We start from the raw sequence: 44165 nt of genomic DNA on the forward strand, positions 1-44165 counted from the left end.
TGGATTCCCAGGCCAACTCCCGCAGCGCCATCGAACAGTGGTCGGCGAACCTGAATTCGATCGGCACCCAGGCCGCCGCCCAGGACGCTGCGCTGCGCAACGGTCTGCAGCAGGCCGCGCCCACCGCCGATCAGCTCAACGCCGTGTTCAGCGATGTGCGCGAGTCGCTGCCTCAGACGCTGGCCAATCTCGAGATCGTCCTGGACATGCTCAAGCGCTACCACAAAGGCGTCGAGCAAGCCTTGGTGATCCTGCCGCAGGGTACTGCGATTGCACAGACCGCAACCTCGATCTACCCGGGGGAAGGCTTGCTGCACTTCGGTCTTGGCCCGATCGTGGTGGGCACCGCGGCCTCGCTGCTGACCCAAAACCTGATCCCGCCGGGTTTTGGGACGTCGCTGAACTCGTCTCCGCCGTGTCTGACCGGGTTCCTACCGGCCTCAGAGTGGCGGTCTCCGGCCGATACCAGCACCAAGCCGTTGCCGTCGGGCACATATTGCAAGATTCCGAAGGATTATCCGAGCAACGTCGTTCGTGGTGCCCGTAACTACCCATGCGCCGACGTGCCGGGCAAGCGGGCGGCCACCCCGCGGGAGTGCCGCAGCAACGAGCCGTATGTTCCGTTGGGCACCAACCCCTGGTACGGGGATCCCAACCAGATCCTGACCTGCCCCGCGCCCGCGGCGCGTTGTGACCAGCCGGTGAAGCCAGGAACCGTGATGCAGGCCCCCAGCATCAACAACGGAATGAACCCGCTGCCCGCCAGCCTGCTACCCCCGACGGGCTCACCTCCTCCGACGAGCGATCCCTTGACCGCGCCAGGGCAGGGTAGCGTGACGTGCAGCGGACAGCAGCCCAATCCCTGCGACTACAGCCCGGCGACCAGCCCCACGGCCGTCTACAACCCTCAAAACGGCCAAATCACCGCGCCGGACGGGTCGCGCTACAGCGTGAAAGATTCGACGAACACAGGAGACGACGGATGGAAGGAGATGCTGGCACCAGCCGGCTGAACCCCACCGAGCCCGACGGGTCGGACACCGAGACACCGGCGGATTCGACTCTCGATGAACAAGTGGCCGATCCACAACCGTCGCGGGTGAGCCGCGCGTGGTTCGTCGGCGCCCTGGTGCTGCTGGTGCTGATGGCCGGCGGCCTCGTCACGGGCGGCGTGTTCGCGATGAATGCGCACGCTGCGAACAAGGAGTCCGCGCAGAACGGACAAGCTGCCGTCGACGCCGCGAAGGACTGCGTTACCGCGACCAACGCACCCGACCCGGCGACGATGGCGAAGAGCGTGCAGAGAATCCTCGACTGCTCCACCGGTGATTTCGGCGTGTCTGCCAAGTTGATGGCGCCGATGATGGTCGAGGCCTATCAGGCGGCCAACGCGAAAGTCGAGGTGACCACCATCCGCGCTTCGGCTGAGAAGTTCAACGACGACGGCACGATCGATGTGCTCGTGGCATTCCGGTTCAAGGTGCCGACGAACCCGCAGCAGCAGAACCAGGAGACCGGGCTGCGGATGCGCGCGACGATGAAGTACGAGGACGGCAGGTACAAGATCGACAAGCTCAACCAGGTGATGTCTTGACGGCGGTGCTGGAGGCGGAGCCGCAAGAGGGGATCAGCGCGGAGACCGAGAGCAGCCAGGCAGCCTCGTGGCTGTCGCGGGCAGGCGCACTCGGGATCGACGTGCTGTTCCCCCTTTTCGTGGCGGCGGCGGTAGCCCTGGCCTGGTTCACGGCGTCGCCGGGCAGCTGGGCGTGGTGGGTGACGGCAGTCGCCGGTGTGCTGATCGTGCTGTCGATCGTCGTCAACCGCCAGTTGCTGCCCGGGGTGACCGGATGGAGTCTGGGCCGGGCGCTGTTCGGTATCGCGGTCGTGCGCAGCGACGGCGAACCCGCGGGACCGTGGCGCCTACTCGTGCGTGACGTGGCGCATCTGCTGGACACCGCCGCGCTGTTCGTCGGGTGGCTGTGGCCGCTGTGGGATGCGCGCAACCGGACGTTCGCCGACCTGTTGACACGCACGGAGGTGCGCCGCGTCGACGGTGACCGGCCGGATGTGCGACGTGGGGTCGCGGCGGCTCTGGCCGCAGGCGCGGTGATCGCCGCCGGCAGTGCCGGCCTGACGTATCTGACCGTGTACCGGCAGGAACAGGCCGTCGACGCGGCCAGGGCAGAGGTCTCCGAGCAGGGGCCGCGGATCGTCGAGAAGATCCTGTCCTACAACCCCGGCACGATGAAGGAGACCTTCGCTCAGACACAGGACCTCGTCACGGACGCCTATCGCCCGCAGTTGGTCGACCAACAGCACAGAATCGAGAAGAACCCGGCCGCGCTCAACGAATACTTCGCGGTGACGAGTTCGGTGTTGCCGGGGACGACGCCGGAGCGGGCGACGATGCTGATATACCTGCTGGGCCAACGCCAGGCCCAGCAGCAAGAGGCGAGACCCAGCACGGCGACCGCGCGAGTCACTTTCGAGAAGTCCGGCGGCAAGTGGCGGGTATCCAATGTCGAGGTATTCCCGAAGCCCCTGATCGGTGCGGGCGCCCCATGAGCCCGAGGCGCAGACTCGAGACTGAGTCCGACCGCGATGAGCCGGTCGGCGACACCCAGACCACCCCTCGTGACTGGCGCGGTTTGCTTCGGCGCGTATTCGGTGGGCTGCCGGCATTGGCCGTCGCCGCGGCATTGCTCGTCGTGGCCGCGGTCGCCGCGACGGGGTGGATGTTGTGGCAGCACGACACCGACCGGCGTGCCAACGCGGTCGACGCGGATGTGCTCGGGTACGTCGGGCAGTTCATGACCGAATACACAACGCTCGATCCTTTTCACGCGAACGACTACGCCGACCGTGTCCTCAACCATGCGACAGGTGAATTCGCGAAGGAGTACAAGGAGAAGCAGAACTCGATCCTGATTCTGGTCGCGCAAGCCGAGCCCACTACCGGAGCGGTGCTGGACGCGGGTATCGAGAAGTGGCACGACGACGGCAGCGTGAGCGTGCTGGTTGCGACGAAAATGACCAACAAGGGCGGAGACCCAAAGAAGCCGGTCGTGAGTGGCAACAAGTGGGTGGTCACCGCCGTCAAGGAAGGGCAGCAGTGGAAGATCAGCAAACTGATACCGGTGACCTGACCGGCGCAGCGACACCTGACGCACCGTCGTCGGCATCCGCCGCTACGCCGGTCGGCAAGCGCGGGCGCCACCGGACCTTCCGTCCACGTCCGGTGACCGCCCGAAAAGAAGAAGCCCCGTCGGAGATCACGGAATCGTCGGCGGCCGAACCGGAATCGACGGCGGTCGAGAAATCGCCGCCGGCTGACGCGGCCGCGGTGAAGGGTTCCGCGGCCGAGCCAGAGTCTGCTGAGGCCGAATCAACCGACGGCGAAGACAGCGATGCCAAGCCTGCCAAGCGGCGCAGATGGTTTCGCGCCCGCGCCGCCACACCGGTGGCCGGCGATGACGCAGCGACGTCGGCGGAAAACGCCGAACCGGCAGCGTCCGAAGAGGCCGACGGCGAGGTCAAGGAGCGCAAGCCGGTAGGCAAGCGGCTCACGGTCGCGGTGGCGGCGGCCGCCGCAATCTTCGTCGCGGCCGGGGCATTCGGCGGCGCGATGTTGGAGCCCTACGTCGCCGATCGCGCGGCAACCAGTACCAAGATCGAGATCGCAAAGACGGCGAAGGACGCCATCACGACGCTGTTCACCTACACCCCCGATGACATGGAGCAGTTGCCCGACCGCGCAGCCAGATATCTGGGCGGCGATCTCAAAGAGTCCTATGCCAAGCAGGTCGACCTGTTGGCGGCCACCAACAAGCAGAGCCAGATCCACCGCAACGCAGAGGTAGTGGGTGCGGCGGTCGAGTCGTTTAAGGGCGATGACGCGACAGCGATGGTCTACGCGAATATCTCCTACACGAGTGCCCAGACCAAGGACATCCCGCGGATCTTCCTCGTTGCTTATCGGTTGACGATGCAGCGCAAGGGCGGCGACTGGCTGATCACCAACATGCCCTGGATCACGTCCAAAGACCTCACCCGGATCTGACCGCCGCGCACTGTGACGAGCACCGTGCGGGTCGGAGCAGCCTTCCCCGATCCGCCCTTCAACGGCGGCAACGACGGTGACGGGCTTGATATTTCGTTGATGCGCACCATCGGTGAGGAATTGGGAGTTCGCGTCGAATTCGTCGACTACAGCGGCGCCGATTTCAACAAGATCTTCGACCGGCTCGACGCGGGCGAATTCGACTGCGTCACCTCCGGCACCACCGTCACCCCCGACCGCGCGCGACGGGCCGCATTCTGCGAACCGTATCTGGTCTCCGGCCAGTCACTGGCGGTCAACGTCGAGCGTCATCCGCACGTGCACACCGTCGACGACCTGGTGGGGCTGACGATCGGTGTGCAAGAGGGCAACACGAGTGAACCAATCGCCAATGAGCTTGTCGCACAAGGAAAAGCGAAGGCGGTTCGGGTGTACGACTACAGCATGATCAAAGCCGGGATCGATGACGTCGCAGCGGGCCGCTGCGACGCGTTCATGAAACTTGCCCCGGTGCTCACCGAGCTGGTACGCCACGCCGACGGTGTGCAGGTAGTCCTGCGTGGTATCTCGACCGAACGCATCGCGATCGCGGTGCGGCGCGGGAACTCTGGGCTCCAGAGCCGTCTGTGCACCGCCCAGGCCAGCGTCGACAACGATGGCAGGTTAGCCCAGATCCGCCGGAAGTGGCTGGGCTCACCATTACTCGACCAAAGTGCCCCGTTCACGGCTGCAGAGAGGTAGGCGTCAATGCCGTCAGTACTCGTCACGGGAGCGTCGCGGGGGATAGGCAAAACCATCTCCGGACACCTTGCCGCGCTCGGCTGGGATGTGTTCGCCGGGGTCCGCTCGGAGCTGGACGGAGAGCGGCTTCGCGCGCAAGCCCCGTCAATTACGCCCGTGATACTGGACGTGACACACGAGAGTCACATTGCGGCGCTGGATGAAGCACTGCCACCGAACCTGGACGCGGTCGTCAACAATGCCGGTATCGTCGTCGCCGGCCCGATGGAATATGTGACCCCGGCCGACTTACGGAGCCAATTCGACATCAACGTCGTCGGGCAGATCGCCGTCACCCAGGCCGTGTTGCCGCGGCTGCGGAAGTCGCACGGTCGAATCGTCTTCATCTCGAGCCTGAACGGCAAGATCTCCATGCCGCTGACGGGACCCTATTGCGCCTCGAAGTTCGCGATCGAAGCGGCGGCGGATGCACTCCGGATGGAGTTGAAGCCCTGGGGCATCGCGGTTGTGGTGGTCGAGCCGGCCCAAACCGACACCGACATGTGGCGCACCGCGGACGCTATGGCCGACGATACGGCCGCGCGGTTGCCCGACGACGCGCGGCGGCTCTACGACAAACACCTGTCAGGGTTCAAGAAGTCGATCCCGGCGTCGCAGAAGCAGGCGGTTCCTGCGCAGGATGTTGCCGCCCTGGTCGAGGAGGCGCTGTCTGCCCGTCGTCCCCGGCCGCGTTACGTCGTCGGTATGCTCCCCAAGGTGCAGCTCGCGGTGCTGACGCGGTTGCCGACGGCACTGCGCGACCGTGTGCTGCGAGGCGTGTTGCATCAGCCCGGGTGAGCGATTTCGTCAAGCGCAATTCGTCTGCGCCTCAGGGCTTCTTCGCCTGGGAAGCGGCGGGCTTGCGATGGCTTGGTGCTGCCGACGGCGGCGTGCCTTGTGCGGATGTCGTCGACTGTGACGAGACGAGCCTGACGTTGGGCCGCCTGAAACCTGTTGCGCCCAACCAGGTGTGCGCGCGTGAGTTCGGGGTGCGGTTGGCTGTGACCCATGACGCCGGGGCGCCTGGTTTCGGCGCCGGGCCCGACGGCTGGACAGGCCCCGGGTTCTTCGGGCCCATGGCGCAGCCGTTACCGATGTCACTGGTGCCCTACGACGTGTGGGGCCGCTTCTATGCGCTCGAGCGACTGGCACCGATGGCTGAGATCGCGGGTTCCGCATTGTCAGCCGAAGGCCGTGACGCCGTGGCTACCGTTGTGAAGCGTTGTCTGGCTGGCGATTTCGATACCGACGACGCGCCGGTCCGGTTGCATGGCGATCTATGGAGCGGCAATGTCATGTGGACCGCCGACGGTGCGGTGCTCATCGACCCTGCCGCGCACGGCGGGCACCGCGAAACAGATCTCGCCATGCTCGCGCTGTTCGGCTGTCCCCATCTGGCCGATATTATCGATGCCTACCGGTCGGTGCATCCGCTCGCACCGGGATTCCGGACGCGCGTCGGTCTGCATCAGCTGTACCCACTGCTCGCGCACGTTGTGCTGTTTGGAGCTGGATATGTCCGTCAGTGCGAAAACGCCGCTAGCGCAGCACTTGTCAGTTAAAGGCCAGCCAGCTCGGCAACGCACGTTCGTGTGAGTCGCACAGCACTTGCCGTGTGTCGCAGTTTCCCCTCGGCGATCCCGCTCCGGTCCACATACCTCCGGTGTCGCGACGCAGCACGATTGCCGACGAGCCGCCGCCGTCGAGCAGCAGCGCGTTGTCGGCGCCGAGCCCGCGGAAGAGGTCCTGCATGTTGTCGGGGGTGTAGCTACCGCCCTGGAAGACGTACATCTCGTCCTTGGGCCGGTTGTAGCCGATCGCGGTGCGGGCAGCACTGGGGCCGCCGTCGTTCAGCTGGCTGGTGTCACTCGGACTGAGCAGGCCGATCCCGCTGACCGCAACGAACCGTGCGCCTGCGTCGAGAAGTCTCTGAATCTCCGGCGATGCAGCGTCGTAGTCGTTGTCGCCTCTCGGCATCACGACATATGGCGTGCCACCGACCGGAAGGATCATGGTGGCCAACGCTTTCCAGTTCTCATCACCGCCGGACAACGCTTGCTTGCCGGCGTAGGCGACGGCACCCGTCACCGCCGCGTTGGAGCGACCCTGCCCGCGTGTGTTGTCGACGTAGGCGCCCAGCGGGGAGCTGCAGCCGGTCTGCTTCCAGGAGCCACTCTTCTGGCCGCGGACGTCGAAGAAGTTTGCATTGATGGCGATGATCGGCTGGCCCAGCACCTGCCACGCCTGTAGTGGTGTGTAGGTCTCGGACGCCTGCAGGAGTCCTTCACCGGTGCGCGCGCCCGGATTTCGTTCACATCGCGACTGGTAGCCCTGATGGCTGTCGACCAGAAGCTTGGGGTTCAGCCGGGTCGACGCGCTCTTGACGATCATCAAGTGGCCACCGTTGTTCAGGGTGTACTCGTTTCCCGCCGAGTTGCGGAAGGGCGCGGCAAAGTTACCACCGAAGTTGTAGACGAGATACGAGCCTTTGGTGTTGGCGATTGCCGCGAGCAGTACCGAGCGCGCGTCGTTCTCGGCACGCGCGGAAGGTGCGAAGGGCAGCGTCGCGCACAGCGTCACGGCAGCGACGGCTGCGGCTAGACGCTGGCAAAGAGCGGGGATCCCGTGCACGTCCGCCTTTCTTGGTGACGTCAACGATTAATCACAGCAACCTCTCTGTCAACTTTAGTAACAGCCCTATAACGATTCGGTACCGGTCGAATGAGTTCTCGCACTTGACGTTTGCGTTCATTACGCGGCATCACGATGACCCTGTTTATTCGACACCGATTTTGGGAAAATACCTTACGTCGGCGTCAGCAAGATGCCGCTAGCGTAGGGAGCAGCGATGTTGTGGACCATTGTCACGACAGTCATCGCCGGCATCGTCATCGGTTTGCTAGCTCGACTGGTGCTGCCAGGTAAGCAACCGATCGGCCTGCTGTGGACAGTTCTGCTAGGCATTGCGGGAGCGCTGATCGGCTCGTGGGCGTGTTGGAATCTGACCTCGTACCACAATGAAAACGGCGGCATCGAATGGATTCCGTTCTTCGTCGGCGTCCTCGTTGCGGCCGTACTGATCGCCGCGTATGTCGCGATCACCAGGCGCGGCGCGCGGTCGGGTCCGCGGGTCTGATCACTTACCAGGCGGCGCAAGGCGGTACACGGCCCCGGCGTAGTCGTCGGTGATATAGACGGCGCCGTCTGGTCCGAGGACCGCCGCGACCGGGCGGCACCACCGGGATCCGTCGGGTACCTGGAACCCGCCGACGAGTGTCTGCTGGTTGCCCAATGTGCCGTTCTGCCAAGCAAAGAACGACACCTCCGGGGCGCGCGGCGGTTCGCGGTTCCACGACCCGTGCACGCCCACCAGCGCGCCGCTGGAGTACGGGGCCGGCAAGCCGCCGTCGACGAAGGTCAAGCCCAGCGGCGCGGCGTGCGCGCCGAACGTCTGCTCGATCAGGGGCAGCGCCGCGCAGTCCAGCTTGCTGCCGTCCGCGTTGGTTTGCGCGTCGCGGGCAAACGGCGGATTTGCTCCGTCGCGGTTCGGGTGACAGTAGGGCCAGCCGAGATCACGCCCAGGAGTCAAGCGCGCGAACGACTCTGGTGGATGGTCGTCGACGTAGTCTTGAATGACCTCGCCGTAGGTGGGCCCAAGGTTCGGGTCGGCGATGTTGTCCCGATTGTTCACCGCAGACCACACCGAGCCATCGGGGGCAACCGCGAGCCCCGTGCCGTTGCGGACGCCGCGCGCAAACAGCTGGTATGGACCGCCACCCGGCGGGATGCGCATGATCGACGCGCGCTGCGGACTTGCGTCACGGTCCTCGGCAGAGATGTTGCCCGTCGAGCCGATCGAGAAGTACACCGCCCCATCGGGTCCGACCGCCACGCTCTTAAGCGCGTGGGCGTACGCGCCGCCGAGCTCGGGGCTGCGGTCGTCGGGCAGTCCCGCGGCGACGACCCGGCGGTCTGTGACAGCCCCGTGGTCGTAGGTGTAGGCGTTCAGCTGATCGCTTTCCGCCACATACAGAGTCGGGCCGGCGAATGCGAGACCGTGTGGTGCGTCGAGGTCGTCCAAGAGGACAGACTGGCGCGGCGGCTGGCTTCCGTCGGGCGTCAGGCGAAGCACCTTGCGATCGGCGGGCACGGAGACGAGCAGCGCGCCGTCCGGAGCCCACGCCGCCAGGCGCGCCTTCGGGATGCGGGACCAGACGGACATCGTCCATCCGGGCGGCACCAGCGCCTGGTGTGCGACGTCGAACGGCGGTTGCGCCAGCGTCGCGGGTACCTGGACGGGGACGTCGACGAGGCCTGCGGGTGCCTGGGCAGGGGGTGCAGGCGACGAGGGCTTGCCGCATCCTGAGGCAATCAGCGCAGTCGTCGTCAGCACGGTCGCGGCGACGACGCCCGTGCTACGCAGGCAGCCCGGCATGCATCTCCCACACCAAGATTTCCGAGGGCTCGGTGGCGGTGAGCCGCTGACCACCCGACCCCGTCAGGCGGACGGCGTCGCCTTCGTGCACGGCGCCTGTGTCCTCGAGCGTGACGTCGCCGCGCGCCACGAACACGTGGACGTACGGGGCCTCCGGCAATTGCACGCTCTGGCCGGCTTCGAGGCGGGCGCCGTGCAGCGCGGCATGACGGTTGTGTATCACGACCGCCGCGTCGGCGGCCCTGCCCGAGGCGATCGGCACCAGTCCGTCGGCGACGTCTACCTCGTGGTGCTGGTAGCCCGGGGTCAGGCCGGGTTCGTCGGGAACGACCCACATCTGGATGAAATGCACAGGGTCAACCGAGGATTCGTTCTTCTCGGAGTGCAGTATGCCCGTGCCGGCCGACATCCGCTGAGCAAGCCCAGGGCCGATGACGCCGGTGTTGCCCACGGAGTCCGCGTGTGCGAGCGACCCGCTCAGGACCCAGGTGACGATCTCCATGTCGCGGTGCGGGTGCGTACCGAACCCGTTGCCGGGTGCAACGATGTCATCGTTGTTGACCAGCAGCAACCCGTGATGCGTGTTGGCAGGGTCGTAGTTATCGCCGAACGAGAACGAATGCCGCGACGTCAGCCACGAGTTGGTGGTGACCGCACGCTCGGCGGCCCGTCGAACGTCGACGCGTGGCCCCATACGGCCAGGGTAACCGGGCCCCGGTCCCTGCAGCCTCGCGCGCCGAGATCAGAGTTGACGCACGCTTCTGCGCGATTTTCACTCGCACGCGTGTCATAACTCTGATCTCGGCGGCTACAGCGAAGGTGGCAGTCCGAACTTTTCGAACAGCGACGTGTCCAGAAACGCCACGACGTGGGACACGCCGCCTTCGGTGAAATCCACGACGTGCAACTGGAACGGCACATGCTTGTCGCCCTCGCGCATGTACATCGCGGCCGCGAGCTGGCCATTGGACCGGACGGGGATCATCCTCATGTCGCCGGGCCGCTCGGCCGGGCACTGCAGATGAATCAGCGAGCCGATGGTCTTCGGCCCGACATACCAGCTGTCGTACGGCGGCATCTCCCAGATCGCCTCGGCAGTGAACATTTCGACAAGGCTGTCGATGTCGTATTTCTCGAATGCGGCGATGTAGCGGGCTAATTGCTCCTGGGCCTCTGGCGAATCCAGGGCCGCAGGCGGATCGTCGGCGCTCGGCCCGACGGCCTCAAGCTGCGCCCGCGCCCTTTGCAGCAGACTGTTGACCGCGGCCGTCGACGTGTCGATCGCATCGGCAACCTCCGCGGCCTTCCACGCCAGCACGTCACGCAACACGAGCACCGCCCTCTGGCGCGGCGACAGGTGCTGCAGCGCCGCGATGAACGCCAACCTCACCGACTCACGCCCGCCGACGATCACCGACGGATCGGTGGGATCATCCTCGGCATCAGGAAGTGGCTCGAGCCAGGACACCTCGTGGCGCTCGACCAGCTCGTCCGTCGGGTTCGCGCTCGGGCCACCGAGTCCGGCGGGCAGCGGCCGACGCTGCCTGCCCTCAAGCGACGTCAGGCAGGTGTTCGTCGCAATCCGGTACAGCCACGTGCGCAAGGACGACTGGCCCTTGAACCCCGAATATGCTTTCCACGCGCGCAGATACGTCTCCTGAACCAGGTCCTCGGCGTCGTGCAACGAACCGGTCATCCGGTAGCAGTGGGCGAGCAGTTCACGCCGATGCGGCTCAGCCTGGATCAGGAACTCGTCATCTGATTCGCGGGCGAGGACGCTCACCGCACCGAGCTTACGCGCAAGGTCTCGTTAGGCTCTGCTGATGCCCACCACCAGAACCGAACGCTCGTTTCACGGGGTTGGAGGCGTTCGGATCGTCTACGACGTCTGGACACCTGAGGCCGCCGCCCGTGGTGTCGTCGTGCTGTCCCACGGCTACGCCGAGCATGCCCACCGATACGACCACGTGGCCCAGCGCTTCGGCGAGGCCGGCCTTGTCACCTACGCGCTCGATCACCGCGGACACGGCCGGTCCGGCGGCAAGCGGGTATGGCTCAAACGGCTGTCGGATTACACCGACGACTTCGCCACTCTCGTCGGCATCGCCGCCGCGGACTACCCGAACCTCAACCGCGTCGTTCTCGGTCACAGCATGGGCGGCGGCATCGTGTTCGCCTACGGCGCGCAGCACCCGGACGACTACGCGGCGATGGTGTTGTCCGGGCCGGCGGTCGCTGCGCAGCTCGACGTGCCCAAGCCGCTCGTGCTGGTGGCCAAAACTCTCGGGAGAGCATTTCCCGGGGCCAAGGTCAGCACACTCGATGCCGATGCGGTGTCGCGCGACCCCGACGTCGTCGCCAAATACAAATCGGACCCGCTCGTGTATCACGGCAGGTTCCCCGCGGGAATCGCGAAGGCGCTGTTCGAGGTCGGCGAGAACCAGCCGCAGCTTGCGGCCAAACTGACCGCGCCACTGTTGATCGTCCACGGCGAGGAGGACAGGCTGATCAACGTCGCAGGAAGCCAGATGCTCGTCGAGAATGCTGGATCGGCTGAGGTCGCGCTCAAGGTCTATCCCGGGCTGTACCACGAGGTGTTCAATGAGCCGGAAAAGGACCTCGTGCTCGGCGACGTCACGTCCTGGATTGCGACGCATCTGTGAGAAGCTCAGTGCGCCTTCATGTGTGGTGGATAGTGGTGGCGCTGGTGTGGGCGGGTGGATGCTCGTCAGATCATCCGACGACGACGGCGGCCCCGTCATCGAAACCCGGCGCGTGGGTCGAGGACGACGTCAGTTTTGTTACCGACGGGCTCACCACGTACGGCACGTACCGCCACCGTGAGGGCGCCCCGCCGGCCGCTGCTGCGCTGTTGATCAGCGAGAGCGGGAGCACGGATCGCAACGGGGACAACGCCGTTGCCGGGAAAATCGGCACACTGCGGGCCCTGGCTACCCTGTTGTCCGACCGCGGGGTCGCGACGTTGCGCTACGACAAGGTGGGCACCGGCAAGACGGGGCTCGGGCCCTACGACAAGCGAGCGGGCGACGTCGGCAATGCGGTCTTCACCGAAGAGGCCAAGGGCGCGGTCCGCTTTCTCGCTGAGCAAAAAGGCACCGACCCGAGCCGGATTTCAGCCTATGGACACGGGGAGGGCGCTGTGCGCGCGCTGACGCTGGCCACCGACACCAGCGTCGGCGCACCGAAGATCCATGCGCTCGGGCTGCTCGCACCGCTCGCGGGCCGGTATCTGGACCTGGTCACAGAACGGGTCCGCAAGGACTTGGATGCCCAGGCCAAGGCCGGGCAGATCAGTCCGCAGCAGGCGAAGGAGACGCTCGAGGCGTGGCTTGCCGCCGTCGCCCAAGCCCGCGCGAACGGCACTGTCCCGGACAAATTGCCCCATGGACTCAGCGCAATCCTCAATCCAGGCAACGTCAAAGCAGTGCTGGAAACCGACGCGATCGACCCGCTCGCGCTGGCCGCGCAGATACCCGCGGGCACGCCCGTGCTGCTCACGTGCAGCGACTCCGACGGGCAGGCGAGCTGCGAGGCCGTGCAACCGCTGGCGAACGCGCTGGCGCACAGCGCGCTTACCTTCGTTCAGCTCAAGGGGGTCAGCCATGTGCTCAAGGACGACCCGACCGACAACATCGGCAACTATGCGAAGGACCAGCCGCTGTCGCCGCAGTTCGTGGATGCGCTGAACAGTTTCGTCAGACCCGTGTCCTAGCGTGGCGACTATGACTGACGACAAGATGTTGGCGAGAATCGCCGCACTCCTTCGCCAGGCGGAGAGCACGGACAATCCGCACGAAGCCGAGGCGTTCATGACGGCGGCTCAGCGGCTCGCCACCGCCACCTCGATCGACCTGGCGGTCGCGCGCTCTCATGCGGCAACTCGCACCAGGGCGCAAGAACCCGTGCAGAGGACGATCACGATCGGAAACGCCGGAACGAGAGGGCTGCGTACCTACGTGCAGTTGTTTGCGGTGATCGCGGCCGCCAACGACGTTACGGTCGACGTGGCGTCCAACTCAACGTTTGTGTACGCGTACGGGTTTGCCGAGGACATCGACTCCAGCCACGCGTTGTACGCCAGCCTGGTGATGCAGATGGTGCGCGCGTCGGAGGCATACATCGCCACGGGTGCTCACCGCCCCACCCCAACCATCACGGCGCGGCTGAACTTCCAGCTCGCGTTCGGCGCCCGGATCGGCCAGCGGCTGGCGCGCGCGCGTGACGAGGCCAAGCAGGAGGTGACCACCAGGGCAAGCGCCGTGCCTGGTACGGCAATCGCGCTGCGGAACAAGGAAATTGAGTTGAAAGACTTCTACTCCCGAGAATCCAAGGCGCGAGGCACATGGCAGGCGCACCGGGCCTCGGCGGGCTACTCGTCCTCGGCGCGGCGGGCGGGAGACCGAGCGGGGCGCCGGGCACGGTTGGGGCGCAGTTCTGAGCTGCCCAACGGCCGGACCCCGATAGACCGGAATCGATGAGCCGCGACGCGCAGCGCAGCAAGGTCTACGCGGCCGAACAGTTCGTGCGGACGATGTTCGACCGCGCCGCCGAGCACGGCTCCGGTGTCGTCGACTTCTTCGGCACGCAATTGACGCTGCCGCCCGAGGCGCGATTCGGGTCAGTGGAGTCGGTGCAGCGCTATGTCGATTCAGTGCTGGGCCATCCGGGTGTGCGACAGCAGTGGTCGGTGAGCGAATCGGTCGGCGTGCGGGCGCGGCGCGGCGTCACCGCCGCGCATTACGAGGTCGTTAACGGCGACGCGGTGATCGCGGTGCCCGCCCGCGACCGCTGGGCGTTGCGGGAACTTGTTGTGCTGCACGAGATCGCGCACCACTTGTGCGGCGCGGCACCACCGCACGGTCCCGAATTCGTACGCACCTTCGCGGCACTGGCCGGGCTGGTGATGGGTCCGGAGGCTGAGCATGTGCTGCGGATCGTTTACCTCAAGGAAGGAGTCGCGCAATGACTGAGCCGACTGATGTGGATGCGCTGTTCGACCGGTTACTGATCGGCGACGACCCGGCGCTCAGCGCGGCACGGGAGGCCAGCGTCGCCGCGGGGCTGCCCACGATCGAGGTGTCGCCGCAGTACGGGCAGTTCCTGTACCTGCTGGCGTCGGCGACCGGTGCGCGGCGTGTGCTCGAAATCGGCACGCTGGGTGGCTACAGCACCATCTGTCTCGCGCGGGCGGTGGGGCCCGCCGGGCGGGTGATCACCCTCGAATACGAGCCGAGGCACGCCGAGGTCGCCCGGGCCAACCTCGATCGCGCCCTCATCGGCGACCGCGCCGAGGTGATTGTCGGAGCCGCGCTGGACACGCTGCCGCAGCTGGCGAAGCGGCCGGACCATGAACCGTTCGACCTCGTGTTCATCGACGCGGACAAAGAAAACAACGCGGCGTATGTCCGGTGGGCGGTGGAGTTGGGCCGGCCGGGGTCAATGATCTTGGTGGACAACGTGGTTCGGGCCGGGCGCGTCGTCGCCCCGGCGCACGAGGACCATCAGGCACAAGGTGTGGTCGACATGTTGAACACCATCGCAGAGCACCCGCGACTCGAGGCGGCGGCAATCCAAACCGTCGGAGTCAAGGGCTGGGACGGTTTCCTGCTGGCTCGTGTGACGTAGTCGCGGTCAGTCAACGTCACCAAACCGGCCCGCCGGAGCACAGGCGTCACTAGGTTGCTCGTCATGACGGCTGTCGGCGGGCTTGCCGCCGGACGACACTTCTTCCGCGGCGACGACGGATACGAGAATGCGCGTCGCGCGACGGTGTGGAACCAGCGTGTCCCCGATCGGTTCCCGACGTGATCGTGCACGCCTGCGACGCCGACGACGTCGTCGCGACGATTGTGTACGCGAAGGCCGGCGGCCACCAAGGTCGGCATCCGCTCAGGTGGTCACAGCTGGGCGGCCAACCACCTCCGCGACGGCGGCGTGCTCCTGGACGCCAGCCGAATCGAGCGCCGGTTCTACAGCTGGATGGGACGGGTATAGAAGATGGGCACCGAGTACCTCGGATATCGAGACGGCGACGCGGCCACCCCGTTCGGAGTGTTCTTCGAGCCCGAAATGGCCGAACTGCCAAGGCATGTGGTGGCGGCGTTGGAGCACGGCCCGCAAGCGGAGCCGACGCTGCTCGCGTTCGACGACACGCACACGCTCGACGACGAGGGCTACCACCAGACCGAGAACGGCTACGGCCTGTGCCGCGACGGCAGTGTCCGGGTCGCGGTATTGACCGACATGCCGGAAGTCACGCCGGTCATGTGGGAGTGGTGGTTCGGCTGGCACGGCTCGGATGCGCGTCGCTACAAGCTGTGGCATCCGCGCGCGCACGTCTCAGCCGCATGGCAGGACGGCGACGACCGCAGGCGCCGCGGGTCAGCACGCTATGTCGGGCGCACGTCGTTGGTTACCGAGTACATCGGCTCATCGATGCTGCGCGCGGCGATACGGTTCGTCCCCCCATCGGCATTCGGCTTGCCGGCCGCGGACAGCAACGTGGTGCCCATCTGCGCCCGGCTGGGGTCCAGCGACGTCCCAGTCGACGCGGGCTGGCTGGTTCACCACATCCGCCCGACGAGTGACGGCAGCGAGATGCGCTCCCGGTTCTGGCTGGGCGGCCCTCATATCGCAGTGCGGAAGGCGCCCGGCGTGGCCAACCGGGTGGCGCGGCCGGTGGCGTCGCGAATCCTTGGAGCCACTGTGGATTACGCGCGCGATCTGCTGGTGCACTGTGCCCAGGAGATGAATCACCTCGCCGCATTCCTGCCCGCGCTCTACGAGCAGTTCGGCGGCGAGTAGGGGCTGCTCACCTCCCGCGCGAGCGTTACGTGCAGACGGCGCCGACCGCGGCCGAGCCGACGAGCTTCACGTATTTCGACAGCACGCCGGTGGTGTAGGTCGGCGGTAGTGGCTTGAAATCTGCTTTGCGAGAATCGAATTCATCCGTGTCAACGAGCACGTCGAGCGTCGCGTTGGCCACGTCCAGCCGCACTTGGTCACCGTCGCGCACGAACGCGATGGGACCTGCGTCGACGGCCTCGGGAGCTACGTGCCCGACGCAAAGTCCCGTGGTGCCGCCGGAGAACCGGCCGTCGGTGAGCAGCAGCACATCCTTGCCAAGCCCTGCACCCTTGATCGCGCCGGTGATCGCCAGCATCTCGCGCATGCCGGGGCCACCTTTCGGGCCCTCATAGCGGATCACGACGACATCCCCGGCCTGGATCGTGCCGTCCTCCAGCGCGTCGAGCGCGGCGCGCTCTCTCTCGAAAACCCTTGCCGTGCCCTCGAACACGTCGGAGTCAAAGCCTGCGGACTTCACGACAGCGCCCTCGGGGGCAAGGGACCCGTGCAGGATCGTGATCCCGCCGGTGGGATGGATCGGGTTGTTCAGCGCGCGCAGCACCTTGCCGTCCGGATCCGGCGGAGCGATCTCGGCGAGGTTCTCGGCCATCGTCTTCCCGGTCACGGTCAGGCAATCACCGTGCAGCAGGCCAGCATCCATCAATGCCTTCATCACCACCGGCACCCCGCCGATGCGGTCGACGTCGAACATCACGTGCTGGCCGAACGGCTTGACGTTGGCCAAATGCGGCACTTTGGCGCCGACGCGCGTGAAGTCGTCCAGTGTCAGCTTCACGTTGGCTTCGTAGGCGATCGCCAGCAGGTGCAGCACCGCGTTGGTCGACCCGCCGAACGCCATCACCACCGCGATCGCGTTCTCGAATGCTTCCTTGGTCAGGATGTCGCGGGCGGTGATGCCGCGACGGAGCAGCCCGACGACGGCCTGGCCGCTGCGCCGGGCGAACCCGTCTCTGCGGCGGTCGGTGGCCGGTGGCGCAGCGCTGCCCGGCAGCGACATCCCAAGCGCCTCAGCGGCGCTGGCCATCGTGTTGGCGGTGTACATCCCGCCGCAGGCGCCCTCGCCCGGACAGATCGCCCGTTCGATGGCGTCCACGTCCTCTCGGGACATCAGGCCGCGCGAACACGCCCCGACCGCCTCGAACGCGTCGATGATCGTCACGTCCATCTCAGTGCCGTCGGACAGTTTCGCCTTGCCGGGCAGGATCGAGCCGGCGTAGAGGAACACCGAGGCCAGGTCGAGACGCGCTGCGGCCATCAGCATGCCGGGCAGGGACTTGTCGCAGCCTGCGAGCAGCACCGAGCCGTCCAGTCGTTCGGCCTGCATCACGGTTTCCACGCTGTCGGCGATCACCTCGCGCGACACCAGCGAGAAGTGCATGCCCTCGTGGCCCATCGAGATGCCGTCGGACACCGAGATCGTGCCGAACTCCATCGGGAAGCCCCCCGCGGCGAACACCCCGTCCTTGGCGGCCTGGGCAAGCCGGTCCAGCGAGAGGTTGCACGGGGTGATCTCGTTCCACGACGACGCGACGCCGATCTGCGATTTCGCGAAGTCGTCGTCCTCCATGCCGACGGCGCGCAGCATGCCCCGTGCGGCGGCCTTTTCGAGGCCGTCGGTGACGTCCCTGCTGCGAGGCTTCATGTCGAATTCGACCATCATGCAAGTATGCCTTTGCGTCCCCCGACCGAAACGAGCAGGCCAGCCAAGGACGGATACCCCCTAGGGGTACCACTGCTATTGTGGAGCCATGAAGTCGATGCGCATTGCTTTCGTCGCCGTGGCCGCATGCGCGATCGGCTTGGCGTCCGCCTGCACCTCGCCGGACCATCACGCCGCGACGACGAGCAGCGCAGCGGGCACCGAGCAGGCCGACCACAACGCTGACGACATCGCGTTTGCGCAGAGCATGGTTCCCCACCACGAACAGGCCATCGAGATGGCACAGATGGTGCCCACTAATACAGAAAATCAGCAGCTGGTCGGCCTGGCCAACCAGGTCATCAGCACGCAAGTGCCGGAAGTTCAGGCGCTGCGGGTGTGGCTGATGCAATGGCAGGACGCGAGCGGACACGATCCGGCCACGCACGAAGGCGCGCCGATGGCCGGGATGGTGAGCGAGGCCACCATGGACAAGCTCCGGACTCTTCACGGCGCCGACTTCGACCGGTTGTGGCTGATGTCGATGATCGATCACCACCGCGGCGCGATCGCGATGGCACAACAGGAAGTGGCGCGCGGCAAGAACCCCGACGTCATCTACTTGGCGAAGTCGATCGTCACTGCGCAGCAGTCCGAGATCGACCAGATGAATCGTATGCTGGGAGGATAAATGGTTGCAGGACAGGAAGATCGGGCACCGGAGCAAGCAAGAGTACATGGCTACTCGGCGCGCAAGGACGACTACGCAAAGCGGCTGCGCCGGATCGAGGGCCAGGTGCGCGGTGTGGCCAAGATGATCGACGACGACAAGTACTGCATCGACGTTCTGACGCAGATAAGTGCTGTCAACAACGCTCTGCAGTCGGTGGCGCTGGGTCTGCTCGACGAACACCTGAGCCACTGCGTGACCGACGCCGTCGCGGCAGGAGGGCAGGAGGCCGATGCCAAACTCGCGGAGGCGTCCGCTGCCATCGCCCGCCTGGTGAGGTCCTGACGCCCGACGAGTGCCCGGTTGTAACTTTGGTGGCTATCTCACAGCAGTAACGAATCCGCAGCTCAGAGCGATGTGTCAAGCAGTTGTGAACGGGTCGGGGCCCTTCAGCAGGAGATTCCGGCCGCTCGCCCTGTGCGACACTGGGTGATTGAGAGGTCTGGAGGATCGATGAATACCCGTACCGGAGCCGCGAGGCGATCGGCATCGTGGAAATGGACAAAAGGCACGCTGACCCCGGTTTTGTGTGTGAGTGGAGTCGTCGCAGGGATGTTGACGCTTTCGCCGTCGGCTCTGGCCGATCCCGCGCAGGATCCGGGCCAACCGCCCCCTGGGGTTCAAGCGGTCGATCCCAGCGTCCCCACTGCCGATGTGCCCGTGCCGATGGATCAGCCGCCGCCCCCGGCGGACCCGAACGCCCTCGACGCGGTGGGCGGCACCCCGCCCGCGGCCACTCAGCCCGTCGCGGTTGCCGGCCAGGACCCGACGCCGTTCACCGGTGAGGCGCCGTTCCGGCCACCGAGCTTCGACCCGCCCAACGGCGCGACGGTTGGTGTGGGCAAGCCCATCGTGATCAACTTTGCCGTGCCGATCGGTGATCGCGCGCTGGCGCAGTCGGCGGTTCACATTTCGTCCACTCCGGCTGTGCCCGGTCACTTCTACTGGATGAACAACCAGCAGCTGCGGTGGCGGCCGGAGTCGCTCTGGCCTGCGCACACCACAGTCCACATCGACGCGGCCGGCACGCAGTCGACCTTCACCACCGGCGACGCGCTGGTGGCGAACATCGACGACACCACCCACCAGATGACGGTCACCCGTAACGGCAAGGTCGAGAAGACGATTCCGGTCGCGATGGGCATGGCCGGACCCAAGACCGCTACGCCCAACGGCACGTACTACGTCAGCGACAAGTACCCGACGATCGTGATGGACTCGTCGACCTACGGCGTTCCGGTGAACTCGGCGATGGGCTACAAGGTCAACGTGAGTGACGCGGTGCGGATCTCCAACACCGGCATCTTCGTCCACTCGGCACCATGGTCGGTGGCCGACCAGGGCAAGCGCAATGTCAGCCACGGATGCATCAACATCAGCCCCGAGAACGCCAAGTGGTTCATGGCCACCTTCAACAAGGGCGATCCAGTGGTGATCAAGAACACCTCCGGTGGCCTCTACAACCAGAACGACGGCTACGACGACTGGCAGCGGTGAGCTGAGGCTCTAGTTCCAGATCGGCACCCGTTGCGCAGGGTCGAGATACAGCTCGTCCGACGCGGAGACGTCGAACGCGTCGTAGAAGGCGTCGATGTTGCGCACGACGCCGTTGCACCGGAATTCCGCAGGCGAGTGCGGGTCGACCGCGAGCCGGCGAATCGCATCGGCGTCACGCGACTTGGTGCGCCAGACCTGGGCCCAGCCGAAGAAGACACGCTGAAGGCCGCTCAGCCCGTCCACCACAGGTGCGTCCTTGCCCTCGAGTGAGAGCTTGTAGGCCAGAACGGCGATAGACAGGCCGCCGATGTCGCCGATGTTTTCACCAACTGTGAACGCGCCGTTGACGTGGTGGTCGCCGGTCAGCGCGCGGGGGGTGTACTCGTCGTACTGCTCGATCAACGCCTTCGTGCGCGCGCCGAATTCAGCGCGGTCCTGATCGGTCCACCAATCGACGAGGTTTCCGTCACCGTCGTACTTTGCGCCCTGGTCGTCGAACCCATGCCCGATTTCGTGGCCGATGACGGCCCCGATGCCGCCGTAGTTCGCTGCATCGTCGGCGGTCGCGTCGAAGAACGGAGGCTGCAAAATGGCTGCGGGGAAGACGATTTCGTTCATCCCCGGGTTGTAGTAGGCGTTGACGGTCTGCGGGGTCATGAACCACTCGTCGCGGTCGACCGGCGAGCCGAGCTTGGCCAGTTCGCGGTCGTGATTGACGGCGGCACCCCGCAGGACGTTGCCATAGAGATCGTCGCGGTCGACGTCAAGCTTCGAATAGTCCCGCCACTTAGGGGGATATCCGATCTTCGGGGTGAACTTGGCGAGCTTGGCCAGCGCGCGTTCCCTGGTCTGAGGGGTCATCCACTCCAGCGATTCGATGCTTACCTGGTACGCCTTTTGCAAGTTGGACACGAGAACGTCCATGCGCGCCTTGGCATCTGGCGGGAAGTGCCGCTCGACATACTGCTTGCCCACCGCGTCGCCGAGTAGGCTTTCGACAAGTGAGACGCCGCGCTTCCAGCGGTCGCGTATTTGTTCGGTGCCGCTCAGTGTGCGTCCGTAGAACGCGAAGTTCTCCGCGACCAAGTCATCGGTCAGGATCGCCGCACGAGCGGTGATCAGCCGCCAGCGCAGCCACAGCTTCCAATCCGCGATGTCTTCGCTGGACCACAGCGCGGCGAACGCTGTCAGGTAATCAGGTTGGCGCACAACCAGTTCCGCGGCTTCCTCAGGGGAACTTCCCAGCGCCCGGACCCAGCCCGACCAATCGAACCCCGGTGCTTCGTCTGACAGATCGGAGAACTTGCGCAAGTTGTAGGTCAGGTCGGCGTCCCGGCGCTTCACGACGTCCCAGTGCTTCGCGGCGAGCTTTTTCTCCAGCGCAACGATGCGTGCCGCATCGGCGGCATGATCGTCTGCGGTCCCACCGAACACGAGCGCGAACATCGCGGCGATGTGGCGAGAATATGCGGCCAGGATCTCGGCGTACTGCGGGTCGCGGTAGTACGACTCGTCAGGCAGGCCGATACCGGACTGGCTGACATGCAGAAGGTAGCGGGTCGAATCCTTCGAGTCGGTGTCGATGTAGACGCCGGCGGCTCCTCCGACGCCCGTCCGTTCCAGTGCACCCGCGACAGCGGCGAGGTCCACGATGTCGGCCGCCTCGTCGATGGTCGCCAGCTCCGCCTGAAGAGGGGCCAGGCCGATCCGCTCGACCGCCGACTCATCCATGAAGCTCGCGTAGAGATCACCGATGCGCTGCTCGTCCGTTCCGACGCTGGGGTTCGATTCAGCCGCTTGAGTGATCAGATCGCGGACCTTTTCTTCGGCGCGATCGAACAGCGCGCGGAACGCACCGTCGGTGGCGCGGTCTGCGGGCATCTGATACTCGGCGAGCCAGCGCCCGTTGACGTGGCCGAACAGATCGTCCTGGGGACGAGTCGCCGTATCCACGAACGAGAGGTCGATACCGGATTTGATCGTCACGACCCAATCCTTCCAGACGGCCCCGAGGAGGAGCTGGGTCCGTTGGTCTTCGCGCAAGCGCTCATCCGCCGCGGACCGGACCGTCACCGCCGGATGGTTATGGACACAACCGGTGGCGGTACCCTCACGCATGTGTCAGACCGTGACACTCACACAGGGGTGGAAAGCAAACCCGTCGGGCAGGTCCGCCCGCGGGTGTTATCGGGCTTCGGCGTCGGATCGGCCGTGCTCGGGCTTGTCTGTGTGGCCGCGATTGTGCTGACTTCGCTGATCTGGTCGTCGCACCGCGACCAGAAAGCTGAGTTCGATTACAAGGCGCGTGTGATTTCGACGGCGGTGAACTGGGCCGGCGTGCTGATCAACATGAACAAGGACAACATCGAGACCAGCGTGCAGAAGTTGCACGACGAAACCGTCGGCACGCTCAATAGCGAGCTGGATTCCGTGCTTGCGCCGCTGATGACATTCGTCAAAAAGGTTCAGTTGAAGACCACCGGGCGGATCGATGCGGTGGCCTTCGAGTCGGTGCACCAGGACGTGAACCGCCAGCCGGGAACCCCGCCGCCTGACACGACGCTGGGCGGGCTGGCGTCGCGAACCGACACGGCGCTGATCATCGCGACCCTGGTGGCCGAGACCAAGGGTGGGCCAGTGCCCCAGTCGTCTCTCACTCTGCGGATCGGTATCTCGGACGTCGGCGGCAAGCTGCTGGTGTCCGATCTGGAAATGTTGCGATGAGAAACGCCTGGCGGGTCTTCGCATTCGACATCGCCGCGCCGCTGGTGGGCATGGCTGCGCTGGTGACGATCGGGTACGTGCTGGCCTGGAACGTGTGGTGGGTGGCGGCGTGTGCGGTGCTGTGCACGCTGATCGTCGAGGGCATGGTGGTCAACGTCGTGCTGTTCCGCCGAGACAGGGTGACGGTCGGCACCGACGACGACGGGCCCGGGCTGAGGCTTGCGGTCGTGGCTCTGACGACGGCGGCTACCGTCGCCGCCGTGTTGGTCGCCTATACCCAATGGACGGTGCAGGATCGCGAGGTGAACCGCGACATCGACGAGGTGGTTCACAAGGCGGTGAAGTTCGCCGAGTCGACGATGACGTACTCGCCGGCGGAGCCCGTCGCGGCCATCGACCGAGCGGCCGACATGATGGACCCCGAAGACGCGAAAAAGTTAAAAGCGGCCTACGAGCCTGAAATGAAAAAGCAAGCAGCGCAGAATATTTCGTCGCAGGCGCAAACGATCTCCGCCGGCCTGAACCCTCCGATTTCGGCAGACACCGCGATCGTAGCCGTCGTGATGCGCGCGACGCGTCAGCAACCGGGCAAGCCGCAAGAACAAGCGGTGGTCGGCTTTGAGGTGGCGCTGACCAAACGCGGCGACCAGTGGCTCGTCGCGAATCTGATCCCGCTCAGCCCCGCTCCCCCCGCGCCCCAATGAGCCGGGCGTGTTCCACCTTCAGGCACCGGTCCATCACCACCTGAAGTCCAGCGGCCTCGGCATCGATCGCGAGTTGCTCGTCCCATAGGCCCTGTTGCAGCCAGATGCTCTTCGCGCCGACCGCTATCGCGTCCTCGAGCACCGACCGCAGGTGGTCGCTACGGCGGAAGACGTCCACTATGTCCGGCACGACCGGCAGCGCCGAGAGGCTCGCGAACACCGATTCGCCATCGAGCTCGTCGATCGTCGGATTGACCGGGTACATCGCGTAGTCGCCCGTCGCTTTGAGGTAGCCGTACACCTCGTTACTGGGCCGCGTCGGATCCGGTGACACCCCCACGACGGCGAGCGTGCGGGTGGTCTGCAAGAGGTCGCGTACGGCGTCGTCGCCAGGTTCGGTCCACACGCCGCAATGGTATGGCGGCGGACCGCCGCGTCACTTGGTGCGCGTCGAGCGCTGGGCCTTCATCTTCGCGAATCGGTCGGACAGCCGGCGCATGCGGACCATCAGCGAGGCCGGCGGGCTGACAGCGCCCTCGATATAGGTGGCGAGATCTTCAGGAGACGCCCCGATGCGTGACGCAAATTCCCGGACGCTGAGACCGGAACGGTCGATGAGGACCTTGATCTGTTGGGCGACCTCGGCGCGCTCGTCGGCCTGCAGCTTCTCCCGGCCGCGCGTGAGCACCTCGGACAGGGCCTTGGAGATGCCGTACGACGAGCCGGTCTGCAGCACCTCTTCGACCTGCCGCGCGGTGCGGCCGTAGGGGTCGCGGTTGAGGGCGACGACGATCCGCTGCCACACGGTGAGATCGCCACTTTCGATCGCGATCCGGATCGCTGCAGTGGGCCAGAACTCGACGGGCTTGCTTTCGTAGGCGACCAGAGCCGAAGCCGGGTCTGCTGCCGCCAGCCGGACTGTGGGCGCAGCGTCGTCATGTGCGCCCATTCTGACCTCGCCGGCCAACGTCACCTCGCCTCCTCCAGCATTGCGACGGCCACCGACAGACACCGATCCTTGACGTGCTTCCAGTCCACGTCCGGATCCACCTCGTCGTCCGCGGGCCGCGGTTCGGCAAGTCTGCGAACGAGTTGAGTGGCCACCCACTGTCTTCTCGGCTGTTGCCCACAGTAGTACTTGTCCATCCCCGCCAGCACGGACGCGACCGTTTGAGTGTCCATCGTGGCGACGATGTCAGCGAAGTCGGCGTAGTCGCGGCTGCTGTTGCGGCACATCAACAAGTAGCACTTCATCCGCAGCGTCTCCGCGCCGGTGGGAATCTGCAGGCGATCACCGGTGGGCAGCTGGACGTTGGTGGTCTCGACGGGACTGCGTCGCTCGACGGGTCTACTGTCGCCGTCGGCGCCGACCGCAAGCGCGTCCAGCGCCACCGACAACCTGCCACGCCACATCGTGACGGGGTGCACACTGCGGCCCGCCCACGGCGTCGTCTTGCGGCTGTACCGGCGCGAGGCCGGGCGCTGGCCGGGCACGGCCGCGCCGTTGGTGTGCCCGTTGTTGTGTGCCGGCTCGCTCTCGGGTAGCTCCTCGCCCCGGCGGGCGCAGCCGGTGAATGCGAGCGGGTCGGCAACGCAAATAGTGTCGGGGGCAAGGTTTTTCAGCTTGGCCGCTGACTTGACCACCATCCGGACGTCTGCATTGGGTGCCACCAGGGCGGAGATGTCGTCGGGGATGAGGACGACGTCGCCGATGTCGACCTTCGGCAGCGGGCGCTCGAAGTCGACCGACGGCAGTATGCGGTCCAGCCAGCGCGGCAGCCACCAGTTCCATTGCGCGAACATCGCCATCAAGGCGGGCACCAGCACCAGCCGCACCACGGTCGCGTCGACCGCGATCGCGACAGCGCACGCGACCCCGATCTCTGCGACTAGGGGCATGCCGGCGAATGCGAATCCGATGTAGACGGCGATCATGATCAACGCCGCGCTGGTGATCGTTCGCGCGCTGGTGCTCACACCCCACGACACGGCGTCGCGAGTGTTGTTGGTCTGCAGGAAACGCTCCCTGATCCGCGTCAGCAGGAAGATCTCGTAGTCCATCGAGAGCCCGAACGTGATCGCGAGCACCAGCGGCGGGACCGAGCTGTCCAGCGACGAGAGCTTCTGGAAGCCCAGGTCGGTCAGCCAGCCCCACTGGAACACCGCGACGATGCTGCCGTACGCCGCGGCGACTGACAGCACGGTCATCAGCACACCCTTGAACGCCAGGAACACCGACCGGATGGAGATCAGCAGCATCACGAATGCGATGACGGACACGAAGAGGAACACCCACGGCTGGGTTTGCTCCACGCGGTCGTCGAAGTCCTTGATCAGCGCGGTCGGCCCGCCGACGTCGATGCGGGCGCCGTCAGCCGCCGGTCCCTGGGGCAGGCGTTCGCGCATCCAGTCGATGGTCTCGCGGGCGGCGAAGTCCTCGGGGTCCACCGACATCACCGCCGAGAGGAGCGCGCTGCCCTTGTCGTCGGCGAGGACGGCCGGCTGCACCGTCACGATGTTCGGTGCCTCCTTCATGCGTGCGGCCACCTGGTCGATCGCCTGTTGATGAACGGGGCTGCTGACGTCGCCGTCGTTGAACGACACCAGGACCCGGATCGGTCCGAGCGCTCCGGGCCCCAGCGCTTCCGCCGCAGCGTTGACGCCGCCCCGGATCTCGTGGGTGGGCGGGAACTGGCGCTGCATGCTGTTGGCCAGGCTCATCGACAGAGCGGGCGCGGCGAGTGTGAGCAACACCGCAGAGGCACCCAGCGCCGACAACCACGGCCGGCGCATCACCTTCTCGATCCATCGCGTCCAGAACGGCGACTCGGTGGATTCTGGCCGACGCGACCAGTGCAATAGCGACGAGCGTTTCGCGGCCGCGCGGCCGAACGTCGCAAGGATCGCCGGCGTGAGCGTCGTCGACGTCAGCACGGCAATGCCCACTGTGAGCACTGCGCCGGTGGCCATCGACCGCAGCACCGGGGTGTTGATGAGATAAATGCCGCACAGCGATGCGATCACCGTCATGCCTGACAGCACCACCGCCAGCCCGGACGTTGCCATCGCCGCGTCGGTTGCCTGTTTCGCGTCCCGTCCGGCGCGCAGCTCTTCGCGATAGCGCATCAGGATGAACAGCGAATAGTCAACGGCCAGAGCGATTCCGAACATCGACACCGTCGGCGCTACGAACACCGACATCGTGGTGACAGTTGAGAGCAGATAGACCATACCCATCGACACAGCGACGGTGATGACCCCAAGGATCAGTGGCATCGCCGCTGCCGCGAGCGACCCGAACACCGCGAGCAAAACGATGAGGATGATCGGAAGGTTCCACTGCTCGGCTTCCGCGATGTCCTTTTTCGTGTTCGACTGTGCCGCCGCGCCCAGCGCGCCCTGGCCGATCACGAAGAGGTCGACCTTGCCGTTCTCCAAACTCGCCGGCTTGTCACTCTTGATCCCGATGTCGTTGCGCAACTGCCTGGCGACGTCGACCGCGCCCGTGTTGTTGAACGCCAACTTCAACGGGATGACGTAGGGTCGCTCGCTGCTCGGCGGCGGCTGCGGAGTCGGCGGCGCGAGGGCCACGCTTGGCACCTCGCTGACCTTTTGCTGGAGGACCGCGACCGCATCGGTCATGTCTTGCTCGGTGGCTCCGTCGCGCGGCGCGGCGACGAGCGCCAGCGGGGATGCGCCTTCGTCCGGATAGTGCTTCTCGAGTTCCCGCTGCACGTGCAGGGACTGTGATCCTGCGACTTCGAAGCCGCCGCCGGTGAGGTTGCTGGACTCGTGCAGTGCGACCATGACTGCAGGGACCAGAAGCAGCAACCACGCAGCAAACACCGCCCAGCGACAGCGGCGCAGGTTGCTGCTCAAGCGCATCATGAACTGCTGGATGGTCTTTCCCCGCTTTCTTCCGCGTCGTGAGCCTACAGCAGCTTTCTGGGCCTGACAGCCCGCTGACCTGCCCTTCGGGGAGGACTGATGCCCTAGCCCCGAGATCGCAGCGGCGTAACACCTGATGGGGTTACCTCGATATTCACCTCGTGGATTGGCGGACTGCCGCCGGCCGATGGCACGATGTGGGTCAACTGTTTGCTGGCCCGGGACTTGCCGACTGGGCGTAGATGCGCCGGCTGCACATCATGAGGAGTTATCCGATGAACATGGCTACGCCAGTGCTGCGTCGCGTGCTTTACGGTGTCTTCGCCAGCTGCCTGGCCGGCGGAGCGGCGGCGGTGGTCGTGGTCATCCCGTCTGCCACCGCGGCGAGCGACCCGTGTGCTGCGAGCGAGGTTGCGCGGACCATCGGTTCGGTCGCGAGCAGCACCGCCAGTTATCTGGACGCCCACCCGGACACCAATAACGCGCTGACCGCCGCGTCACAGCAGCAGGGCCCGCGGGCTCTGGGCATGGTGAAGAACTACTTCGACGCCAACCCGCAAGCGGGCAAGGACCTGCAGACGTTGCAGCGGCCGCTGACGGACCTCACCGGAAAGTGCAAGCTGCCGATCACGCTGCCCCAGGTGCTTCAGATGATGCAGGGCGCACAACAGGCCGGCATGCCCTCGGCGCAGAGCGCGACGGCGCCTCAGGGCAGTGGCCCGCTGCCCGGGCCGGGCGTCCCGATTCTCGCGCCGGCACCGTCGAACCCCACACCGCTTGCGCCGGCCGCGACGGCTCCCACTGCGCCATCCGGGCACTGAACCCCGCATGCCTTTTCCTGCAAGGCAGGGCGGCGTGTCATTTTCCTGCAAGGCAGGGCGGCGTGTCATTTTCCTGCAAGGCAGGAAGTTGACGGCCACTTCTGCTTAGCTTCATCATGTCGCAAACCATCGTTGGTTGCGACGCGTTCGACACGTGACGAAGGAGCCAATACATGTTGCTGTCCGGCCGTACCGCACGCCGTGCGGTCGCAGGCGCGATCGGTGCAGGTGCGATCGCTAGCGCGATGCTGTTCGTTGCCAGCCCCCTGGCGCTCGCCGATCCCCCACCCAACTGCACGGCCGGCGACCTCGCGGGTGTCGCTTCAGGCGTCTCGGCGTCGACGTCTGCCTACCTGTTCACGCACCCAGATGTGAACGCGTTCTTCACCGGCCTCAAGGGCCAGCCGAAGAGCGACATCAAAGACGACGTCCAGAACTACCTCAACGCCAACCCTCAGGTGAAGACCGACTTGACGAACATCCGTCAGCCGCTTGTCGATCTGAAGGAGCGCTGCCGATAATCGCCTTGTGTCGGGCGAGCTAGGAGCACCCGCCGTGGGCGGGGAGGAGCTGCCCGTCCGGGACGGCGTGGGTCCGTTGGTGCTGATGGTCGACGACGACCCCGACGTGCGCACGTCGGTCGCCCGCGGACTGCGGCACTGGGGGTTCGACGTCCGAGTGGCCGCCACCGGCAAGGAGGCCCTGCGGCTGCTGTCCGGCGAATCCCACGATGCGCTGGTGCTCGACGTGCAGATGCCCGAGTTGGACGGTGTCGCCGTGGTGACGGCGCTGCGGGCACTCGGCAACGACATCCCGATCTGTGTGCTGTCGGCCCGCGACTCCGTCAACGACCGCATCGCAGGCCTGGAAGCGGGCGCGGACGACTATCTGACCAAGCCGTTCGACATCGGCGAGCTCGTCGCGCGTCTACACGCGCTGCTGCGCCGGTCGTCGCACTCCGACGAACGCTCCGACGCAATGACCGTGGGCCCGTTGACGATTGACACCGCGCGGCGGTTGGTGTTCGTGGCCGGCGAGCGAGTCGAGTTGACGAAACGCGAGTTCGACCTGCTCGCCGTGCTCGCCGAGAACGCCGGCGTGGTGCTCACCCGGCAACGACTGCTGGAGCTCGTGTGGGGGTACGACTTCGACGTCGACACCAATGTCGCTGATGTGTTCATCAGTTACCTGCGGCGCAAGCTCGAACGCGACGACGTGCCACGGGTGATCCACACGGTGCGCGGGATCGGATACGTGCTGCGGATCGATCCGTGAATCGGCTTTCGCATTTCGTCAGCAGATCGACGTCGCTGCGCACCCGGGTGGCGATCGCAGCGGCGCTGGCGGCCGCGGTGGTGGTCGCCTTGTTCGCGCTTGTCGCCTCGGTCCTGTTGATCAACAACGACGCGGCTCAGCTGGACCGCCGCCTGGACGCGATCATCGACACCAGTATCGACCCGCGTCCCAATGCCACCGAGCCGCGGGCAATCCTGCAGACTGTTCGCTCGAGCACCACGCGAGAAGTGGTGTTCCAGAGAGGGTTTCAGTTGCCGCCGCTGCCTGTCGGCACGACGACGGTGGACATCAACGGGGTCAACTACCGGGTCCGCACGGTCGAGCGGTCGCAGCCGGGCGGCGACGTGCTGGTCTCGATCGGTATCCGTGTCGACAGCATCCTGTTGGACAGCTCGCGAATTCCGCTGTACCTGTTGATCGGTGGCGCGGCCGTGCTTTTTGCCGCCGGGCTCGGCTGGCTGTTCGCCGGGCCCGCCGTGCGGCCGCTGAGGCGGCTGACCGCACACACCAGGCGACTCGGTAAGACCGACACCACCATGCCGGTGGTGCACGGCATTCGCGAGGCCGAAGACCTCTCGGAGGCAATGTCAGGCATGCTCGCGCGGCTGGCGTTCGCGCAGGCATCGACCACGAATTCGTTGCGGGCCGCCCAGGATTTCGCGGCCAATGCGGCCCATGAATTGCGCACCCCGCTGACCGCGATGCGGGCCGACTTGGACACCTTGCGCATCCATAACCTGCCCGACGAAGAACGTCAGGAAGTGGTGGCCGATCTGTCTCGCGCGCAGCGCCGCGTCGAGGCGATCATCACCGCGCTCGGCCAGTTGGCGTCAGGTCAGCTGGCGCAGGACGAAGATCGTGAACCGATCGACGTCGACGACCTGCTGGAGCGGGTGGCTCAGGAGAACATTCGGCAGTCACCGCCGGTGGAGATCGACGTGCACGCCGAGTACGCGGGCACGATCTTCGGGTGGCCGAGCGGATTGCGGCTCGCGGTGGACAACCTCGTCCGCAACGCGATCACCCACGGCGCGGCAACGCGGATCACGCTGACTGCGCGCCGCCACGACGACAAGGTCGCCATCATCGTCGACGACAACGGCCGCGGCCTGCCCGTCGAAGAACATGCCACCGTGCTCGGCCGGTTCGCCCGCGGGAGCACGGCAGTGGCCGGGGGTTCGGGCCTCGGCCTAGCGCTGGTAGCCCAACAGGCTGCGCTGCACGACGGCGAGATCAAGCTCTCCGACGGACCGCTCGGAGGCCTGCGCGCGACATTGACGGTATCTACCGGCGGCCGTGAGCCGACCGACGGGCCAGTGCCGCCGCGCCCGCCCGCCAGCCGAGCAGCAGAGCGCCCGTCACCAATGAGGCGACGACTACGAAAGTAGCGGCGACACTTCCAGAAGTGGCTTTGCGCAACACCATTCCCACCACCACAGTGCATACCCAGACGGCCATCCCGGTGGGTGCGATCGCGAGCGGGCGCCGCCATCCGGCGCTGACGAGCCAGCCGACGCCTGCTCCGACAAGGAACGGCCACGCGGTCTCGGCCACGCCGGCGACGGTGACTCCCTCGGCGTGGCTGCGGCGGCCGACGGCGCAGAACACCACCACGCACAACGCATCGGCGACCGGCGCCGCCCACTGGCGTGTTGCGATCCTCACGCCGGGTAGTTCATCACGTCCAAGACGAGCGGCATCCGGTAGGTCTCGTCCTGTGCGGTGACGCCGTGCTGGAATTCTGCCGGGCCGCCGGTGTCGGTGAGCGTGTCGACGGAGGTCAGCCGTCCGTCGAGCCGGAACTTGTCGAACACGAACGGTAATCCATTGGAGCGCAGGGGATCTGCGGCACTCATCAACTGAAAGTGCAGATGTGGCGCATCGCTGTTGCCGCTGTTGCCGAGTGCGCCCAGTGTTTGGCCGGTCGTCAGCTTGTCGCCGATCTTCGGTTTGACGGTGCCGGTCTTCAGGTGGGCGTACATCGCGTAGTTGCCACCACCGATGTCCTGGATCACGCGATTGCCGGCATACTGATCTAGCTGCAGCCCTTGCGGATTCGCACCGGGCACCTGTTCGGGCAGTCCGTCCACCACGGCCACCACGGGTCCGTCGGCAACCGCGACCACATCCGCGCCGTAGTACGGGTAGCTGGCAAGGTCAGTCCGCTCGCCGGTGAACATCCGGGCGTCAGCGGTGAGCTGGACGTAGTCGATGGCATACCTTTCGGCGAACCAGAATGCTCCGTTGACTGGATTGGCAGCCATGCGATGGCCGGTCATCCCGCAGCACCCGTCACCCGCCACCCAGTCGTCTCCGTGCAGCGGAGGTGAAATCGTCACCGGCTTGCGGTTGTCGACTTTCACCGGCGCGATCGTCTCCGTCATCGCGGCGTCGATAATCGGGGGTTGCGGTTGCGGCACCGAGATCCCGACGACGTGCCTGAGGTCAGTCGGTACACCCGCGGCGTCGTCGACCGTCACGTCCAGCCATACCAGTGCGGTTTGCGCCGGGCCGATCGCGGTGGTGGGTGCGGGGTTGCCCACAAGCCTTGTCCTGCTTGCCAATCCGGGGCCGGTGAGAGTCAGTAGCGGCTTATCGCCGGCAATCGCCCCCAGCGACATCAGGGTCACTTCCTGCGCCAGTGTGTTGGTGAGGATCAATTCATAGGCGAGGTGCGTCTTGCCGTCGGTGGCGGCGACGGGTGTCGGGGCGGCGACGACGGAGCCCGTGACGGGAGTGAGCGCAGTCGGGCCCGCCGGCTGATCGGCCGCCGGCGCTGGCGTCTCGGTGATGGTGATCGTCTCTCGTGCCGAGGATGGCGACCGGGTTTCCGTGCCGCACGAGGCAACTGCGAGAACCACGCTCACCGCGAGTGCGGAAAAGCGATGGTGCATGCGGAATCTCCGTTCCTCGTCATTGGTCGTCGTGGTTGGTGCTATCCGTCACGTTGTCGGCGTCGTCGAACGGCGCGGGGTCGGTGTCGTGGTCTGTGCGGAAGAGGAAGAGGAAGATCACCCAGCCGATGGCCGCGATGAAGAGCCAGCTGACCAAGCGGTAGATCAGCATCGCCGAGATCGCGTCCGACAGAGCCATGCCGCTGGTGACCAAGCCGGGCACCAGGACCGCCTCGACGACGAGGAGTCCGCCAGGCATCAGCGGGATCGATCCGACAGCGCGGGCCGCGGCGTAGGCGACCGTCAAACCGGCCAGTGACGGGTGACCGCCTGCCGCGTAGGCGGCGAACAGCAAGCACGCCACGTCGGCGACCCAGTTGAACATGGACCAGCCGAACGCCACGCTCAGTACGCGCCGGCTCGGGCTGACCGACTCCAGCTGGTCGAGCGTTCTTCTCCATTTCTCTAGCCCGGTGTCAAAGGGCTTGCCGCGCAGCGAGTTCACCCACGACAGCACCTTCACCCCGATCCCGTCGATGAGCTCGGGCCGGCTGGCCACCGCCTGGGCGAGCAGCAGCAGTGCCACGAAACCGCCGATTGTGAAGATCAGCGAGAACGGATTGTTCCTGGCGCCCAACAGAAACGCGGCGCCTAAGCCCAGCAGCGCCAGACCGACGATCTGCAAGACCCCCGACATCACGAGCTGCCAGGACGCGACGACCGGCGATGCGCCCCACAGCCGCTGCTGACGATAGGTGAAGGTCGCTGACAGCACGGGGCCGCCCGGCAGGGTGGTGCTGAGCGCGTTGCCCGCGTAGAACGTGGTCTCTGACCGCCACTGCGTGACGGTGACGCCGGCCGACCGCAGCAGTGTGCGCTGGATGTGCGCGAAGCTGTGAATCGAGGCCATCGCCGCACCGATCGCAGCGAGCACCCAGTACCACTTCGCGGTGTAGAGGCTGCGCCACGCCTGCGCCAGTTGGTGCCATGCCAGCACGATCTCGACGAGCAGCACCGTCGCCGCGACTGCGAGGATCACCCATCGCAGCCACCAGAACTTTCCGGGCGACTGGCCGGCTCCGCGCAAGGCGTCACTCACCGGCACGTCCTGCGACACGTGCTACAGGTTAACCAGCCGCGCCGCGCGGCTCGCGGCGGCGGCGCGTCGCACCGAAATGTGACCCACGACGCAGAGCTGTTTGGCCCATCTAGCACGGGGCGCTCCCGTTACGCTACGGGGCATGCCAGCACCCGAAGACGCCGCAGTCCCGCCGTTGGTGCGCAAAACGGCGGCCTGGTCGTGGCGGCTGATCCTGATCGGCACCGTGGTCTACGCGTTCTTCTGGGTTTTCAAAGAGCTCGAATTGATCATCGTGCCAGTGGCACTCGCGCTGATGTTCACGGCGCTGTTGGAGCCGGGAGTCGATTGGCTCAACGCGAAGGGCGTGCCACGCGGGCCGGCGGTCGCCCTGCTTCTGCTGCTGGGATTCTCCTTGGTCGGCGGGATTCTCACGTTCGTCGTCAGTCAGTTCATCAAGGGCCTGCCTGATCTCATCGTTCAGGTCAATGCCAGCATCCGCAAGCTGCAAGACCTGTTGACCGGCCGACCGTTTCACCTCAATCAAAAGCAGATCGACAACCTCAGTCAGACGGCGATCGACACCCTGAACAGGAACCAGGACCGGTTGACCTCCGGTGCGCTCTCCACCGCAAGCACGGTGACCGAGTTGCTCACCGGCGCGTTCGTGGTGCTGTTCACGCTGATCTTCTTCCTCTACGGCGGTCGCAACATCTTTGAGTTCTGCACCCGGATCTTCCCGGCCAACGTGCGCGAGAAAGTTCGCGAGGCGGGCACCGCGGGGTTCGGATCGCTGATCGGCTACGTCCGCGCCACGTTCCTCGTCGCGCTTGTCGACGCCGCCGGCATCGGCACGGGCCTGGCGATCATGGGTATACCGCTGTGGCTGCCGCTGGCGTCCCTGGTGTTCCTCGGCGCATTCATCCCGCTCATCGGCGCCGTGCTCACCGGGTTCATCGCCGTCATTGTGGCGTTGATCGCCAAGGGCTGGGTCTATGCGCTGATCACGCTCGGGGTGATCATCGCCGTGCAACAGCTGGAGGCCCACGTGCTTCAGCCCATCCTGATGGGCCGGGCCGTCTCGATCCATCCGCTGGCAGTGGTGCTGGGCATCTCCACGGGGGCTGTGCTGGCCGGAGTCGTCGGTGCGCTGCTGGCGGTACCGACGATCGCGTTCCTCAACAGCGCCGTGCGCGTGCTGTTGGACGAGGACGTCGGAAAGCCAGGCGAAAAGCCCGACTTTGACGAACCGGTGGGGATAACGGCCGAGCCCGACCACATCAGCGCTGCGCCCGATTAGCGGGGAGGCTACAGCCTGCCCTCTCGCCGCAGCAGGTCCTGCGCGCTAAGACCGCCGCCACGGCGCGGTTCGTCCTCGGCTGAGGGCTGCCCCTGGCGAGGCAGCTTCTCGGTGGATTCGGCGTCCGCGGCGGGCGGGGGTGGCGGCTTGGGCTTCGGCTGCCGCTTCGCCGGCCTCGGTTCCTGCCGTTGCACCGGTAGGGCGGTCGTCGGCTCGGCGCTCTCGTCGCGCGGCGGGGGGGTGCCTGCCGGCGGCTGTGGATGGCCGGGAGTGCCTCGAAGCTCGCCCAGCCATGACTCGATCTCGCGGTCGGTCCGGGCAGGCGCAGGCGGCTGATTCCGGTGGGTGGCGGCCGTCGCGTTGTTGATGACGGCCTTGGCCGCATTCTTCGCGGCGATCGACAGCCGTGTGGTCGGCGGCTCGGCTGAGCTGGGCTGCCCGGCCTGGGGCATCCGTGTGGTGCCTGCCACCGACGGCGCAGGGGGAGGCGTGGTGGGCCGCGGCGCAGGGCGGCCAGCGCCGGGCCGCGTTGCACCCTCGACCGCCGGATGCGTGGGATCACGCGGACGCCGTGGCGTCGGGGGCGCCGCCGGGGCGCCGACACCGACGAGAGCGCCCTGGGGCTCACGCACCGCGGGGCGCTTGCGCTCGTCGGGCAGATGGATCTCACCCAGGCCGATGCGGTTCTGAATCCGGCGCATCCAGCGCGGCGCCCACCAGCAGTCGTCGCCGAGCAGCTTCATGATCGCGGGCACCAGGAACATCCGGATGACCGTGGCGTCCAGGATCAGCGCCGTGATCAGGCCGAACGCCAGGTACTTCAGCATCACCAGGTCGGAGAACGCGAACGCGCCTGCCACAACCACCAGAATCAGGGCGGCGGCGGTGATCAGCCGACCCGTTGTCGCGGTACCGATCCGGATGGACTCCGCGGTCGACATGCCGCGTTCGCGGGCTTCGATCATGCGGGACACCAGGAACACTTCGTAGTCGGTCGACAGGCCGTACACCACCGCGATGATCAGCCCGATCATGGGTGCCATCAGCGGCGTCGCGCTGAAATTCAACAGCTTCTCGCCATGGCCCTCCACGAAGATCCACGTCAGCACGCCCATCGTGGAGCCCAGCGTGAGCGCGCTCATCACCGCCGCCTTGATCGGCAGCACCAGCGACCCGAAGGCCAGGAACATCAGGATCGTCGTCGTTGTGATGAGGATGACAACCATCAGTGGCAATTTGTCGAACAGGCTGTGGATGGAATCTTGCTCAAGCGCCGGCGTCCCGCCGACCCAGAGCGTCACCCCCCGGGGCGGCTGGATGGCTCGCAGCTCGTCGATCTTCGTCGACGCGTCGACGCCCTTCGTCAGGACGTTCTCCAGCACGCACGGTTGATCCTCGTGCTTGCACGGACTGTCGCCGTCTTTGTAGGCCTGGTTGGTCTGACTGTCCGGGTCGTCGACGTTGGGTGCAACGCTGCGCTCGACCCACTCAGGCTTCGCGAAGCCGGGAATCTGCGCGGCTTTGATCTTGATGTCGGCCTGCTGATCCGGCGTCGCGTTCTTCAGCACGAGCGTGAGTTTTTCGGTCCGCTTGTCGGGGAACGCGGCGTCGAAGTCCTCTTGTGCTGCGCGCGCCGAATTGGCGGGCGGCAGGTATCTCTCGCTGATGCCGCCGAGCGCCAGATGACCCAGCGGAACGATCAGAACGATCATCAGCAGGATGATCGGGGCGGCGAAGAGGATCGGCCGCTTCATCACGTGATTGACGAGCTTGCCCCAGAAGCCGTTCTCGACTTCTTCGCGCGTCTTCGTCTTCTGGGTCTTGTCCGCGAGGAAGTTCAGCCACCAATTCATCGGCTTCCAATTGCGGAAGAACGGCACCCGCAACAAGGTTCGGACACCGAGCGCGTCGACGCGACGTCCGAGAAGCGCCAGGATGGCGGGCAACACCGTGATCGACAAGATCGCCGACAGCATCACGGACGCCATCACCGCGTATGTGATGGATTTGAGGAACCCCTGCGGGAAAAGCAGCAGGCCAGCTGATGCTGCCACGATGATCACGGCAGAGAAGACGATTGTTCGGCCCGACGTCATCACGGTTCTTCGGATGGCGGCCTCGGTGTCGTAGCCCTCCGCGATCTCCTCCCGGAAGCGGCTCACGATGAAAAGGCCGTAGTCGATCGCAATACCGAGGCCGATCAGCGTCACCACCGGCTGGGCAAAGAAGTGCACGGGCCCGAACATCGCGATAAACCGCAGGATGCCAAGCGCGCCGAGGATCGCCAGGCCGCCGACGAGGACGGGCAGGGTAGCGGCGATCACGCCGCCGAACACGAAGAACAGCACCACCGCGACGAGCGGCAGGGCAAGGACCTCGGCCCGCTGCTGGTCTTTGCCGATCGTGCCGGTCAGTTCGTCGGCAAGCGGGTTGAGGCCTGCGAGCTGGATCTTGCCGTCATCGACCTTCTGCAGGTCGGGTTTGACCTTTTGGTAGTTCTTCAGGATGGAGTCGTCGTTATCGCCCTTGAGGGTGATGTAGACGAAGGCCTGCTTGTGGTCAGAGGTCGCGAACTGCTGCTGGAATGCCGCATCGTTGGGCTGCCGGAAGTAGCCGTACCACTTCGAGATCTCGTCTTTGTGATCGGCGGCGACCTTGTCGAGCTCGTCGGCAATGGTTTTCGCCCATCGCGGGTCGTCGACACGCTTGCCGTCCGGCGCGGTCAGCAGGCCCACGATATGGCTGGTTCTGTCCCGGCCGTAGACATCGTCGCCGAGCTTCGACGCCGCGACGGACTGGCTGGTGTCGTCGTAGAACCCGCTCTGGGTCAGGTGGCTGCCCAAGTCCATGCTGTAGATGCCGCCGCCGACGCAGAGCGCCACCATCACACCGATCACGATGATCCGGTAGCGGTAAACCATTCGGCCCCACCAGGCGAACACCCTAGGCTCCTATGCTTCTCTCGGTCTGTGGCGCACTCTGCCTCGTCCGTCTATACGCGCGCGGTGAGCAGCGACGACAGCGGCCGGAACGGCTGCAGCCATGCTCCCTGCTCCGGCAGCGAATCGAGGCCGACCCGCGGCAAGGGCTCTCGGAATACACCGGGAATGTCTTCCAGGTCGACGAACTCCAAGCTATCCGAGGCTAACGCCCAGCTCGCATGTTCGCGAAATCCAAGAATCTGAACGACGACACCTGCACGGGCGATCTCCTCGAGCGGCAAGCGGAACGCTTGCCCGTCCGCCGAAGCGACCAGCACACCGGCCAGTCCCTGCCGATGCCTTAGCGCGATGTGATTCAACATGTCGGCGTCGACGTCGCTGTCGTCGTCGACCTTCGGTTTGGCAAAGACCGCGAACCCCACGTTGCGCAGCGCTTCCACCCACGGCCGGACCACGTCCGCGCTGCCAGGAGCGATGTTGGTGAACACGGTGGCCTCGGGTTCCAGCGAGACGTCGGTGCCGTCGGCCGCGAGTTCTGCCGTCCGGGACAGCAGCCAGCGCCCGAGCGCATCGAACCGCGGGCGGTACGCGGCGGTGGGCCTGCCGCCGAGGATCGACCCCAGCCCCATGTCGAGGTTCGGGGCGTCCCAGACCAACAGCACGCGGCGGTACGTCACCGGCGCGTCAGTTTCACTGGTTGTGATCGCAATCTCTTCCGCGACGCTCACAACGTTGTCCTCCTCCCCGACATCGTCCTCGTCCATAGCAGCTCCGCGACGGCACTTCCGGCCTGCTGTGCCTTGGACTCGTACTTGGTCACCGGCCGTCGTACCGAGATCGGCACTGACGCGTGAGGGTCTACCCGTTTCAGCGCGGGTTCACCGTCCCCGACCTGAGCAATGTGTTCGGCGTAGTCCGGGTGGTCCGTGGCGACATGCAGCACGCCGCCGGGAATCAGCCGGTCGGCGATCAACGCGACGGTCGTGGGTTGGATGAACCTGCGCTTGTGGTGTCGTGCCTTGGGCCAGGGATCGGGGAAGAACACCCGGACACCGGTCAGCGACTGGGCGCCGAAACCGTGCTCGAGCACGTCGAGCCCGTCGGCGCGGATCAGCCGGATGTTGTCGATGCCTTCACGGTCGATCGCCCCAAGCAGCTGGGCTAGTCCGCGCCGGTAGACCTCGACGGCCACCACATCGACGTCGGGTTCGCGGATGGCCATCTCAGCAGTGGAAATCCCTGTGCCACAACCGATTTCGAGAACAACAGGCGCCGAACGGCCAAACCACGCCCGCGCGTCGACGGCGTCCGTCCCGACGTCGCTGCCCAGGTCGGGCCACAAACGTGCCCAGGTTCGTTGCTGTGAGTCGGTGAGGGTTGATCGGCGGGACCGGAAGCTCGTCACCCTGCGGTGCATCAACTGCGGCGGCTGCCCGGCAGGGGACAGCCCGTTACCGCGCGTCTGCATCCGTCAATGGTGGCCTATGAACCCCGGTGGTCTCTTCATGTGGTGCAGATTGATATCCAACAGTTGCCTTACCTGCCCTTGGAAGCGGCATACCGGCGCTACTCAGTCGGCAGGATGACGGGTAGCGGTGTGATGTCGGGCTCCATCACCGGATGCACCTGAAAGTTGCACGAGTAGTCGATCCCGATCGGCAGCCCGAAGGGTGTTGTGGTCTCGGGCGGCCAGACCTGGACTCCCGGATACGACGGGCACGGCGCCCCGGAACTGTCGGCGATCATCCACTCCACTTCATCGCTCGATCATGATGGGTCGGCGCCTGGTGCGTCGGGAATTTGCGTCGCGGCGTGCCGTCGTCAGTGTCTTTACTTGTAAGTGACTGCGAGTCTTTGGGCGGGGGACATGACACACGGCAGGGGGCACGCGATCTTCGTCGGCCGGGTCGCACGATTCGCCGACGAGATGGCACACCGGGGCGTCGACGCCGCAGTGCAAGGCGCGGGACGCCCGCTGACAGTGGCCGTCCACGGCCGTCGCGGCGTCGGCCGGGTCGCGGTGGCTCGTGCGCTTGCCTCCGCCGGCGTCGTGGTGGGCGAAGAGGGCGACGCGGATGTGCATGTCGTGGCGGAGGTCGTCAAACCCGAGGATCGTGTCGCGATCGCCGCGTCAGCGTCGGCGCGGCCCACGCTGGTGGTGTTGAACAAGGTTGATCTATTGGGTCTTCGTGCCGGCCTGCGCGGCGGCGGCCCAGTGGTGAGCGCCCGGCCGCGCTGCGCCCGCTACCAAGCCTTGACGGGGATGCCGACGGTGCCAATGGCCGCCCACCTGGCAGTCGCGCGCGTTGACGAGCCCGTGGTGGCGGCATTGCGCACTCTGGCCGCTGTGCCGGTCGAGCTGGGCACCATCGACGCCTTCGCCTCGACCGCGCATCGCCTGGCCGAAGAGACGCGGGCTCGGCTGCTCAATGAGCTGGACCTCTCGGGGATCACGATCGGACTGCTGGCCCTGCGGGCATCGCCAGGCGCGGATGCCGCCCGTGTGCAGCGGCTGCTGCGGCGCCACAGCGGCGTGGACGGCGCGCTGGCTGCCCTGGGGCCCATGTTCGCCGAGGCCGGCTATCGCCGCGTGCGTGCCACCGTGGATGCGCTGCGCGCTGCTGCGGCGACGGACCGTGAGGGGATCGCGCCGCGGATCGAGGCCTTCCTGCGCGGCGACGACACGGTGCTCGCCCGCATGGCAGCGGCGGTCGACGTGGTGGAAGCTGCAGGCATGACCGTTGATCCCCGCGACGATGCCGCGTCACACCTGTGCCGCGCTTCGGTGTGGCAGAGCTACCGCAGCGGGCCGGTGAACGATCTGCACCGGGCGTGTGGAGACGACATCGTCCGAGGGTCGATGCGGCTGCTGGCGTTCGCAAGTGGTCTCGGTGGCAGATGAGCAGCGATGAGCCGCTTGCGCGAAGAGCAGAAAGCAGCGATGAGCCGCTTGCGCGAAGAGCAGAAAGCAGCGATGAGCCGCTTGCGCGAAGAGCAGAAAGCAGCGATGAGCCGCTTGCGCGAAGAGCAGAAAGCAGCGATGACGACCCGGGCGCCGTCGACGCGCTGGTGACGGCGCTGCAGCCTGACCTCTCGGCGAGCCCCGGAGTGCAGACTCGTGAGGTCGTTTTGGTGACCGGTCCCTGGCTGGCCGGCGCGACGAGCCTGCTCCAGGCGGTGCAAAAGCGGCTGCCCGACGTGACTTTCGTCGAGGCGAGCCAGCTGGAGGAGGGTGAGGCGCCTGCGGCGGTGGTGTTCGTCACATCCGCGGTCGCGCCCGTCACGGCGTCGGACATCCTGCTGCTTGACTCCGCGGCGGCCAGCACGGACCTGGTGATCGGCGTCGTCACCAAAATCGACATCCATCGCGATTGGCGTGATGTGCTCGCCGCCGACCGCGCAGCGGTTGCCGCCCACAATCCCCGGTACGCCGAGATGGTGTGGGCGGGTGTCGCCGGGGCGCCTGAATCCGGCGAGCCGATCGTGGACGAATTGGCAGACGCGCTGCAGAAACAGTGGGCCGGAGATGACCTGTCGCGGCGAAACCGCCTGCGCGCGTGGCAAACTCGACTCCGGCGCACGCTGCGCAAGCACGAGGACGCGGCGACCGGCCTCGGGCGGGAAGCCCGGATCGCGTCGCTGCGCCAACAGCGAAGCGATGCTCTGCGGGAGCGCCGCCTGGACAAGTCGGAGCGGACGATCGCACTGCGCAGCCGAATTCAGCAGGCGAAGGTGCAACTCGCGTACTTCGCGCGCAAGCGGTGCGCCTCGGTGCGCAGCGAGCTTGGCGACGACGCGGCGAAAATGAGCCGCCGACGGCTGCCCGAGTTCGAGCTGTACGTCGCCAAGCGCCTTGCGGACGTCGTGCAGGAGATCGATACGGGCGTCGACAAAGAAGTCGGCGACCTGGCAACCGAGTTCGGTCTCACCTGCCCGCAGGGTGAGCAGCTGCCGGACACTCCCGCCGTGGGGCGACCGCCGGTGAATGTCAGCGGCGGTCTTGAGGCCCGGCTGATGTTGGTGCTCGGCGCGGTCTTCGGCCTCGGCATCGCGCTGACGCTGAGCCGAGTGTTCGCCGATGTGGCCCGCGCGTACACCGTCGTCGGGCTGATCGTCGGCGCGGCGATCGGCGTCGGGGTGGCGGTCTGGGTGATTGGCATGCGGCGGGCCCTGCGGGATCGGGCGGTGATCGACAAGTGGGTCGGCGATCTGACCACCGAGCTTCGCGCCGTCGTCGAGCAGCACGTGACCACCCGAATGCTGCACGCGGAGTCTTCGTTGACGGCTGAGCAGGCGAGATTGGACGATGCGGCGGGAAACGAGGTTTCTGACCGCGTTGCCGCGATTGATGCCGAACTGCGCGAGCACGCGGTCGCCGCCGCTCAGGCAACGGCAGTGCGGGATCGCGAGCTTCCCGCTTTGCAGCGCGCGCTCGACGCGGTGCACGCCGAATTGGACCAAACGCGGGGTAACTGAATCGGTCTTGTGAGTAATTACGCTCCCGCCCGGTTACCCAATCGCGCTGGTGGGACGTTAACCTCTAGTTCAGGGGACGACCGCCGCCGCCCGTGATTGGGTTGTGCGGCCTGCGACCTGACGTAATCACGTGACGTAGGAGACATGGCATGACCGCAGCGACTATTCCCGGTCTCGAGAACGCACCGACGAATCACGAGGGGCTGCTGGCCTGGGTAAGGGAAGTCGCAGAGCTCACCGAGCCGGACCGCGTGGAGTTCACCGACGGCTCCGACGAGGAGTGCGCGCGGCTGACGCAGGAACTTCTCGACGGCGGGACCTTCATCAAGCTCAACGAGGAGCGCAAGCACAACTCCTACGCGGCGAACTCTGATCCGTCCGACGTCGCGCGGGTTGAGTCGCGGACATACATCTGCAGCGAGCGCGAGATCGACGCGGGCCCGACCAACAACTGGATGGACCCCGCCGAGATGCGGTCGACGATGACGGACCTCTACCGCGGCTGTATGCGTGGTCGCACGATGTACGTGGTGCCGTTCTGCATGGGCCCGCTGGGCGCGGAGGACCCGAAGCTCGGCGTCGAGATCACCGACTCCGCGTACGTCGTCGTGTCGATGCGCACGATGACCCGGATGGGTAAGGCGGCGCTGGACAAGATGGGCGACGACGGGTTCTTCGTCAAGTGCCTGCACTCGGTCGGCGCGCCGCTGGAGCCCGGTCAGAAGGACGTCGCGTGGCCGTGCAACGACACGAAGTACATCACTCACTTCCCCGAGACCCGGGAGATCTGGAGCTACGGCTCCGGCTACGGCGGCAACGCGCTGCTCGGCAAGAAGTGCTACTCGCTGCGCATCGCGTCGGCGATGGCCCACGACGAGGGCTGGCTCGCCGAGCACATGCTGATCCTCAAGCTGATCTCGCCTGAGAACAAGGCGTACTACATCGCGGCGGCGTTCCCGTCGGCGTGCGGCAAGACCAACCTCGCGATGATCCAGCCGACGGTTCCGGGCTGGCGTGCCGAGACCGTCGGCGACGACATCGCGTGGATGCGGTTCGGCAAGGACGGCAGGCTGTACGCCGTCAACCCGGAGTTCGGGTTCTTCGGTGTCGCTCCCGGCACCAACTGGAAGTCCAACCCGAACGCGATGAAGACCATCGACGCCGGCAACACGGTGTTCACCAACGTCGCGCTGACCGACGACGGTGACGTGTGGTGGGAGGGCCTGGAAGGCGACCCGCAGCACCTCATCGATTGGAAGGGCAACGACTGGACGCCCGAGTCGGAAAGTAAAGCCGCACATCCCAATTCGCGGTACTGCACACCGATGTCGCAGTGCCCGACACTGGCACCGGAGTGGGACGATCCCCAGGGCGTGCCGATTTCGGCGATCCTGTTCGGCGCGCGCCGCAAGACGACGGTTCCGCTGGTGACGCAGGCCAACGACTGGCAGCACGGGGTATTCATTGGCGCGACAATGGGTTCCGAGCAGACCGCAGCGGCCGAGGGCAAGGTCGGTGCGGTGCGCCGCGACCCGATGGCCATGCTGCCGTTCCTGGGTTACAACGTCGGCGATTACTTCCAGCATTGGATCGACATCGGCAAGAACTCCGACGAGTCCAAGATGCCGAAAATCTTCTTCGTGAACTGGTTCCGCCGTGGCGCCGACGGCCGGTTCCTGTGGCCAGGCTTCGGCGAGAACAGCCGCGTGCTCAAGTGGGCCATCGAGCGGATTGAGGGCACAGCCAACGGCCAGTCCACGCCGATCGGCATTGTCCCCACTGCGCAAGACCTGGATCTCGACGGGCTCGATGTCGACGCCGATGATGTCGACGCCGCGCTGGCTGTCAACGCCGAGGAGTGGCGCGAAGAGCTGCCCCAGATCGAGGAGTGGTTCGAGTTCGTCGGCGAGAAGCTGCCCACCGGCATCAAGGACGAGTTCGACGCCTTCAAGCACCGCCTCGCCGACGCCGAGTAGCCTCCTGCCGCGAGCGCTCACCGCGGGCTGAGCGCCC

At 66.1% G+C, this 44165-nt stretch carries 43 protein-coding genes and 2 pseudogenes; 29 read left to right on the top strand and 16 right to left on the bottom strand.

What is annotated here, in order from left to right:
- The 8 genes and pseudogenes from QOH60_RS24135 to QOH60_RS24170 all read left to right on the top strand — a co-directional run.
- Nucleotides 1-1013, top strand: a pseudogene (locus tag QOH60_RS24135) (MCE family protein); the annotation flags it as partial.
- Nucleotides 983-1594 carry an Rv1363c family protein gene (locus QOH60_RS24140; RefSeq protein WP_526424408.1) on the top strand — a complete coding sequence of 204 codons (612 nt, stop codon included), beginning with the start codon at nucleotides 983-985 and terminating at the stop codon, nucleotides 1592-1594. The pseudogene QOH60_RS24135 and the gene QOH60_RS24140, both read left to right, overlap by 31 nt.
- Nucleotides 1595-1599: 5 nt before the next feature.
- Nucleotides 1600-2565 (top strand): RDD family protein, encoded by a 966-nt coding sequence (locus QOH60_RS24145; protein WP_526424447.1) that lies wholly within the window; start codon nucleotides 1600-1602, stop codon nucleotides 2563-2565.
- Nucleotides 2562-3146, top strand: coding sequence for an Rv1363c family protein (locus QOH60_RS24150; RefSeq protein WP_526424409.1), 585 nt, complete (start codon nucleotides 2562-2564; stop codon nucleotides 3144-3146). Before QOH60_RS24145 ends, QOH60_RS24150 begins: the two co-directional genes overlap by 4 nt.
- Nucleotides 3113-4060 carry a mammalian cell entry protein gene (locus QOH60_RS24155; protein WP_526424410.1) on the top strand — a complete coding sequence of 316 codons (948 nt, stop codon included), beginning with the start codon at nucleotides 3113-3115 and terminating at the stop codon, nucleotides 4058-4060. The genes QOH60_RS24150 and QOH60_RS24155 overlap by 34 nt, the downstream gene beginning before the upstream one ends.
- Before the next feature lie 24 nt (nucleotides 4061-4084).
- The gene (locus QOH60_RS24160; RefSeq protein WP_526424411.1) at nucleotides 4085-4801 is read left to right on the top strand and encodes an ABC transporter substrate-binding protein; all 717 of its coding nucleotides are present in this window, start codon (nucleotides 4085-4087) and stop codon (nucleotides 4799-4801) included.
- Between the two features lie 6 nt (nucleotides 4802-4807).
- Nucleotides 4808-5638 (top strand): SDR family oxidoreductase, encoded by an 831-nt coding sequence (locus QOH60_RS24165; protein ID WP_526424412.1) that lies wholly within the window; start codon nucleotides 4808-4810, stop codon nucleotides 5636-5638.
- Nucleotides 5635-6402, top strand: coding sequence for a fructosamine kinase family protein (locus tag QOH60_RS24170; protein WP_526424413.1), 768 nt, complete (start codon nucleotides 5635-5637; stop codon nucleotides 6400-6402). The genes QOH60_RS24165 and QOH60_RS24170 overlap by 4 nt, the downstream gene beginning before the upstream one ends.
- Here QOH60_RS24170 and QOH60_RS24175 read toward each other — a convergent pair.
- Entirely contained in the window at nucleotides 6395-7471 is a 1077-nt protein-coding gene (locus QOH60_RS24175; protein ID WP_526424448.1) for a phosphodiester glycosidase family protein, read from the bottom strand. The two genes, QOH60_RS24170 and QOH60_RS24175, sit on opposite strands and share 8 nt — an antisense overlap.
- Before the next feature lie 217 nt (nucleotides 7472-7688).
- On the opposite strand from QOH60_RS24175, the gene QOH60_RS24180 reads away from it, so the two are divergent.
- Nucleotides 7689-7976 carry a GlsB/YeaQ/YmgE family stress response membrane protein gene (locus QOH60_RS24180; protein WP_526424414.1) on the top strand — a complete coding sequence of 96 codons (288 nt, stop codon included), beginning with the start codon at nucleotides 7689-7691 and terminating at the stop codon, nucleotides 7974-7976.
- Here QOH60_RS24180 and QOH60_RS24185 read toward each other — a convergent pair whose 3' ends face one another.
- The 3 genes from QOH60_RS24185 to QOH60_RS24195 all read right to left on the bottom strand — a co-directional run bounded on the left by QOH60_RS24185 (nucleotide 7977) and on the right by QOH60_RS24195 (nucleotide 11058).
- Nucleotides 7977-9275, bottom strand: coding sequence for a PQQ-dependent sugar dehydrogenase (locus tag QOH60_RS24185; RefSeq protein ID WP_526424415.1), 1299 nt, complete (start codon nucleotides 9273-9275; stop codon nucleotides 7977-7979).
- Complete coding sequence (locus tag QOH60_RS24190) at nucleotides 9256-9969, bottom strand: pirin family protein (protein WP_526424416.1); 714 nt, start codon at nucleotides 9967-9969, stop codon at nucleotides 9256-9258. Before QOH60_RS24190 ends, QOH60_RS24185 begins: the two co-directional genes overlap by 20 nt.
- Before the next feature lie 114 nt (nucleotides 9970-10083).
- Nucleotides 10084-11058 (bottom strand): RNA polymerase subunit sigma-70, encoded by a 975-nt coding sequence (locus QOH60_RS24195; protein WP_526424417.1) that lies wholly within the window; start codon nucleotides 11056-11058, stop codon nucleotides 10084-10086.
- A 40-nt stretch (nucleotides 11059-11098) separates the two neighbouring features.
- Between QOH60_RS24195 and QOH60_RS24200 the strand changes: the two genes are divergently transcribed.
- The 7 genes and pseudogenes from QOH60_RS24200 to QOH60_RS24230 all read left to right on the top strand — a co-directional run bounded on the left by QOH60_RS24200 (nucleotide 11099) and on the right by QOH60_RS24230 (nucleotide 16100).
- On the top strand, nucleotides 11099-11938 hold the full coding sequence (locus tag QOH60_RS24200; protein ID WP_526424418.1) for an alpha/beta hydrolase: 840 nt from the start codon (nucleotides 11099-11101) through the stop codon (nucleotides 11936-11938).
- Complete coding sequence (locus QOH60_RS24205; protein ID WP_526424419.1) at nucleotides 11935-13008, top strand: alpha/beta hydrolase family protein; 1074 nt, start codon at nucleotides 11935-11937, stop codon at nucleotides 13006-13008. The genes QOH60_RS24200 and QOH60_RS24205 overlap by 4 nt, the downstream gene beginning before the upstream one ends.
- A 10-nt stretch (nucleotides 13009-13018) precedes the next feature.
- Nucleotides 13019-13774, top strand: coding sequence for a DUF2786 domain-containing protein (locus QOH60_RS24210; protein ID WP_526424420.1), 756 nt, complete (start codon nucleotides 13019-13021; stop codon nucleotides 13772-13774).
- Nucleotides 13771-14262, top strand: coding sequence for a TIGR04338 family metallohydrolase (locus QOH60_RS24215; protein ID WP_526424421.1), 492 nt, complete (start codon nucleotides 13771-13773; stop codon nucleotides 14260-14262). The genes QOH60_RS24210 and QOH60_RS24215 overlap by 4 nt, the downstream gene beginning before the upstream one ends.
- Nucleotides 14259-14921, top strand: a complete 663-nt coding sequence (locus tag QOH60_RS24220) for an O-methyltransferase (protein WP_526424422.1) — start codon at nucleotides 14259-14261, stop codon at nucleotides 14919-14921. Before QOH60_RS24215 ends, QOH60_RS24220 begins: the two co-directional genes overlap by 4 nt.
- 63 nt (nucleotides 14922-14984) lie before the next feature.
- Nucleotides 14985-15257 (top strand): annotated as a pseudogene (locus QOH60_RS24225) (FAD-binding protein); the annotation flags it as partial.
- Nucleotides 15258-15293: 36 nt separating this feature from the next.
- Nucleotides 15294-16100: a DAPG hydrolase family protein gene (locus QOH60_RS24230; RefSeq protein ID WP_526424423.1), complete on the top strand. Its 807-nt coding sequence runs from the start codon at nucleotides 15294-15296 to the stop codon at nucleotides 16098-16100.
- Between the two features lie 25 nt (nucleotides 16101-16125).
- Here the strand turns inward: QOH60_RS24230 and ilvD are convergent, their stop codons facing one another.
- Nucleotides 16126-17823 (bottom strand): dihydroxy-acid dehydratase, encoded by a 1698-nt coding sequence (ilvD, locus tag QOH60_RS24235; RefSeq protein ID WP_526424424.1) that lies wholly within the window; start codon nucleotides 17821-17823, stop codon nucleotides 16126-16128.
- Between the two features lie 88 nt (nucleotides 17824-17911).
- Here ilvD and QOH60_RS24240 point away from each other — a divergent pair, with 88 nt between their 5' ends.
- The 3 genes from QOH60_RS24240 (at nucleotide 17912) to QOH60_RS24250 (ending at nucleotide 20029) form a co-directional block, all read left to right on the top strand.
- Nucleotides 17912-18493 (top strand): DUF305 domain-containing protein, encoded by a 582-nt coding sequence (locus QOH60_RS24240; RefSeq protein WP_526424425.1) that lies wholly within the window; start codon nucleotides 17912-17914, stop codon nucleotides 18491-18493.
- Nucleotides 18494-18817, top strand: coding sequence for a copper-sensing transcriptional repressor RicR (gene ricR, locus QOH60_RS24245; protein WP_526424426.1), 324 nt, complete (start codon nucleotides 18494-18496; stop codon nucleotides 18815-18817).
- Nucleotides 18818-18985: 168 nt separating this feature from the next.
- The gene (locus QOH60_RS24250) at nucleotides 18986-20029 is read left to right on the top strand and encodes a L,D-transpeptidase (protein WP_526424427.1); all 1044 of its coding nucleotides are present in this window, start codon (nucleotides 18986-18988) and stop codon (nucleotides 20027-20029) included.
- Between the two features lie 9 nt (nucleotides 20030-20038).
- Here QOH60_RS24250 and QOH60_RS24255 read toward each other — a convergent pair whose 3' ends face one another.
- The gene (locus QOH60_RS24255; RefSeq protein WP_526424428.1) at nucleotides 20039-22015 is read right to left on the bottom strand and encodes a M13 family metallopeptidase; all 1977 of its coding nucleotides are present in this window, start codon (nucleotides 22013-22015) and stop codon (nucleotides 20039-20041) included.
- Nucleotides 22016-22147: 132 nt separating this feature from the next.
- On the opposite strand from QOH60_RS24255, the gene QOH60_RS24260 reads away from it, so the two are divergent.
- A complete protein-coding gene (locus QOH60_RS24260) occupies nucleotides 22148-22753 on the top strand; it encodes a hypothetical protein (protein WP_526424429.1) in 606 nt (201 codons plus the stop codon).
- Complete coding sequence (locus QOH60_RS24265) at nucleotides 22750-23457, top strand: hypothetical protein (protein WP_526424430.1); 708 nt, start codon at nucleotides 22750-22752, stop codon at nucleotides 23455-23457. Before QOH60_RS24260 ends, QOH60_RS24265 begins: the two co-directional genes overlap by 4 nt.
- On the opposite strand, the gene QOH60_RS24270 is transcribed toward QOH60_RS24265, so the two are convergent.
- The 3 genes from QOH60_RS24270 to QOH60_RS24280 are packed head-to-tail and all read right to left on the bottom strand — an operon-like array spanning nucleotide 23429 to nucleotide 27345.
- The gene (locus QOH60_RS24270; protein WP_526424431.1) at nucleotides 23429-23863 is read right to left on the bottom strand and encodes a CoA-binding protein; all 435 of its coding nucleotides are present in this window, start codon (nucleotides 23861-23863) and stop codon (nucleotides 23429-23431) included. The genes QOH60_RS24265 and QOH60_RS24270 overlap by 29 nt on opposite strands.
- A 30-nt stretch (nucleotides 23864-23893) precedes the next feature.
- The gene (locus QOH60_RS24275) at nucleotides 23894-24430 is read right to left on the bottom strand and encodes an XRE family transcriptional regulator (RefSeq protein ID WP_526424432.1); all 537 of its coding nucleotides are present in this window, start codon (nucleotides 24428-24430) and stop codon (nucleotides 23894-23896) included.
- Nucleotides 24427-27345 (bottom strand): MMPL family transporter, encoded by a 2919-nt coding sequence (locus tag QOH60_RS24280; protein ID WP_526424433.1) that lies wholly within the window; start codon nucleotides 27343-27345, stop codon nucleotides 24427-24429. The genes QOH60_RS24275 and QOH60_RS24280 overlap by 4 nt, the downstream gene beginning before the upstream one ends.
- Before the next feature lie 275 nt (nucleotides 27346-27620).
- Between QOH60_RS24280 and QOH60_RS24285 the strand changes: the two genes are divergently transcribed.
- From QOH60_RS24285 to QOH60_RS24300, 4 genes are all read left to right on the top strand, one after another.
- Complete coding sequence (locus QOH60_RS24285; protein WP_526424434.1) at nucleotides 27621-28166, top strand: hemophore; 546 nt, start codon at nucleotides 27621-27623, stop codon at nucleotides 28164-28166.
- A gap of 173 nt (nucleotides 28167-28339) precedes the next feature.
- Nucleotides 28340-28687, top strand: coding sequence for a hemophore-related protein (locus tag QOH60_RS24290; protein WP_526424435.1), 348 nt, complete (start codon nucleotides 28340-28342; stop codon nucleotides 28685-28687).
- An 85-nt stretch (nucleotides 28688-28772) separates the two neighbouring features.
- A complete protein-coding gene (locus tag QOH60_RS24295) occupies nucleotides 28773-29441 on the top strand; it encodes a response regulator transcription factor (protein WP_526424449.1) in 669 nt (222 codons plus the stop codon).
- Entirely contained in the window at nucleotides 29438-30850 is a 1413-nt protein-coding gene (locus QOH60_RS24300) for a HAMP domain-containing sensor histidine kinase (RefSeq protein ID WP_526424436.1), read from the top strand. Before QOH60_RS24295 ends, QOH60_RS24300 begins: the two co-directional genes overlap by 4 nt.
- Here the strand turns inward: QOH60_RS24300 and QOH60_RS24305 are convergent.
- From QOH60_RS24305 to QOH60_RS24315, 3 genes are read right to left on the bottom strand one after another with little or no spacing between them, the layout of a single operon-like run.
- Complete coding sequence (locus QOH60_RS24305) at nucleotides 30747-31121, bottom strand: DUF3054 family protein (RefSeq protein ID WP_526424450.1); 375 nt, start codon at nucleotides 31119-31121, stop codon at nucleotides 30747-30749. The two genes, QOH60_RS24300 and QOH60_RS24305, sit on opposite strands and share 104 nt — an antisense overlap.
- Nucleotides 31122-31123: 2 nt before the next feature.
- Nucleotides 31124-32356 carry a M23 family metallopeptidase gene (locus QOH60_RS24310; protein ID WP_526424437.1) on the bottom strand — a complete coding sequence of 411 codons (1233 nt, stop codon included), beginning with the start codon at nucleotides 32354-32356 and terminating at the stop codon, nucleotides 31124-31126.
- A 19-nt stretch (nucleotides 32357-32375) separates the two neighbouring features.
- A complete protein-coding gene (locus QOH60_RS24315; RefSeq protein ID WP_526424438.1) occupies nucleotides 32376-33473 on the bottom strand; it encodes a lysylphosphatidylglycerol synthase transmembrane domain-containing protein in 1098 nt (365 codons plus the stop codon).
- A gap of 124 nt (nucleotides 33474-33597) precedes the next feature.
- Here QOH60_RS24315 and QOH60_RS24320 point away from each other — a divergent pair, with 124 nt between their 5' ends.
- The gene (locus QOH60_RS24320; RefSeq protein WP_526424439.1) at nucleotides 33598-34734 is read left to right on the top strand and encodes an AI-2E family transporter; all 1137 of its coding nucleotides are present in this window, start codon (nucleotides 33598-33600) and stop codon (nucleotides 34732-34734) included.
- An 8-nt stretch (nucleotides 34735-34742) separates the two neighbouring features.
- Here the strand turns inward: QOH60_RS24320 and mmpL3 are convergent, their stop codons facing one another.
- The 4 genes from mmpL3 to QOH60_RS24340 form a co-directional block, all read right to left on the bottom strand.
- A complete protein-coding gene (mmpL3, locus tag QOH60_RS24325) occupies nucleotides 34743-37676 on the bottom strand; it encodes a trehalose monomycolate exporter MmpL3 (protein ID WP_526424440.1) in 2934 nt (977 codons plus the stop codon).
- A 50-nt stretch (nucleotides 37677-37726) separates the two neighbouring features.
- The gene (locus QOH60_RS24330; protein WP_526424441.1) at nucleotides 37727-38440 is read right to left on the bottom strand and encodes an NYN domain-containing protein; all 714 of its coding nucleotides are present in this window, start codon (nucleotides 38438-38440) and stop codon (nucleotides 37727-37729) included.
- On the bottom strand, nucleotides 38401-39144 hold the full coding sequence (gene trmB, locus QOH60_RS24335; protein ID WP_526424442.1) for a tRNA (guanosine(46)-N7)-methyltransferase TrmB: 744 nt from the start codon (nucleotides 39142-39144) through the stop codon (nucleotides 38401-38403). The genes QOH60_RS24330 and trmB overlap by 40 nt, the downstream gene beginning before the upstream one ends.
- A gap of 98 nt (nucleotides 39145-39242) precedes the next feature.
- The gene (locus tag QOH60_RS24340) at nucleotides 39243-39422 is read right to left on the bottom strand and encodes a hypothetical protein (protein WP_526424443.1); all 180 of its coding nucleotides are present in this window, start codon (nucleotides 39420-39422) and stop codon (nucleotides 39243-39245) included.
- A 121-nt stretch (nucleotides 39423-39543) separates the two neighbouring features.
- Here QOH60_RS24340 and QOH60_RS24345 point away from each other — a divergent pair, with 121 nt between their 5' ends.
- From QOH60_RS24345 to QOH60_RS24355, 3 genes are all read left to right on the top strand, one after another.
- Complete coding sequence (locus QOH60_RS24345) at nucleotides 39544-40578, top strand: hypothetical protein (RefSeq protein ID WP_526424444.1); 1035 nt, start codon at nucleotides 39544-39546, stop codon at nucleotides 40576-40578.
- Complete coding sequence (locus QOH60_RS24350; protein ID WP_526424445.1) at nucleotides 40575-42152, top strand: hypothetical protein; 1578 nt, start codon at nucleotides 40575-40577, stop codon at nucleotides 42150-42152. Before QOH60_RS24345 ends, QOH60_RS24350 begins: the two co-directional genes overlap by 4 nt.
- A gap of 149 nt (nucleotides 42153-42301) precedes the next feature.
- Complete coding sequence (locus QOH60_RS24355; protein WP_526424446.1) at nucleotides 42302-44128, top strand: phosphoenolpyruvate carboxykinase (GTP); 1827 nt, start codon at nucleotides 42302-42304, stop codon at nucleotides 44126-44128.
- Nucleotides 44129-44165 lie beyond the last annotated feature (37 nt).

It is taken from the genome of Mycobacterium sp., from assembly GCF_032159765.1.
GTDB lineage: Bacteria > Actinomycetota > Actinomycetes > Mycobacteriales > Mycobacteriaceae > Mycobacterium.

Bases quoted from the DNA above. Each gene is read 5' to 3' on its own strand.
- QOH60_RS24140 (WP_526424408.1), top strand. From the start codon at position 983: ATGGAAGGAGATGCTGGCACCAGCCGGCTGAACCCCACCGAGCCCGAC.
- QOH60_RS24150 (WP_526424409.1), top strand. From the start codon at position 2,562: ATGAGCCCGAGGCGCAGACTCGAGACTGAGTCCGACCGCGATGAGCCG.
- QOH60_RS24165 (WP_526424412.1), top strand. From the start codon at position 4,808: ATGCCGTCAGTACTCGTCACGGGAGCGTCGCGGGGGATAGGCAAAACC.
- QOH60_RS24180 (WP_526424414.1), top strand. From the start codon at position 7,689: ATGTTGTGGACCATTGTCACGACAGTCATCGCCGGCATCGTCATCGGT.
- QOH60_RS24185 (WP_526424415.1), bottom strand. From the start codon at position 9,275: ATGCCGGGCTGCCTGCGTAGCACGGGCGTCGTCGCCGCGACCGTGCTG.
- QOH60_RS24190 (WP_526424416.1), bottom strand. From the start codon at position 9,969: ATGGGGCCACGCGTCGACGTTCGACGGGCCGCCGAGCGTGCGGTCACC.
- QOH60_RS24200 (WP_526424418.1), top strand. From the start codon at position 11,099: ATGCCCACCACCAGAACCGAACGCTCGTTTCACGGGGTTGGAGGCGTT.
- QOH60_RS24210 (WP_526424420.1), top strand. From the start codon at position 13,019: ATGACTGACGACAAGATGTTGGCGAGAATCGCCGCACTCCTTCGCCAG.
- QOH60_RS24215 (WP_526424421.1), top strand. From the start codon at position 13,771: ATGAGCCGCGACGCGCAGCGCAGCAAGGTCTACGCGGCCGAACAGTTC.
- QOH60_RS24220 (WP_526424422.1), top strand. From the start codon at position 14,259: ATGACTGAGCCGACTGATGTGGATGCGCTGTTCGACCGGTTACTGATC.
- QOH60_RS24230 (WP_526424423.1), top strand. From the start codon at position 15,294: ATGGGCACCGAGTACCTCGGATATCGAGACGGCGACGCGGCCACCCCG.
- ilvD (WP_526424424.1), bottom strand. From the start codon at position 17,823: ATGATGGTCGAATTCGACATGAAGCCTCGCAGCAGGGACGTCACCGAC.
- QOH60_RS24240 (WP_526424425.1), top strand. From the start codon at position 17,912: ATGAAGTCGATGCGCATTGCTTTCGTCGCCGTGGCCGCATGCGCGATC.
- ricR (WP_526424426.1), top strand. From the start codon at position 18,494: ATGGTTGCAGGACAGGAAGATCGGGCACCGGAGCAAGCAAGAGTACAT.
- QOH60_RS24250 (WP_526424427.1), top strand. From the start codon at position 18,986: ATGAATACCCGTACCGGAGCCGCGAGGCGATCGGCATCGTGGAAATGG.
- QOH60_RS24265 (WP_526424430.1), top strand. From the start codon at position 22,750: ATGAGAAACGCCTGGCGGGTCTTCGCATTCGACATCGCCGCGCCGCTG.
- QOH60_RS24280 (WP_526424433.1), bottom strand. From the start codon at position 27,345: ATGATGCGCTTGAGCAGCAACCTGCGCCGCTGTCGCTGGGCGGTGTTT.
- QOH60_RS24285 (WP_526424434.1), top strand. From the start codon at position 27,621: ATGAACATGGCTACGCCAGTGCTGCGTCGCGTGCTTTACGGTGTCTTC.
- QOH60_RS24290 (WP_526424435.1), top strand. From the start codon at position 28,340: ATGTTGCTGTCCGGCCGTACCGCACGCCGTGCGGTCGCAGGCGCGATC.
- QOH60_RS24295 (WP_526424449.1), top strand. From the start codon at position 28,773: ATGGTCGACGACGACCCCGACGTGCGCACGTCGGTCGCCCGCGGACTG.
- QOH60_RS24310 (WP_526424437.1), bottom strand. From the start codon at position 32,356: ATGCACCATCGCTTTTCCGCACTCGCGGTGAGCGTGGTTCTCGCAGTT.
- QOH60_RS24320 (WP_526424439.1), top strand. From the start codon at position 33,598: ATGCCAGCACCCGAAGACGCCGCAGTCCCGCCGTTGGTGCGCAAAACG.
- QOH60_RS24330 (WP_526424441.1), bottom strand. From the start codon at position 38,440: ATGGACGAGGACGATGTCGGGGAGGAGGACAACGTTGTGAGCGTCGCG.
- trmB (WP_526424442.1), bottom strand. From the start codon at position 39,144: ATGCAGACGCGCGGTAACGGGCTGTCCCCTGCCGGGCAGCCGCCGCAG.
- QOH60_RS24340 (WP_526424443.1), bottom strand. From the start codon at position 39,422: ATGATCGCCGACAGTTCCGGGGCGCCGTGCCCGTCGTATCCGGGAGTC.
- QOH60_RS24345 (WP_526424444.1), top strand. From the start codon at position 39,544: ATGACACACGGCAGGGGGCACGCGATCTTCGTCGGCCGGGTCGCACGA.
- QOH60_RS24350 (WP_526424445.1), top strand. From the start codon at position 40,575: ATGAGCAGCGATGAGCCGCTTGCGCGAAGAGCAGAAAGCAGCGATGAG.
- QOH60_RS24355 (WP_526424446.1), top strand. From the start codon at position 42,302: ATGACCGCAGCGACTATTCCCGGTCTCGAGAACGCACCGACGAATCAC.